This is a genomic window from Streptomyces sp. NPDC006733 (genome assembly GCF_040636125.1).
Taxonomy (GTDB): Bacteria; Actinomycetota; Actinomycetes; order Streptomycetales; family Streptomycetaceae; genus Actinacidiphila.
In genome coordinates, this window is sequence record NZ_JBEYJD010000050.1 from 1 (window position 1) to 56,291 (window position 56,291).

53 protein-coding genes (1 of these 53 running past the window's edge) are annotated in these 56,291 nt (G+C 72.9%); 20 read left to right on the forward strand and 33 right to left on the reverse strand.

The genetic code is table 11. The features are described 5' to 3' along the window. Positions 1–121 precede the first annotated feature (121 nt). Positions 122–370 (reverse strand): DUF5302 domain-containing protein, encoded by a 249-nt coding sequence (locus ABZ721_RS33270; RefSeq protein WP_358792509.1) that lies wholly within the window; start codon positions 368–370, stop codon positions 122–124. Between the two features lie 114 nt (positions 371–484). Here ABZ721_RS33270 and ABZ721_RS33275 point away from each other — a divergent pair, with 114 nt between their 5' ends. Then, positions 485–1,522, forward strand: a complete 1,038-nt coding sequence (locus ABZ721_RS33275) for a saccharopine dehydrogenase NADP-binding domain-containing protein (protein ID WP_358792510.1) — start codon at positions 485–487, stop codon at positions 1,520–1,522. Positions 1,523–1,610: 88 nt separating this feature from the next. Here ABZ721_RS33275 and ABZ721_RS33280 read toward each other — a convergent pair whose 3' ends face one another. From ABZ721_RS33280 to ABZ721_RS33295, 4 genes are all read right to left on the reverse strand, one after another. Continuing rightward, on the reverse strand, positions 1,611–1,844 hold the full coding sequence (locus ABZ721_RS33280) for a DUF6126 family protein (protein WP_358792511.1): 234 nt from the start codon (positions 1,842–1,844) through the stop codon (positions 1,611–1,613). A gap of 1 nt (position 1,845) precedes the next feature. Further along, the gene (locus tag ABZ721_RS33285) at positions 1,846–2,484 is read right to left on the reverse strand and encodes an XRE family transcriptional regulator (protein ID WP_358792512.1); all 639 of its coding nucleotides are present in this window, start codon (positions 2,482–2,484) and stop codon (positions 1,846–1,848) included. A gap of 156 nt (positions 2,485–2,640) precedes the next feature. Beyond that, positions 2,641–3,651: a DUF6745 domain-containing protein gene (locus tag ABZ721_RS33290; protein WP_358792555.1), complete on the reverse strand. Its 1,011-nt coding sequence runs from the start codon at positions 3,649–3,651 to the stop codon at positions 2,641–2,643. Positions 3,652–3,736: 85 nt separating this feature from the next. After that, positions 3,737–4,063, reverse strand: a complete 327-nt coding sequence (locus ABZ721_RS33295) for a hypothetical protein (protein ID WP_358792513.1) — start codon at positions 4,061–4,063, stop codon at positions 3,737–3,739. A gap of 162 nt (positions 4,064–4,225) precedes the next feature. Between ABZ721_RS33295 and ABZ721_RS33300 the strand changes: the two genes are divergently transcribed. The 6 genes from ABZ721_RS33300 (at position 4,226) to ABZ721_RS33325 (ending at position 10,527) form a co-directional block, all read left to right on the forward strand. After that, positions 4,226–5,182, forward strand: a complete 957-nt coding sequence (locus ABZ721_RS33300; protein WP_358792514.1) for an STM4015 family protein — start codon at positions 4,226–4,228, stop codon at positions 5,180–5,182. Continuing rightward, positions 5,179–6,126 carry an STM4015 family protein gene (locus tag ABZ721_RS33305; protein WP_358792515.1) on the forward strand — a complete coding sequence of 316 codons (948 nt, stop codon included), beginning with the start codon at positions 5,179–5,181 and terminating at the stop codon, positions 6,124–6,126. The genes ABZ721_RS33300 and ABZ721_RS33305 overlap by 4 nt, the downstream gene beginning before the upstream one ends. Further along, positions 6,107–7,234, forward strand: a complete 1,128-nt coding sequence (locus ABZ721_RS33310) for an STM4014 family protein (protein ID WP_358792516.1) — start codon at positions 6,107–6,109, stop codon at positions 7,232–7,234. Before ABZ721_RS33305 ends, ABZ721_RS33310 begins: the two co-directional genes overlap by 20 nt. Before the next feature lie 37 nt (positions 7,235–7,271). Next, positions 7,272–8,081, forward strand: a complete 810-nt coding sequence (locus ABZ721_RS33315; protein WP_358792556.1) for an STM4013/SEN3800 family hydrolase — start codon at positions 7,272–7,274, stop codon at positions 8,079–8,081. After that, positions 8,081–9,514: an STM4012 family radical SAM protein gene (locus tag ABZ721_RS33320; protein WP_358792517.1), complete on the forward strand. Its 1,434-nt coding sequence runs from the start codon at positions 8,081–8,083 to the stop codon at positions 9,512–9,514. The genes ABZ721_RS33315 and ABZ721_RS33320 overlap by 1 nt, the downstream gene beginning before the upstream one ends. A gap of 113 nt (positions 9,515–9,627) precedes the next feature. Further along, positions 9,628–10,527, forward strand: a complete 900-nt coding sequence (locus ABZ721_RS33325) for an STM4011 family radical SAM protein (protein ID WP_358792557.1) — start codon at positions 9,628–9,630, stop codon at positions 10,525–10,527. On the opposite strand, the gene ABZ721_RS33330 is transcribed toward ABZ721_RS33325, so the two are convergent. From ABZ721_RS33330 to ABZ721_RS33340, 3 genes are all read right to left on the reverse strand, one after another. Continuing rightward, complete coding sequence (locus ABZ721_RS33330) at positions 10,500–11,306, reverse strand: SAM-dependent methyltransferase (protein WP_358792518.1); 807 nt, start codon at positions 11,304–11,306, stop codon at positions 10,500–10,502. The genes ABZ721_RS33325 and ABZ721_RS33330 overlap by 28 nt on opposite strands. 97 nt (positions 11,307–11,403) lie before the next feature. Then, a complete protein-coding gene (locus tag ABZ721_RS33335; protein ID WP_277440870.1) occupies positions 11,404–11,637 on the reverse strand; it encodes a DUF397 domain-containing protein in 234 nt (77 codons plus the stop codon). 3 nt (positions 11,638–11,640) lie between these two features. Next, positions 11,641–12,507 carry a helix-turn-helix transcriptional regulator gene (locus tag ABZ721_RS33340; RefSeq protein ID WP_358792519.1) on the reverse strand — a complete coding sequence of 289 codons (867 nt, stop codon included), beginning with the start codon at positions 12,505–12,507 and terminating at the stop codon, positions 11,641–11,643. A gap of 135 nt (positions 12,508–12,642) precedes the next feature. On the opposite strand from ABZ721_RS33340, the gene ABZ721_RS33345 reads away from it, so the two are divergent. Further along, positions 12,643–13,107 carry an ATP-binding protein gene (locus ABZ721_RS33345; protein ID WP_358792520.1) on the forward strand — a complete coding sequence of 155 codons (465 nt, stop codon included), beginning with the start codon at positions 12,643–12,645 and terminating at the stop codon, positions 13,105–13,107. Positions 13,108–13,173: 66 nt separating this feature from the next. On the opposite strand, the gene ABZ721_RS33350 is transcribed toward ABZ721_RS33345, so the two are convergent. Together ABZ721_RS33350 and ABZ721_RS33355 are read right to left on the reverse strand one after the other, a co-directional pair. Continuing rightward, positions 13,174–13,965 (reverse strand): SGNH/GDSL hydrolase family protein, encoded by a 792-nt coding sequence (locus tag ABZ721_RS33350; RefSeq protein WP_358792521.1) that lies wholly within the window; start codon positions 13,963–13,965, stop codon positions 13,174–13,176. 79 nt (positions 13,966–14,044) lie between these two features. Further along, the gene (locus ABZ721_RS33355; protein ID WP_358792522.1) at positions 14,045–16,144 is read right to left on the reverse strand and encodes an alpha-galactosidase; all 2,100 of its coding nucleotides are present in this window, start codon (positions 16,142–16,144) and stop codon (positions 14,045–14,047) included. 289 nt (positions 16,145–16,433) lie between these two features. Between ABZ721_RS33355 and ABZ721_RS33360 the strand changes: the two genes are divergently transcribed. Beyond that, a complete protein-coding gene (locus tag ABZ721_RS33360) occupies positions 16,434–17,210 on the forward strand; it encodes a tyrosine-protein phosphatase (protein ID WP_358792558.1) in 777 nt (258 codons plus the stop codon). A 15-nt stretch (positions 17,211–17,225) separates the two neighbouring features. Here ABZ721_RS33360 and ABZ721_RS33365 read toward each other — a convergent pair whose 3' ends face one another. From ABZ721_RS33365 to ABZ721_RS33450, 18 genes are all read right to left on the reverse strand, one after another. Beyond that, positions 17,226–18,431, reverse strand: coding sequence for a serpin family protein (locus tag ABZ721_RS33365; RefSeq protein WP_358792523.1), 1,206 nt, complete (start codon positions 18,429–18,431; stop codon positions 17,226–17,228). Between the two features lie 21 nt (positions 18,432–18,452). After that, the gene (locus ABZ721_RS33370) at positions 18,453–19,907 is read right to left on the reverse strand and encodes an aspartate aminotransferase family protein (RefSeq protein ID WP_358792524.1); all 1,455 of its coding nucleotides are present in this window, start codon (positions 19,905–19,907) and stop codon (positions 18,453–18,455) included. Further along, entirely contained in the window at positions 19,894–21,819 is a 1,926-nt protein-coding gene (dxs, locus tag ABZ721_RS33375; protein ID WP_358792525.1) for a 1-deoxy-D-xylulose-5-phosphate synthase, read from the reverse strand. Before dxs ends, ABZ721_RS33370 begins: the two co-directional genes overlap by 14 nt. A 36-nt stretch (positions 21,820–21,855) precedes the next feature. Further along, positions 21,856–23,022, reverse strand: coding sequence for a flavodoxin-dependent (E)-4-hydroxy-3-methylbut-2-enyl-diphosphate synthase (gene ispG / locus ABZ721_RS33380; RefSeq protein WP_358792559.1), 1,167 nt, complete (start codon positions 23,020–23,022; stop codon positions 21,856–21,858). 8 nt (positions 23,023–23,030) lie between these two features. Beyond that, the gene (hpnH, locus tag ABZ721_RS33385; protein WP_358792526.1) at positions 23,031–24,056 is read right to left on the reverse strand and encodes an adenosyl-hopene transferase HpnH; all 1,026 of its coding nucleotides are present in this window, start codon (positions 24,054–24,056) and stop codon (positions 23,031–23,033) included. A gap of 5 nt (positions 24,057–24,061) precedes the next feature. After that, on the reverse strand, positions 24,062–24,655 hold the full coding sequence (locus ABZ721_RS33390; protein ID WP_358792527.1) for a 1-hydroxy-2-methyl-2-butenyl 4-diphosphate reductase: 594 nt from the start codon (positions 24,653–24,655) through the stop codon (positions 24,062–24,064). Continuing rightward, on the reverse strand, positions 24,652–26,661 hold the full coding sequence (shc, locus tag ABZ721_RS33395) for a squalene--hopene cyclase (protein ID WP_358792528.1): 2,010 nt from the start codon (positions 26,659–26,661) through the stop codon (positions 24,652–24,654). The genes ABZ721_RS33390 and shc overlap by 4 nt, the downstream gene beginning before the upstream one ends. A gap of 97 nt (positions 26,662–26,758) precedes the next feature. Next, entirely contained in the window at positions 26,759–27,829 is a 1,071-nt protein-coding gene (locus tag ABZ721_RS33400) for a polyprenyl synthetase family protein (protein ID WP_358792529.1), read from the reverse strand. Beyond that, complete coding sequence (gene hpnE, locus ABZ721_RS33405; protein ID WP_358792530.1) at positions 27,826–29,229, reverse strand: hydroxysqualene dehydroxylase HpnE; 1,404 nt, start codon at positions 29,227–29,229, stop codon at positions 27,826–27,828. The genes ABZ721_RS33400 and hpnE overlap by 4 nt, the downstream gene beginning before the upstream one ends. Before the next feature lie 91 nt (positions 29,230–29,320). After that, positions 29,321–30,271, reverse strand: a complete 951-nt coding sequence (gene hpnD / locus ABZ721_RS33410) for a presqualene diphosphate synthase HpnD (protein ID WP_358792531.1) — start codon at positions 30,269–30,271, stop codon at positions 29,321–29,323. Beyond that, on the reverse strand, positions 30,268–31,155 hold the full coding sequence (hpnC, locus tag ABZ721_RS33415) for a squalene synthase HpnC (protein ID WP_358792532.1): 888 nt from the start codon (positions 31,153–31,155) through the stop codon (positions 30,268–30,270). The genes hpnD and hpnC overlap by 4 nt, the downstream gene beginning before the upstream one ends. Before the next feature lie 418 nt (positions 31,156–31,573). After that, the gene (locus ABZ721_RS33420; protein WP_358792533.1) at positions 31,574–32,350 is read right to left on the reverse strand and encodes an ABC transporter ATP-binding protein; all 777 of its coding nucleotides are present in this window, start codon (positions 32,348–32,350) and stop codon (positions 31,574–31,576) included. Then, entirely contained in the window at positions 32,343–33,272 is a 930-nt protein-coding gene (locus tag ABZ721_RS33425) for an ABC transporter permease (protein WP_358792534.1), read from the reverse strand. Before ABZ721_RS33425 ends, ABZ721_RS33420 begins: the two co-directional genes overlap by 8 nt. Positions 33,273–33,353: 81 nt before the next feature. Continuing rightward, positions 33,354–34,235 carry a glycosyltransferase family 2 protein gene (locus ABZ721_RS33430; protein ID WP_358792560.1) on the reverse strand — a complete coding sequence of 294 codons (882 nt, stop codon included), beginning with the start codon at positions 34,233–34,235 and terminating at the stop codon, positions 33,354–33,356. 8 nt (positions 34,236–34,243) lie between these two features. Beyond that, a complete protein-coding gene (locus ABZ721_RS33435; protein ID WP_358792535.1) occupies positions 34,244–35,023 on the reverse strand; it encodes a CDP-alcohol phosphatidyltransferase family protein in 780 nt (259 codons plus the stop codon). Then, positions 35,001–36,062, reverse strand: coding sequence for an iron-containing alcohol dehydrogenase family protein (locus tag ABZ721_RS33440; RefSeq protein ID WP_358792536.1), 1,062 nt, complete (start codon positions 36,060–36,062; stop codon positions 35,001–35,003). The genes ABZ721_RS33435 and ABZ721_RS33440 overlap by 23 nt, the downstream gene beginning before the upstream one ends. Further along, a complete protein-coding gene (locus ABZ721_RS33445) occupies positions 36,050–36,799 on the reverse strand; it encodes a phosphocholine cytidylyltransferase family protein (protein ID WP_358792537.1) in 750 nt (249 codons plus the stop codon). The genes ABZ721_RS33440 and ABZ721_RS33445 overlap by 13 nt, the downstream gene beginning before the upstream one ends. Further along, positions 36,796–38,604 (reverse strand): DUF5941 domain-containing protein, encoded by a 1,809-nt coding sequence (locus tag ABZ721_RS33450; RefSeq protein ID WP_358792561.1) that lies wholly within the window; start codon positions 38,602–38,604, stop codon positions 36,796–36,798. Before ABZ721_RS33450 ends, ABZ721_RS33445 begins: the two co-directional genes overlap by 4 nt. A 321-nt stretch (positions 38,605–38,925) precedes the next feature. On the opposite strand from ABZ721_RS33450, the gene idi reads away from it, so the two are divergent. Beyond that, positions 38,926–39,534, forward strand: a complete 609-nt coding sequence (idi, locus tag ABZ721_RS33455; protein ID WP_358792538.1) for an isopentenyl-diphosphate Delta-isomerase — start codon at positions 38,926–38,928, stop codon at positions 39,532–39,534. A 108-nt stretch (positions 39,535–39,642) separates the two neighbouring features. Here the strand turns inward: idi and ABZ721_RS33460 are convergent, their stop codons facing one another. Continuing rightward, positions 39,643–40,185 (reverse strand): ATP-binding protein, encoded by a 543-nt coding sequence (locus ABZ721_RS33460; protein ID WP_358792539.1) that lies wholly within the window; start codon positions 40,183–40,185, stop codon positions 39,643–39,645. Between the two features lie 178 nt (positions 40,186–40,363). Continuing rightward, positions 40,364–41,047, reverse strand: a complete 684-nt coding sequence (locus ABZ721_RS33465; protein WP_358792540.1) for an HdeD family acid-resistance protein — start codon at positions 41,045–41,047, stop codon at positions 40,364–40,366. Between the two features lie 208 nt (positions 41,048–41,255). Here ABZ721_RS33465 and ABZ721_RS33470 point away from each other — a divergent pair, with 208 nt between their 5' ends. Further along, positions 41,256–42,032 carry an enoyl-CoA hydratase-related protein gene (locus ABZ721_RS33470; protein ID WP_358792541.1) on the forward strand — a complete coding sequence of 259 codons (777 nt, stop codon included), beginning with the start codon at positions 41,256–41,258 and terminating at the stop codon, positions 42,030–42,032. Between the two features lie 71 nt (positions 42,033–42,103). On the opposite strand, the gene ABZ721_RS33475 is transcribed toward ABZ721_RS33470, so the two are convergent. Next, on the reverse strand, positions 42,104–42,790 hold the full coding sequence (locus ABZ721_RS33475) for a pyridoxamine 5'-phosphate oxidase family protein (RefSeq protein ID WP_358792542.1): 687 nt from the start codon (positions 42,788–42,790) through the stop codon (positions 42,104–42,106). A gap of 178 nt (positions 42,791–42,968) precedes the next feature. Between ABZ721_RS33475 and ABZ721_RS33480 the strand changes: the two genes are divergently transcribed. Together ABZ721_RS33480 and ABZ721_RS33485 are read left to right on the forward strand one after the other, a co-directional pair. Continuing rightward, positions 42,969–43,838, forward strand: coding sequence for a hypothetical protein (locus tag ABZ721_RS33480; protein ID WP_358792543.1), 870 nt, complete (start codon positions 42,969–42,971; stop codon positions 43,836–43,838). 140 nt (positions 43,839–43,978) lie between these two features. Beyond that, positions 43,979–45,085: a winged helix DNA-binding domain-containing protein gene (locus ABZ721_RS33485; RefSeq protein WP_358792544.1), complete on the forward strand. Its 1,107-nt coding sequence runs from the start codon at positions 43,979–43,981 to the stop codon at positions 45,083–45,085. A gap of 99 nt (positions 45,086–45,184) precedes the next feature. Here the strand turns inward: ABZ721_RS33485 and ABZ721_RS33490 are convergent, their stop codons facing one another. Both ABZ721_RS33490 and ABZ721_RS33495 read right to left on the reverse strand, forming a co-directional pair. Next, the gene (locus ABZ721_RS33490) at positions 45,185–46,078 is read right to left on the reverse strand and encodes a DMT family transporter (RefSeq protein ID WP_358792545.1); all 894 of its coding nucleotides are present in this window, start codon (positions 46,076–46,078) and stop codon (positions 45,185–45,187) included. 210 nt (positions 46,079–46,288) lie between these two features. After that, positions 46,289–47,926, reverse strand: a complete 1,638-nt coding sequence (locus ABZ721_RS33495) for an ABC-F family ATP-binding cassette domain-containing protein (RefSeq protein ID WP_358792546.1) — start codon at positions 47,924–47,926, stop codon at positions 46,289–46,291. A gap of 614 nt (positions 47,927–48,540) precedes the next feature. Between ABZ721_RS33495 and ABZ721_RS33500 the strand changes: the two genes are divergently transcribed. The 7 genes from ABZ721_RS33500 to ABZ721_RS33530 all read left to right on the forward strand — a co-directional run. After that, positions 48,541–49,512, forward strand: a complete 972-nt coding sequence (locus tag ABZ721_RS33500) for an acyl-ACP desaturase (protein WP_358792547.1) — start codon at positions 48,541–48,543, stop codon at positions 49,510–49,512. Positions 49,513–49,741: 229 nt separating this feature from the next. Beyond that, positions 49,742–50,599, forward strand: coding sequence for a TIGR03084 family metal-binding protein (locus tag ABZ721_RS33505; protein WP_358792548.1), 858 nt, complete (start codon positions 49,742–49,744; stop codon positions 50,597–50,599). Further along, positions 50,596–52,185, forward strand: coding sequence for a carboxyl transferase domain-containing protein (locus tag ABZ721_RS33510; protein WP_358792549.1), 1,590 nt, complete (start codon positions 50,596–50,598; stop codon positions 52,183–52,185). Before ABZ721_RS33505 ends, ABZ721_RS33510 begins: the two co-directional genes overlap by 4 nt. A 35-nt stretch (positions 52,186–52,220) precedes the next feature. Further along, on the forward strand, positions 52,221–54,140 hold the full coding sequence (locus ABZ721_RS33515; RefSeq protein WP_358792550.1) for a biotin carboxylase N-terminal domain-containing protein: 1,920 nt from the start codon (positions 52,221–52,223) through the stop codon (positions 54,138–54,140). Then, on the forward strand, positions 54,137–55,321 hold the full coding sequence (locus ABZ721_RS33520) for an acyl-CoA dehydrogenase family protein (protein ID WP_358792551.1): 1,185 nt from the start codon (positions 54,137–54,139) through the stop codon (positions 55,319–55,321). Before ABZ721_RS33515 ends, ABZ721_RS33520 begins: the two co-directional genes overlap by 4 nt. A 179-nt stretch (positions 55,322–55,500) precedes the next feature. Continuing rightward, on the forward strand, positions 55,501–56,238 hold the full coding sequence (locus ABZ721_RS33525; protein WP_358792552.1) for an enoyl-CoA hydratase family protein: 738 nt from the start codon (positions 55,501–55,503) through the stop codon (positions 56,236–56,238). Then, on the forward strand, positions 56,226–56,291 hold the 5' end (the start) of the coding sequence (locus ABZ721_RS33530; protein WP_358792553.1) for a TetR/AcrR family transcriptional regulator. It continues 567 nt past the right edge of the window; 66 of the gene's 633 nt are visible here — the first part of the coding sequence; it begins with the start codon at positions 56,226–56,228; its stop codon lies beyond the right edge, outside the window. Before ABZ721_RS33525 ends, ABZ721_RS33530 begins: the two co-directional genes overlap by 13 nt.

Below are 56,291 nucleotides of genomic sequence, written 5' to 3' on the forward strand. Positions count from 1 at the left end.
TAGTTCTCTTGATGGTCAGCGTACAACATTTAATACCCCCTCTGGCTCTGGGGGGGGGGGGGGGCGGGGCCCGCCCCCCCCCCCCCCACGGCGGTGATCAGGGGGTTTCACGCCGGACGGATCAGCCGCCGCTCTTGCGGCGGAACTCGCGCTGTCCGCCGGCCCGCCCGTGGGCGCCGTGGATCTTCGAGCTGTCCGGTCCGCCGCCGGCGGCGGCGGCGCTCTTGTTGCCTCCGCGCTTGCGCTCCAGGGCTTCGCGGAACTTGCGCTTGACCTCGTCCTCGGCCGGGTCGGCCGCGGCGGACGCGTCCGCAGTGTCGGGCACCTCGGTCGCCTCGGTCGCCTCTTGGTCTGATGCCTCGGCAGTCATGGGGGCCTCCTGGTCTCGTTCGGTTACGGGCCAAGCCTCGCATGCCCGGCCGGGTAGGACACACTGCAATACCGCCGGCGCGACGCCGGGCCGCTCTCCGGAAGGACGTGTTCGATGACCTGGATGCTGTACGGCGCCACCGGATATACCGGACGCCTGATCGCCCGGCGGGCGGCGGCCCGCGGCGAACGGGTCGTCCTGGCAGGTCGCAGCATCGCCAAGGTGGCTCCGCTGGCGGCGGAACTCGGCCTCGAACACCGCATTTTCGCCCTCTCCGACCCGGCCGCGCTACGGCGCGCCCTGGAGGGCGTCGAGGCGGTCGCCCACTGCGCGGGACCGTTCTCGGCCACGGCCCTTCCCATGGCGCTCGCCTGTATCGAGACCGGTACGCACTATCTGGACATCACCGGCGAGATCGACGTCTTCGAGCAGTTGCACGGCCTCGACGAGCAGGCCCGCGCGGCGAAGGTCGTCCTGCTGCCGGGGGCCGGCTTCGACGTCGTGCCGACCGACTGCCTGGCCGCCACCGTCGCCGCGGCCCTGCCCGGCGCGAACCGGCTCGACCTGGCCATCCTGGTCGGCGGGACCGCCAGTCCCGGCACGGCCAGGACCGCGCTGGCGGGGCTGCTCGACGGCGGGCGGGCCCGGATCGACGGCGCGATCAGCCCGGTGCCGATGGGCTGGCGACGGATCCGCGCGGCGTTCCCGTCGGGGCCGCGGATGGTCACCTCCATCCCGTGGGGCGACGTCAGCACCGCCTTCCACTCGACGGACATCCCCAACGTCACCACCTACATGCCGCTGCCGCCCGGCGCGGCCGCGTTCAGCAAGGTGATGCGGCTGCGGCCCGCGCAGGCCCTGGCCCACGCCGCCGTCGGCGCCCTGGTGCGCGGGCCGGGCGAGAAGGCGCTGGCCGGCACGCGGTCCGAGGCCTGGGCGCGGGCGAGCGATCCGGAGGGGCGCAGCGCGCAGGCGACGCTGACCATGCCGAACAGCTACGAGCTGACCGTCGAGTCGGTCCTGCGGATCATGCCGCGGCTCTCCGGGCTGCCGCACGGGGCGCAGACGCCCTCCCGGGCGCTGGGCGCCGGCTTCATCACCGAGTTCAGCGGTGTGACGCTCACGGAGACGGGAGCCAGGCGCGGCTGGTGACCGGGGGCCTGCCGGGGATCCGTGGCGAGGGCTGGGCGGGGGGCCGTGGCGGGAGCCGCCGGGGGCCGCCCGCTCAGTTGCCGCCCGCTCAGTTGCCGTGCGCGCCGAGGACGAACAGCAGCCAGATGAATCCGGCCAGCGCGTGCGCGACGACGACGTAGACCATGACGCGCAGGACCACGGCCCTCTCCTTGCGCTGCTCGGTCCCCTCGCTGGTGCGCAGCTCGGGGGCGAGCGGTTCGTGGCGCGGGCGGCCGGTGGCGCTGTTGATGCCGGTGACCGCGGTGCGGGGGCGCGGCTCGGTGCGGGCGGTGTCGGTCATGTCAGGTACTCCGCTCTCTTGGTGTCCCTGGTGTCCTGGTGTCGCTCGTGTCCTGCGGGGTGATGCAGAGGTTGGCCGCCTCGCTCTGCATCAGGGTGTGGAGGAAGAGCAGGTCGACTCCTTGGGGGGAGGCGGCCGCGAGCCGGTGCGGCACCAGCGAGTCGAAGTGCGCGGCGTCGCCGGGGTCCAGCACGTGCACGTTCTCCCCCAGCGAGAGCCGCAGCCGGCCCCCGGTGACGTAGAGCCACTCCTCGCCGGGGTGCACGCGGACCAGCCGGTCCTGCGCCTCGGGCGGGACGTGGACGCGCAGCGCCTGCATGGCCCGGCCGGTGCCGCCGGCCCGCCAGTACGTCCACCCTCCGGCGGGCACCGGTTCCATGCTGTCGCCGCGTACGATGGGAAGCGGCTCGGCGGTCGTCTCCCCCAGCAGGTCCGAGACGGTCGTGCCGTACAGGCGGGCCAGCCCGAGCAGCACCGGGAGCGATGGTTGCCGCAGTCCGGTCTCCATCCGCGACAGGTGCGCGGGGGAGAGTTCGAGCCGCCGGGCGGCGGCCTCCAGGGTGAGGCCGGAACGGCGCCGCTGCTCCTTGAGCCGGGGGGCGAGGACCAGCTCCTGCTCGGACGCGGTGTCGGTGTCCATGCCTCAAGAGAACAGCATGCTTACCTCTCAGGCAAACAATTTGCCCGAGAGGCAAATCGCGCCGGTTCCCCGCTCCGGCACCCCTGTCCGGCCTCCCGCGCCTCCCCCTCAGGTCTGCCCCGCCTCAGGTCTCCCCCGCCTCAGGACTGCTCCGCCTCAGGTCTGCCGCTGGGGCGCGTAGCGCTCCGCGTCCAGCCCGAAGGTCCAGGCGACGCCCTCCCAGGCGGTCCTGGTGCGCGGCGGGACCCGCAGCCAGTACGTCCGGTGCGTGCCGTCCGGCTCCGGGGTGGAGTTGACCACCTCGACCATCACCACCGCCTCGTCGTCGGCCAGGTCGATGCGCCACAGGACCCCGGCCTCGTCCCGGGCCACCGGCCGGGCGCCGGACTCCGCCAGGTAGCGGTCGTAGCCGTAGTACTCCAGCATCACGCGGCGCAGCTCGGCGTTCTCCTCCGTCCGTATCCGGTCCGGGGTGAGGTCCGCGAGGCCGGCCAGGAACGTGGCCGGCACGGGCATCCCGCGCCAGGCGTACAGCGCGAACCCGTCGGGGAAGGCGAGGGCGGGGCCGTCGCCCCGGTCCAGCCGGCCCGCCTCGTCCCGGTGCAGCTCCACCGGCCGCTCGGCCATGACCACCACCCGCTCGTACGGCCACCACCAGCCGGCGGAGCGGGCCACCGCCGAGACGCCCTCCAGCGTGCCCGCCTCCTCGTCGAAGGCGGCTAGCCAGGCCGCGTCCTGCTGCCCGAGCACCGCGTCCAGCAGCACCAGGCGCACGGCGGCCGCGTCCTCGGGCTCCTCGGCGAGCGCGTCCACCACCCCCGCGCGGATCCGGTCGGCGAGGGAGGCCGTCGAGTCCCAGAGCCGGCCGCCGGTCAGCGCCCACCGCTCGGCCCAGCCGGCCGGGCCGAGCGCGGCGTGGCGGCGCTGCCGCTCCGCGGCCCACGGCCGCGTCCGTACCGCGTCCCGCACGCAGCGCCCCGTGCTGCCCGCCGCCACCAGCCGCATCGCGGTCGCGGCGGCCTCCAGCGGCGAACCGGTCCACACGACGCGCTCCGGGGCCGGCAGCCCGGCCTGCCAGTACGCCAGCTGTATCCCCGCCTCCGCCGCGGCGCGGTCCGCCGCCCCGGTCTCCGCCGCGATGGCCCGCCACCGCGCCGCCGTCTCCATTGCCGTCGTCATCGCGTCCGTCCCCGCCCCTCGTCCTCACGCACCTGCTTCTCCCCCCATCGGTCGCCTGCCGCCGCGCCCACCGTCAGTCCGCCACGACGCGCACGGCACCCGGCACGTACTCGCGCTGCCGCACCACCCGGAACCAGCCCTTGGGCAGCGGTATCGCCGCGTGCTCCTCGTGCACCACCCGCCCGCCGTCCGGGAGATGGAGGAACGCGTCACCGAACGGGCCCGGCTCGCGGACCAGGGTGCCGGGGCCGACCACCGCGTGCGCGTGACCGGTCACCTCACCCAGCGCGAGCACCAGCCGCCCCCTGCCGTCCCGCGGCTGGCGCGCCAACGCCTCGATGCCGCGCGGCAGTTCCCCCGCCTCCAACGGCATGATCAACACGTCCCCCTGCCGGTACACAGCGCTCTCCCCTCCGCCGTCCGCACCCTGCGGCCGCCGATGTCCGAAAGCTACGCCGACGGTCTGACAACGCCCGCCGTCCGCGATGTCAGTGCGGCTTGGTAGAACTCTTCCCAGATCAGCAGTCCGGCCCAGCCCCGCTTGTGTCAGGAGACCCGCGTCATGTCAGCCGTAGAGCATCTGCAGGAGTTGCACGGCCTTCCCGCCTTCGACTTCCCCGGGCCGGACAGCAAGGTCGAGCTGCCCGCGCCGGACGCCGTCGCCTGGCGGCTGGCGGCGGACCCCTACGACGACGACTGCGACGAGGAGTTCGGGGACGTCTGGGACCGCTTCCTGGACACGGTCGACCCCTCCCGGGTGCGGGCGATCATCATCGGCCAGTGGGGCGAGGCCTACGAGGACGACTCGACGGGCATCGTCGAGGACCTCGTCGACGCCAAGGACCGGCTGACCGCGCTGGAGGCGGTGTTCATCGGCGACCTGGAGCAGGAGCAGGCCGAGATCTCCTGGATCGAGCAGTCCGACGTCACCCCCGTCCTGGCGGCCTACCCGGAGCTGCGGGAGTTCGGCGCCCGCGGCGGCACGGGGCTGCTCTTCCCCGCGGTGCGCCACGAGCACCTGCGCACCCTGACGTTCGAGGCCGGCGGCCTGCCCGCCGAGGTCGTGCGCGGTGTCGCGGCGAGCGAACTGCCCGCGCTGGAGTACCTGGAGCTGTGGCTCGGCGTCGAGGAGTACAGCGGCACCGCCACCGTCGCGGACCTCGCCCCGATACTCGCCGGCGGCCGCTTCCCGGCCCTGCACCACCTGGGCCTGCGCAACAGCGAGATCCAGGACGAGATCGCCGCCGCCGTGGCCGCCGCCCCGGTGGTGGCCCGGCTCACCTCCCTGGACCTGTCCCTGGGCGTCCTCACCGACGACGGCGCCACCGCGCTGCTGGAGGGCCAGCCCCTCACCCACCTGCAGTGGCTCGACCTGCACCACCACTTCCTCAGCGACCCGATCGCCGCGCGCCTGCGCGACACGCTGGTGCCCGCCGGCGTCGAGGTCGACCTGTCGGAACCGGGCCGCAGCTGGAACAACGGCGGAGTCGTGCGCCGCTTCACGGCGGTGGCGGAATGAGGGACACCTTCGCCGGCCTGCCGGTCCACACCCTGCCCTACCCTCCGGGCCCGGCGTCCGGGCTGCCGGCCGCGGACAGCGTCGCGTGGGGGCTGGAATGCGGCTACGGCAGCGGCTTCACGTTCCCCGAGCTGTGGCACGCGTTCCTGGAGACGGTGGAGGCCGAGCGCGTCACCGCCCTGGTGATCGGCGCCTGGTGGGAGGGGGACTACACCAGCCTGCGCCCGGTGGTGGAGCTGATCGCCGCCGACGCGGCCCGGCTGCCCCGCCTGCGGGCGCTGTTCCTCGCCGACGTGGAGGGCGAGTCCTGCGAGATCTCCTGGCTGCTGATGGCCGACATCACCCCGGTGCTGGAGGCCTTCCCGCTGCTGGAGGAGCTGGGGGTGCGCGGCGGCAACACCGGGGAGGACGCCCTGATCCTGGCGCCGGTGCGGCACACCGCGCTGCGCGTGCTGCGGTTCGAGTCCGGCGGCCTGCCGGGCGGCGTCGTGCGGTCCGTGGCCGCGAGCGATCTCCCCGCCCTGGAACACCTGGAGCTGTGGCTGGGCGTCGAGGAGTACGGCGGGGACGCCGCGGTCGCCGACCTCGCCCCGGTGCTGGCCGGCGGCCGCTTCCCGGCCCTGCGCCACCTCGGGCTGCAGAACAGCGAGTTGCAGAACGAGATCGCCGCCGCCGTGGCCGCCGCCCCGGTCGTCGCCCAGCTCACCTCGCTCGACCTGTCCATGGGCACGCTCACCGACGAGGGCGCCGCCGCCCTGCTCGGCGGGCAGCCGCTCACCCACCTGGCCCGTCTCGACCTGAGCCACCACTACCTCAGCGACGCGGTCATGGAGCGCGTCAGCAGTGAACTGGGCGCCTCCGGCGTGGAGGTGGACGTCTCCGAGCAGGAGAGCGCCGAGGAGTACGAGGACGAGGAGTGGCGCTATGTCGCCGTCTCCGAGTAGCCCCGCCGTCCGCTTCGCCGTCGTCGGCAACCCCGGCAACCGCCGGGTGACGATGTTCGCCGACGCCGTCCGGGCCGCGGGACTGCCCGCGCCCCGGGTCGTCGCCTGGAGCGACGTGCTGCGCGGGACGTACGGGTTCGCCCCGGGCGAGCTCGTCCGGGTGGACTCCCCCGGCGAGGAACCGGAGGTCGACCGGGCGCTGCGCGGCGGCGCCGATCCGACCCGGGTCGAGGGCGGCGCCCTGTGGTACCGGCGGTTCACCGCCACCGTCGAGGAGGTGGCGCGGACGGCCGCGGAGGCGGGCGCGACGCTGCTCGGCGAGCCGCGGGACATCGCCGTGCTGTTCGACAAGCGCCTCTGCCACGCCCGGCTGCTGGCGGCCGGCGTGCCCGTACCGCCCGCGCTCACCGCGCCCGTGCGCGGCTGGGCGGATCTCAAGGAGCAGTTGCAGGCGGCAGGCATGCCGCGTGCCTTCGTCAAGCCCGCGCACGGCTCCTCCGCGTCGGGCGTGATCGCCCTGGAGTTCGGCGGGCGCGGGCAGGTGCGGGCGACGACCTCGGTGGAGCGGACCGCCGACGGGAGGCTGTTCAACTCCCTGCACGTCCGGCGCTACACGGCCGAGCCCGAGGTCGCCTCCCTGGTGGACGTGCTGGCCGGGGACGGGCTGCACGTGGAGCGGTGGCTGCCCAAAGCGGCGCAGCACGGCCGGGCCGCCGATCTGCGGGTCGTGGTCGTGGACGGCCGGGCGACGCACGCGGTGGTGCGCACGAGCGGTTCCCCGATGACCAACCTCCACCTCGGCGGCGCCCGCGGCGACCTCGCCGCGGCGCGCGCCGCCGCCGAAGCGTCCGGCCTGGGCTGGGACGCGGTGACGGGCATCGCCGAGCAGGCCGCGGCCTGCTTCCCCGGGACGCCCTGCGTCGGGGTCGACGTGCTGCCCGGCATCGGCTGGCGGCGCGTCGCGGTCGGCGAGGTCAACGCCTTCGGCGACCTGCTGCCGCGCCTGACGGGCCTGCCCGGCAGCGGCGCCGAGGAGCAGGACACCTATGCCGCCCAGGTCGGCGCCGTCCTGCGCAGGGAGGGCCACCGTGCCGCAGCCGCCGCTTGAGACGTCCGAGGGGCCCGGGACGCCCGGCGCCCTGGCGATGAACGAGATCGTGGGCAGCCACGACCTGCTGCTCGTCACCCTGGACACGCTGCGCTACGACGTGGCCCAGGAACTGGCGGCCGCGGGCCGGATCCCGCACCTCGCCGCCCACCTGCCGGGCGGCCGCTGGGAGCGGCGGCATGCGCCGGGCAGCTTCACCTACGCCTCCCACCAGGCGATCTTCGCCGGCTTCCTGCCGACCCCGGCCACCCCGGGGCCTCATCCGCGGCTCTTCGCGGCCCGCTTCGCCGGCAGCGAGACGACGGCGGACAGCACCTGGGTCTTCGACACGCCGGACCTGGTGTCCGGCCTCGCGGCGGCCGGGTACCGGACGGTGTGCATCGGCGGTGTCGGCTTCTTCAACCAGCAGGCACCGCTGGGGTCCGTGCTGCCGGGGATGTTCCAGGAGAGCCACTGGGAACCGGAGTTCGGCGTGCCCTCCCCCACCTCCTTCGAGGCGCAGATCACCCGCGCCGAACAGGTGGTGGCCGCGCTCCCGGACGAGCAGCGGCTCTTCCTCTTCGTGAACGTCTCGGCCCTGCACCAGCCCAACTGGTTCCACCTGCCGGGCGCCACCCGCGAGGCGGGCGATTCGCGCCGGACGCACGCCGCCGCGCTGGAGTACGTGGACCGGCACGTCGGCCGGCTGTTCGCGGCGGCGAGCAGCCGCAGGCGCTGCTTCGCGATCGTCTGCTCCGACCACGGCACCACCTACGGCGACGACGGCTTCACCGGCCACCGGCTCGGCCATGAGGCCGTCTGGACGGTCCCCTACGCCCACTTCCTCCTGGAGCCCGAGGCCCCGTGATGAGCACGCCCACCCTGAGCACGCCGACCCCGAGCGCCGCCACCCCGAGCACCACGGCGACCGGTCCGGCGGGTGCCGCCGGCATCCGCCCGTACGAGAGCTACGTCTACGCCTACCCGCACAAGACCGCGTACCGGGCGCTGGAGCCCCGCCCGGCGCTGCGCGACCTGTGGGCGGGGGAACCGGTGGGTGCCCTCTCCCTGTACGCCCACATACCGTTCTGCGAGGTGCGGTGCGGCTTCTGCAACCTCTTCACCCGGATCGGCGCCCCCGAGGGGCTGACCACCGCCTACCTCGACGCCCTGGAGCGCCAGGCGGGCGCGGTCCGCGGAGCGCTCGACGCGGCAGGCGGCGAACCGCGCTTCGCTGCGGCGGCCTTCGGCGGCGGGACGCCGACGTTCCTGGACGCCGCCGAACTGGAACGCCTCTGCGACATCGCCGAGCTGCGCATGGGCGCGGACCTGCGGGCGATCCCGCTGTCGGTCGAGGCGTCGCCCGCCACGGCTACCGCCGACCGGCTCGCGGTCCTCGCCGACCGCGGCACCACTCGCCTCAGCCTCGGCGTGCAGAGCTTCGACGACTCCGAGGCGCGCGCGGCGGTCCGCCCGCAGCGCCGCGCCGACGTCGAGGCGGCCCTGTCCCGCATCCGCGACGCCCGCATCCCCGTCCTCAACATCGACCTGATCTACGGCATCGACGGCCAGAGCGAGCGCAGCTGGCAGCGGTCCCTGGACGCCGCCCTGGCCTGGCGGCCCGAGGAGCTGTACCTCTACCCGCTCTACGTCCGCCCGCTGACCGGCCTCGGCCGCCTCGGCGCGAGCGCCGAGGCGGACCGGACCGGCCGGGCCGACCGCGACTGGGACGAGCAGCGGCTGCGCCTGTACCGGTTCGGCCGCGACCACCTCCTGGCCCAGGGGTACGAGCAGGTGTCGATGCGGATGTTCCGCCGTACGGACGCCCCCGCCACCGGCGGGGAGGACTACGCGTGCCAGACCGACGGCATGATCGGCCTCGGCTGCGGCGCCCGCTCGTACACCTCCGCGCTGCACTACTCGTTCGACTACGCGGTCGGCATGGGCGAGATCCGCTCGATCATCGACGACTACGCCGCCCGTCCCGCCCGGGAGTTCGCGTTCGCCGACTTCGGCCGGTGGATGGACGGGGACGAGTCCCGCCGCCGCCATCTGCTGCAGTCGCTGCTGCAGGCCGAGGGCATGCCCGTGGCCGGGTACCGGGCCCGTTTCGGCGCGGAGCCCGAGCGGGACTTCCCCGTCGTGCTGCGCCGGTTCGCCGACGCGGGCTGGCTCGACACGGCGGCCGGCCCCGACCGGCTGCGGCTGTCGGCGGAGGGCCTGGCGCACTCCGACGCGGTCGGCCCCGCCCTGTTCTCGGACCCGGTCCGCGCCCTGATGACGGAGTACGACGCGAAATGAGCACTCCCGCGGACCCTCCCGGCCCGGACCCGATCCCGAACCGCAACCGCAACCTGAACCCGAGCCCGGACCTGAGCCCGAGCCCGGACCTGAGCCTGAACCCCGACCCGGGCCTGGACCTGTCGATCCTCTACCGCGGCCCGCTCGCGAGCTGCGACTACGACTGCCCCTACTGCCCGTTCGCCAAGCGGCGCGACAGCCGTGAGCAGTTGCGGGCCGACCGCGCCGCCCTGGAGCGGTTCGCCGGGTGGGCCGCCGCGCAGACCGGCGACCGGCTGTCGCTGCTCTTCACGCCCTGGGGCGAGGGCCTGGTGCGCTCCTGGTACCGGCGCGCCCTCGCGGAGCTGAGTCACCTGCCGCACATCCGGCGGGTGGCCATCCAGACCAACCTCAGCGGCCGCACCGACTGGGTCGCAGCGGCCGACCCCGGCACACTCGCCCTGTGGTGCACCTACCACCCCGGCCAGACGCCGTACGACCGGTTCCTCGCCAAGTGCCGGGAGCTGGCGGACCGCTCGGTCCGCTACAGTGTCGGCGTCGTGGGCCTGCCCGAGCACCTGCCGGAGGCCCGGCGGCTGCGCGCCGACCTGCCCGACCACGTCTACCTGTGGATCAACGCGGCCGAGGGCCACACGTACACCGACGCCGCGGCGGACGCCTGGACGGCCGTGGATCCGCTCTTCCCCTACAGCCGCCACCCGCACCGCAGCGCGGGGCTGCCGTGCCGCACCGGGGAGTCGGTGATCTCGGTCGACGGCGAAGGCACCGTCCGCCGCTGCCACTTCGTCCCCGCCGAGCTGGGCAACCTCTACGACGGCTCGTACCGCCGGGCGCTGCGGCCGCGCGCGTGCCCGCTCGCCGTCTGCGAGTGCCACATCGGCTACGTCCACCTGCGGTCGCTGCCGCTGTACGACACCTTCGCGGGCGGCGTGCTGGAACGGATCCCGGCGACCGCCGCCCGCTCCGGACCGGTCCCCGTCACCGTTCAGCCCTTGCGGCCGACCCCGCCGTAGAAGCCGATCCGGCTCAGTTCCGACGGTTCCGGGAGCGCGGCGTCCGGGCGCCACAGGGGCACCTGCACCAACCCCGGCTCCAGGAGGGTGAAGCCGTCGAAGAACGGCTCGATCTCCTTGTGCGGGCGCACGTTCATCGTCGCGGTGGCCTTGTTGTAGATCTTGCTGACCTCGGGGAAGCTGCCGCCGTGGAAGTCGGCCGTGGCGTGCGACAGCACCAGGTAGCTGCCGTCCGGCAGCGCGTCGCGCAGGGTGGCGACGATGGCCGCCGGGTCCTCCGCGTCGGTGATGAAGTGCAGGACGGCGACGAGCAGCACGGCGACCGGCTGGTCGAAGTCGATCAGCTCGCTGATGGTCGGGTGGTCCAGGATGTCGCGCGGCTCGCGCGCGTCGGCCAGGAAGAAGCCGGTGTTGCCGGAACCGGTCAGCCGGGCTCCGGCGTGGGTCGCGACGATGGGGTCGTTGTCGATGTAGGCGACGCGCACGTCGGCGTTGGCGGCCTGCGCGACCTCGTGGGTGTTGGGCGAGGTGGGGATGCCGGTGCCGATGTCGATGATCTGGCGGATGCCGTTGTCGACCAGGAAGCCGACGGCCCGGCGGAGGAAGTCCCGGTTGGCCCGGGCGCTGGGGATGATGTCGGGGACGGCGTCGACGACACGCTGCGCGGCCTCGCGGTCGACCTCGTAGTTGTCCCAGCCACCGAGGTAGAAGTCGTACATGCGGGCGGGGTGCGGCCGGCCCGTGTCTATCTTGTCGGCGGGGAATCCCTGGTCGGTCACGCCGTCCTCCGGTTCGGTTCTCTTGGCTCGGCTGCGGCGACGGCAGCCCTGCGCACGACGGGCACATCGGTTGCGAAGCTCACGGGGATCACGGGCGTCACAGCAGGAAGTCCGCCGCGCCGGCCTTCGCGCCCTGGATGAACGTGGTGATCTCGAGATTGGTGTAGATCAGCGCCGGGCCGTCGGGGTCGGTGGACTGGCGCAGTGCCACCCGGCCGTCGTTCAGCTTCTTGGCCTCGACGCAGCTGCCGCCGTTGCCGCCGCTCCACGGCTTGCTCCAGCCCTCGCGACCGAGGTCCTTCGCGGGCATGCCGTTGTATATGCGACCCATGGGTCAGATCTCCTTGCGAATGCCACCGAGGATGGCCTTGGTGCTCTGTGCCGGCGCGGCCTGCGCGCACATCCGGTCCAGCGCCTCCAGGAAGGCCGACACGTCGTCGCGTTCGTCGAAGTACGCGCCGCCGATCAGGCTCTCCGTGTAGGCGATGTCCGGCAGTTCCTGGATCTCGAAGCGGAAGATGTGGAAGGGCCCGTACATGGCGGGGTGCGGTCCTGCCGTGAAGGGCATGACCTGCAGCCGGACGTTGGGCATCGCGGTGAGCTCGGCCAGGTGGGCGATCTGGGCGCGCATGACGTCCACCCCGCCGATGGGGCGGCGCAGCACCGTCTCGTCCATCACGACCCACAGCAGGGGCGCCTTCTCCCGCGTGAGCAGCGCCTGCCGCTCCAGCCGCAGGGCCACCAGGCGGTCGATCTCCTCCACGGAGGCGTGCGGCAGTCCGGCCCACAGCACCGCCCGCGCGTACTCCTCGGTCTGCAGGAGGCCGGGGACGTAGTGCGGCTCGTAGGCGCGGATGATGCTCGCCTCGCCCTCCAGGCTGACGAAGGCGCTGAACCACTCCGGCAGCACGTCACGGAAGCGGTGCCACCAGCCGGGCCGGTTCGCCTCGCGGGCGAGGGCGAGGAAGCCGCTGACCTCGCTGGGCGAGGTGACGCCGTAGGTCTGGAGGAGCTTCTCGACGTAGGGCGGTTTCAGGCCGACCTCGGCCTTCTCCATCCTGCGGATCGTGGCATGAGTGACATCGAGGGCCAGCCCGGCCTGCTCGTAGGAGAGGCCCGCCTTCTCCCGGAGGTCCTGGAGCCGTTTGCCGAGCACCACCCGCAGTACGGTCGGGGCGCCTCCCGGCCGTGCTTCCGCCACGGTCTCCTCCTCCAACTTCCTACGGTGGTACGCAGTGTGCCATGCCGTCAGTGGGCCGAACAGACCGTACAGGTGATTGTGTAATTTACAGATCGGACCTTGCCATGTGTTCGGCGCGACCCTCATAGTTGCGGAGTGGCTGCTTCCCAAGACGCTCTCCGGGTAGCGCGGCATGACGGCCCGACCCATCCAGGCCGCCATGACGTCTTCCGGCTCCCCGCGCAGAACGCCTCCGTGGCCGATGCGCGCGGACGCGTCCGCGCCTGCCTGCGCGACTGGGGAGTGGATCTCGAAGCCACCGACGACGCGGGGCTGGTGGTGACGGAGCTGTTCACCAACGCCGTCCGCCACACCGACAGCGAGAAGATCACCTGTTCACTGCTGGCCCTGGGCCGCGTGCTGCGGGTGGAGGTCACCGACCAGGGGCACGCGCCGACCGAGCCGCGCACCCGTACCGCCGACGTGGACGAGGAGTGCGGGCGCGGGCTGCTGCTCGTCAGCGTCCTGGCGCAGTCCTGGGGCGTGGCCCCGGCGGAGGACGGCGAGGGACGCGTGGTCTGGGCCGAGCTGCTCTGCGCCCCCACTTACCGCCACCGCTGACGGCCCCGTCCCCCGCCTGTCCGCCCGCCGCAGCGGCCGACGACGCCTGCCGCTACCGCGCGCCGGTCACAGCGGCAGCAGGTCCGGGCGCTTGGGCTCGACGTGGTCGCCCGAGGACTCCCCGCGCAGCCGGCGGCCGATCCACGGCACGAGGTGCTCGCGCGCCCAGTGGATGTTGTCGCGCCGGACTTCGCCCGGCAGCCGCACCGGCGCCGGCTCCCATACCTGCTCGGGGTCGGCGCACACGGGCAGTCCGAGCACCTGCGCGGCGCGCAGCGCGACCAGGGTGTGGCCCTCCGGGGACAGGTGCAGCCGGTCGCCGCTCCAGGCCCGCCGGTCCTGCACCGAGCGCAGCGACCACAGGTCGAGCACCAGGCAGTCGTTGCGGTCCGCGATCGACCGGACGTGCGCGGTGTACGTCGCGATCTTGCCGCGCAGGTGGCGCAGCACCGGCACGTCACGGGTGTCGAAGCCGGTGCAGATCAGCACCGTGCCGACGGCGGAGGTGAGGTCGGCGACCGCCGCCTCCAGCCGCTCGGCCACGTCGTCCGGGTCGCTGCCCGGGCGGAGGATGTCGTTGCCGCCCGCACAGAAGGTCACCAGGTCGGGGGCGAGCTCCTTGGCGCGCGGCACCTGCTCGGCCACGATCTGGTCGAGCAGCCGGCCGCGCACGGCGAGATTGGCATAGCGGAAGTCGTGTTCGGGGCGCCGATCGGCGAGTTGTACGGCCAGGCGGTCGGCCCAGCCGAGGAAAGCACCGTCCGGACCAGGGTCGCCGACGCCCTCGGTGAAGCTGTCCCCCACCGCGGTGTACGACCCGATCGCGCCACTGTTGTTTGATTTCGAATCGTCAGCCACGTCAGCCCATACTTCACCTCGAGAAGTGGCCTACGCCACCGTAACCGGGGGTTGACATGGCGTGATTTAGAACACGAGATCAACACCGCCGGAGCCGGAATACGGCCGCGTCCAGGTCTCCCACCAGGCCGGTCCGCAGCCCGCGGGTCGCCAGCACCGCGCCGCGGTGCACGGTGCCGGTGGCGGAATCCCGGTACTCGGCCGCCGGGTCCAGGCCGCGCAGCCGCAGCGGCGGCTGGGGGTCGCCGAAGGACTGGGAGTGCAGCCAGGCCAGGACGACGGTCTCGTCGCCGCGCACGTACTGCACGGCGCTCAGGCCGCCGTCGCCGGGCGGCCGCAGCCGGTACAGGTCGCCGTACTGCACGACGGGCCGGATCGCCTTGTACAGCTCGATCCACTCCGCGGCCTCGGCCCGTTCCGCCGCGCTCCACGCCGCCAGGTCGCCGCCGACGCCGAGCACCCCGGCCATGGCGCTCACGAAGCGGAAGCGCAGGCTGCTGGCCCGCCCGTTGAGCATGGTGTTGGGGCTGTCGGTGACCCAGGCGGCCATCACCCGGGCGGGGTGCAGCTGGCTGAACCCGTGCTGGATCCGCAGCCGGTCCAGCGGGTCGGTGTTGTCCGAGGTCCACACCTGGTCGGTGCGGGAGAGGATCCCGAGGTCCACCCGGCCGCCGCCGCCCGAGCAGGACTCGAAGGCGACCCCGGGGTGCGCGGCCCGCAGCCGGTCCAGCAGCTCGTACAGCCCGCGCACGTGGTCGACCCACAGCCGCTGCGGGTAGGGCTCGCCGGGCCAGCCGGCGTCGGTGAAGCACCGGTTGAAGTCCCACTTGACGTAGTCGACGGGGGCGCTGCGCAGGAGCGCGTCCAACTGCTCCCACAGGTACGCGCGGACGTCCGGGCGGGCGAGGTTCAGGACGAGCTGGTTGCGGAACTCGGTGCGCCGGCGCCCCGTCTGGTGCTGCGCCCAGTCCGGGTGCGCGCGGTACAGGTCGCTGTCGGGGTTGACCATCTCCGGTTCCACCCAGATGCCGAACTGCATCCCGAGGGCGTGCACGTCGTCGGCGAGCGGCTTGAGCCCCTTCGGGAACCGCTCGGGGTTGGCGGTCCAGTCACCCAGTCCCGCCCGGTCACCGGTGCGCGCGCCGAACCAGCCGTCGTCGACCACGAACAGCTCGACGCCCATCGCGGCGGCGCGCCGGGCGAGTTCGCGCTGCTGCTCCTCGTTCACGTCGAAGCCGGTGGCCTCCCACGAGTTGTAGAGCACCGGGCGCGGCCGCTCGGCGTGCGGCACCACGTGGGCCAGCTGGTACGCGTGCCAGGCGCGGCTGGCGGCCCCGAAGCCGCCGTCCGTCCAGAGCCCGGCGAAGACCGGGGTGGTGAAGGACTCGCCCGGCCCGAGCAGCAGCAGTCCCGCGTCGTCGTGCCCGGCGCCGCCGACGGCCTGCACCCGGCCGTCGGGCAGCTGCTGCACGGCGATGCGCCAGGAGCCGGACCAGGCCAGCGCGGCGGTCCACACCTCGCCGTGCTCCTCGCCCGCGTCGCCCGCGTCGAGGCCGATCCACGGCAGGTGGTGGTGGCCGGTGTGGCCGCGCCGGCTGCCGATCACCTTCTCGCCCGCGGTGAGTCCGCCGCTGGCGAGCCGCGTCTCGGCTCCCCAGCGGCCGTGCAGGTGCGACAGCCGCCACGTGTCGCGCTCCGGCAGCGTCCAGGCCGCCGAGTCGGCGCGCAGCAGCTCGACGGGGCCGGTGTGGCCGTTGGCGACGTGGGTGGCGGTGGCCCAGCGCTCGACGACGTCGGAGCCCTCGCGGATCCGGTAGTGCAGCGTCAGGTCGAGATGGTGGACGGAGTCGTGGAAGTGCAGCCGCAGCTCGTCGCCCGCGGTCTCGGCCTCCTCGAAGCACCATTCGGTGCCGCGCGCCGTGGCGTCGCGGACCGACAGGGCGGGCCGGACGAAGCGCGGGCCGCCCTCGACGGGGTACTCCTCACGGCCGTCGAGCGCGGACTCGAAGGAGCTGCCGCCGGGCAGCGGCTCCGCGGCCAGCGCCTCGGCGTCGGCGAGCCGGATCCGGGCGCCCCAGTGCAGATGGAGCAGCTCGTCGCGCTCGGTCAGGTGTACGGCGTAGCTGGTGCCGGGGCCCGAGATCAGCCACAGCCGCCCGCCCCCACCCGTCTCGATCATCAGAACTCTCCCTTTCCGATCACGTCCGCACATCGTTCCGTGGGCGGAAGCCGAGGGCAATGCCGCGGCAGGCACATACCGCCCGGTACGTCGATGGGCGCGGTGTCGTATCGTCGGCTGAGGTTCAGCCCCGAGCTCTGAGCCGTGACCCGAAGGAGCGCCGGTGACCCAGCAGCTGCCGCAGACCCCCGCCAACGACACCGAGACGGTTTCCGGCGCCGCGACGGGCGCCGGGCCGGGCGCCGCGAACGGCGCCGCCGACGGCACCCCCGCCGGCACCGAGCCGGCGCTGACCGGCGTCCGGAACTTCCGCGACGTGGGCGGCCTCCAGGCCGCGGACGGCCGCCGGGTCAGGCCCGGGAAGCTGTTCCGCAGCGGCCACCTCGCGCACACCACCGACCAGGACGCGGCCTTCCTCGCCACCCTCGGCCTGCACACGATCTTCGACTTCCGGAACTCCGACGACATCAAGATGGAGGGCCCCGACGTCGACCTGCCGGGCGTCCGCAACGTGAACATGCCGCTCAGCGACCCCGCCCACGGTGCCGACTTCTGGCACACCGTGCGCGACGGCGACCTGCCGGCGCTGCGCGACGCCCTCGGCGACGGCAAGGGCGCCGCGCGCATGGTCACCGCCTACCGGCAGCTGATCCTGGACCGCACCGCCCAGCACAGCCGCATGCTCGAACTGCTCGCGGAGGAGCCCGCCGTCCCGGCGCTGCTGCACTGCGCCGCGGGCAAGGACCGGGCCGGCACGTCGATGGCCATCATCCTGCTCGCCCTCGGTGTGGAGCGCTCCGCCATCGAGGCCGACTACCTGGAGAGCAACGCGGCCCACCGCCGCTACAAGATCCAGCGCGGCGACGGCGCCACCGGCTCCGCCATCGACCCGGAGGTCATGCGGCTGCTCAGCCCGCTCTTCGAGGCCCGCCTCGAATACCTCACCGCCGCCTTCGACACCATCGACGAGCGCTGGGGCTCCGTCGACCGCTACCTGTCGGAGGGCCTGGGCTGTACGCAGGAGCGGCGCGCGCGGCTGCGCGAGCTGCTCCTCACGGACGGCTGAGCCGCCGCGGCCGGACTACCAGCCGCCCCGGTCCCACCGCCCGATGACCGCGTCGTGCGGGTCGGTGACCCAGCCGGCGGTCAGCACCAGGCCGGTGGCGCGGTGCACGGCCAGGAAGCCGAAGGGGCGGTCGAACGTCACGGCCACGAACTTCGCCTTCCGGTCCGGAACCCCGCCCGCCACCATGGAGAAGGCGGTCACGGCGGCGGCGACGAAGCCCTCCGCGCTGAAGGACGCCGTGACCGACTGCCGGGCGGCGCCCACCGCCAGCGGCTTCTCGCTGACGCCGGGGAAGTGGCCCCGGCTGTCGTCGCGGGCCGTGTCGAGGCCGAACAGCTCGGGGCGCTCCAGCAGGTCGTGGTCGTCGGTGACGGTGAAGGCCGCGGTCGTGGTGTGCAGCTGCGGCTCGGAGTCGAAGCCGGTGACCTGCGCGACCGCGACGCCGGGCCCCGGGGTGCCCTCGGCCAACCGCCCGCCCGGCACCACCTCGTACGCCCCGGCCAGCACCTCGACCCCCGCGCGGAGCACGTTGCCGGCCCCGACCCCGGCCCGGTCCTCGCCGAGCAGCAGGTGCACGTCGATGCCGTTCGCGCCCTGGACGTCCAGGAGGGTGAGCGCTCCGGCGGACGTCCGCGCGACGCCCAGCAGGTTCAGGTCGGAGCCGGAGCGCCGCAGTCCCGCGACCTTCCGCCCCGCCCAGGGACCGCCCCGCGGCTCCAGGGTGGACGCCGAGAACGGCTCCCGCCACTTCGTCCGGACGCACAGCGCGCTCGCGAGCACCATCAGCGTCTTCTCGGTCAGCGCGACGGGCATCTGCTCGATCAGGCCGCCGGTGTTCCGGGTGGCCCAGGCGTCGAGTTCCTTGCGGTCCGCCTCCGCGTCACCGGTCAGCCGCCCGGCGACGTCGGCCGGCAGGCGCGCCAGCCAGTCGCCGCGCAGCGGCAGCTCCCGCTTCGTCCAGACGCCCAGCGCCGCGTCGACGCCGTCGGCCGCGCCCAGCGCCTCCAGCAGCGCGCGGCCGTGCTCGATCGCGGCCTCGGCGGGCACGCCGAGCGCCTGCTCCAGCTCCGCGCGGGCGGGTCCGTCGGCCGCGCCGCCGACGAAGGCCAGCAGCGGCCAGACGCCGACCGCGCTGAACGCGGTGCCCTTCCCCGGCGTGACCGCCGCGCCCGCCCATCGCGCCGTCAGAGCGTTGACCGCCCGCACCGTCGCCGAGTCCACCACTGGCCACCCACCCCGTTCCTACCGGTTGGCGACCGCCTGCTTGACCAGCGTCCGCCCGAAGTCCCACATCAGCCCGCCGCCGCCGTGCGCGTCGTCCATCACGGCGGTGAACGCCTCGACGAACCGGTCCACGTCCGCCTCGTCGATGATCAGCGGGGGGATCAGCTTAATGACTTCGAGGTGGTCGCCCGAGACCTGCGTCAGGATCCGGTGCCGCTGCAGCAGCGGCACCACCACCATCTGCGCGAACAGGCCCTTGCGGGCGGCCTGGAGCATCGCCCAGCGGCTGCGCAGCCCCAGGGAGGTCGGCTTGCCGAACTCGATCCCGATCATCAGTCCGCGCCCGCGCACCTCGCGCAGCAGCTCGTAGCGGTCGACGAGGGCGGCCAGCCGGGTGCGCAGCAGGTCGCCGGTGTGCCGGGCGTTGGCGACGACGCCCTCGTCGTCCATGACCGACAGGGTCGCCAGTCCGGCGGCCATCGCCTGGGCGTTGGAGCCGAAGCTGGCGGAGTGCACCAGGACCCGGTCCATCGAGGAGTAGACCTTCTTGAAGATCCACTCCTTGCCGAGGGTGGCGCTGACCGGCACGTACCCGCCCGACAGCGCCTTGGAGACGCACAGCAGGTCGGGCTCGACCCCGGCCTCGTGCTGGTAGGCGTAGAAGTCGCCGGTCCGCCCGAGACCGGTCTGCACCTCGTCGGCGATCAGCAGCGCCTTGTGCCGGTGCAGCAGCTCCTGCGCGGCCCGCAGGTAGCCGGGCGGGGACTCGTGGACGCCCTTGCCCTGGATGGGCTCGACGATCAGCGCCGCCACGTCGCCGCGCTTCAACTCCCGCTCCAGCGCGTCCAGATCGCCGAGCGGGATCGCGGTGTCGGGCAGCAGCGGCGCGAAGCCGTCGCGGAAGCCGTCCTCGCCGTTGACGGAGAGCGAGCCCGTCGTCAGCCCGTGGAAGGCGTGCGAGCAGTACAGGATCCGCGGCCTGCCGGTGGCGTAGCGGGCGAACTTCAGCGCGGTCTCGACGGCCTCGGTGCCGCTGTTGCCGAAGAACACCCGGTCCAGGTGCGGGCTGTAGGTGAGCAGCTTCTCGGCGAGCAGTCCCGGCAGCGGCTGGCAGTCGAAGCGGGTCAGGTCCGCGAGGCCCGCGTCCAGGACGTCGTGCAGCGCCTTGCGGACGACGGGGTTGTGCCGGCCCAGGCCCATCACCCCGAACCCGGCGAGCATGTCGAGGTAGTCCTGCCCCTCGGCGTCCCAGAAGTGGGCGCCCTCGGCCCGCTCGTAGACCTTGTCGAAGCCGATGGTGTGCAGCATGCGCGGCAGTTGGTGGTTGAGGTGCTTGGCGTGCAGGTCGTACCGCTCACCGCCGCGTTCGGCGAGCAGCGTCGCGATGTCGAAGCCCTTGGCCGCCGGTGACGGCTCCACGGGCGGTGGCTCCGCAGTCGGCGATTCGACGGGCTGCGACTCAGACGGTGTCATGGGGTGCCGGCTCCTTGCTTGCGTCGCCCACGTCGCCTGCCCCGTTGCGGCGGGCGAGCGTGGCACTGATCCGGCCGGCGATCTCGGCCGGGGTGAGTCCGATGTCGGCGAGCACTTCGCCGCGCTTGGCATGGGCCAGGAAGTCCTGCGGGATGCCGAAGTCACGCACCGGTACGTCGACGTCCGCGTCCCGCAGCGCCTGCGCGACGGCCGAACCCACGCCGCCGGTACGGCTGTTGTCCTCGACGACCGCCACCATGCCGAAGCCCGCCGCCAGCGGCGGCAGTGCGGGGTCGACCGGCTTGACCCAGCGCGGGTCGACGACGGTGACGCCGAGGCCGCGTTCGCCCAGCAGTTCCGCGACCCGCAGGCAGGTGTCCGCGAGCGCGCCGACCGACACCAGCAGCACGTCGGGCCGCGGATCGCGGCGCAGGACGTCCAGCCCGCCGATCCGCTCCAGGGCCGGCACCGCCGCGCCGACCGTCTCCTTGGGGAAGCGGACGACGGTGGGCGCGTCGTCGACGTCGACGGCCTCCCGCAGCTGCGCGCGCAGCTGGTCGGCGTCGCGCGGGGCGGCGATCCGCAGGCCGGGCACGACCTGGAGGATCGACATGTCCCACATGCCGTTGTGCGAGGCGCCGTCCACGCCGGTGACGCCCGCCCGGTCCAGTACGAAGGTGACCCCGCACTTGTGCAGCGCCACGTCCATCAGCACCTGGTCGAACGCCCGGTTCAGGAACGTCGCGTACACCGCGACGACCGGGTGCAGCCCGGCGGTGGCCAGGCCCGCCGCCGAGGTGGCGGCGTGCTGCTCGGCGATGCCGACGTCGTAGATGCGGTCGGGGAACGCGGCGGCGAACGCGGCGAGCCCGACGGGCTGCAGCATCGCCGCGGTGATGGCGACGACCCCCGGGCGCTCCGCGCCGATCCGCAGCATCTCGGCGCCGAAGACCGAGGTCCACGAGGGGCCGCTGGACGGCGCGAGCGGCTCGCAGGTGAGCGGGTCCATGGCGCCGACGGTGTGGAAGCGGTCCGCCTCGTCCCGCTCGGCCGCCGGGTAGCCGCGGCCCTTCTGCGTCAGGCAGTGCACCAGCACCGGCCCGTGGAAGCGCGCGGCGCGGCGCAGCGCGGACTCCACGGCCGCGATGTCGTGCCCGTCGATCGGGCCGACGTACTTCAGGCCCAGGTCCTCGAACATGCCCTGCGGGGCGAAGGCGTCCTTGAACCCCTTCTTCGCGCCGTGCAGGGATTCGTACAGCGGCCGGCCCACGACCGGGGTCCGCTGCAGCCGGTCCTTGCCCCAGGCCAGGAAGCGCTCGTAGCCGTCGGTGGTGCGCAGCGTCGCCAGGTGGTTGGCGAGGCCGCCGATGGTCGGCCCGTAGGAGCGCTCGTTGTCGTTGACGACGATGATCAGCGGCCGGTCCTTGGCGGCGGCGATGTTGTTCAGCGCCTCCCAGGCCATCCCGCCGGTCAGCGCGCCGTCCCCGATGACCGCGACCACGTGGTCGGGCCGGCCCAGCACCTGGTTGGCCTTGGCGAGGCCGTCGGCCCAGCCGAGCACCGTCGAGGCGTGGCTGTTCTCGATGACGTCGTGCTCGGACTCGGCGCGCGAGGGGTAGCCGGACAGGCCGCCCTTGCCGCGCAGCTTGGAGAAGTCCTGCCGCCCGGTGAGCAGCTTGTGGACGTAGGACTGGTGGCCGGTGTCCCACAGGACGCGGTCCGCGGGCGAGTCGAAGACACGGTGCAGCGCGATGGTCAGCTCGACCACGCCCAGGTTGGGTCCGAGATGGCCGCCGGTTCTCGCCACCGCGTCCACCAGGAAGTGGCGGATATCGGCGGCGAGTTCCTCGAGACGGGTCTCGGGCAGTGCCTTCAGGTCGCGCGGGCCTCGGATGTTCTCCAGTATCGACACGATGGACCTCGTTCCCCCCTACCGGGATTGCTGCGGTCAGCCGATGGTGACTTCGGGTGCCCCGGAGAAGGCGCCGTCCGTTGCCATCTGCTCGGCGATCTTCATCGCCTCTTCGATCAGGGTCTCCACGATCTTGGACTCGGGGACGGTCTTGATGACCTCGCCCTTGACGAAGATCTGGCCCTTGCCGTTGCCGGACGCGACACCGAGATCCGCCTCCCGGGCCTCCCCCGGCCCGTTGACGACGCACCCCATCACGGCGACGCGGAGCGGCACCTTCATGCCCTGCAGACCGGCCGACACCTGGTCGGCGAGCTTGTAGACGTCGACCTGGGCGCGGCCGCAGGACGGGCAGGAAACGATCTCCAGCCGCCGCCGGCGCAGGTTCAGCGACTCCAGGATCTGGATCCCGACCTTGATCTCCTCGACCGGCGGCGCCGAGAGCGAGACGCGGATCGTGTCGCCGATCCCCTCGGAGAGCAGCGCGCCGAACGCGACGGCGGACTTGATGGTGCCCTGGAACGCCGGTCCGGCCTCGGTCACCCCGAGGTGGAGCGGGTAGTCGCACTTGCTCGCCAGCAGCCGGTAGGCGTTGACCATGACGACCGGGTCGTTGTGCTTCACCGAGATCTTGATGTCCCGGAAGCCGTGCTCCTCGAACAGCGAGCACTCCCACAGCGCGGACTCCACCAGCGCCTCGGGCGTGGCCCTGCCGTACTTCTCCATCAGCCGGCGGTCCAGCGAGCCCGCGTTGACGCCGATCCGGATCGGGGTGCCGACCGAGGCCGCCGCCTTCGCGATCTCCTTGACCTTGTCGTCGAACTGCCGGATGTTCCCCGGGTTCACCCGCACGGCCGCGCAGCCCGCGTCCAGGGCCGCGAAGACGTACTTCGGCTGGAAGTGGATGTCCGCGATCACCGGGATCTGCGACTTCCTCGCGATCGCCGGCAACGCGTCCGCGTCGTCCTGCGAGGGGCAGGCCACCCGCACGATCTGGCAGCCCGCGGCCGTCAGTTCCGCGATCTGCTGGAGCGTGGCGTTCACGTCCGACGTCACCGTCGTCGTCATCGACTGGACGGACACCGGGGCGCCCCCGCCGACCGCGACCGACCCGACCTCGATGCGCCGCGAGTGGCGGCGCACCGAGAGCGGGCGGGGCGGGACGGCGGGCACACCGAGCGCTATCGGCTCGCTTCCCGACATCGCTGTCGTCACTTCCCGCGGTTCCCGGCCACCGTCTCACGGGCGGCGCGGAGTGATTCCTTGAGCGAGCCCATGGTGGCGAGGACGGCGGTCGGCTCGTAGCCGCAGTGCGCCATGCAGTTGGCGCAGCGCGGGTCCTTGCCGCGGCCGTACTTGGCCCAGTCGGTCTCCTCGATGAGCTCGCGGTAGGTGGGCACGTACCCGTCGCTCATCAGGTAGCAGGGGCGCTGCCAGCCGAAGAGCGAGTAGTTGGGGATGCCCCAGGCGGTGCACTGGAAGTCCGCCTTCCCCTCCAGGAAGTCCAGGAACAGGGGGCTGTGGTTGAGCCGCCACTTCCTGCGGTTGCCGCCCGCGAAGGACTTCTTGAACAGCTCGCGGGTCTGCTCGACGCCGAGGAAGTGCTCCTGGTCGGGTGCCTTCTCGTACGCGTAGGCCGGCGAGATCATCATCTCGTCGACCTTCAGGTCGTCGTTGAGGTAGTCGAGGACCTCGATGATGCTCTGCGGGGTGTCGGTGTTGAAGAAGGTCGAGTTGGTGGTGACCCGGAAGCCGCGCCTCTTGGCCTCCTTGATCGCCTCGACCGCCTCCTCGAAGACGCCCTCCTTGGCGACGGACTCGTCGTGCCGCTCCTTCAGCCCGTCGATGTGCACGGTGAAGGCGAAGTACGGGGACGGCGTGAACTTGTCCATCTTCTTGCGCATCAGCAGTGCGTTGGTGCAGAGGAAGACGTACTTCCGCTTGGCCACCAACTGGCGCACGATCTCGTGGATCTGGGGGTGCATCAAGGGCTCGCCACCGGCGATGGACACCATCGGGGCACCCGATTCCAGCACGGCGCCGACCGCCTGGGCGACCGGCATGCGCTGCTTGAGGACCCCTGCCGGGTGCTGGATCTTTCCACAGCCCTCGCAGGCCAGGTTGCAGGCGAACAGCGGCTCCAGTTCCACGATCAGCGGGAACTTCTCACGGCGTCGGAGCTTCTGTTCCATGAGGTACGTTCCGACCCGGATGGACTGGCGGAGCGGCATAGCCATCTAGCTCACCTCCAGGAGAGCACAGCGGTAGTACGGTGCCATTCGAAAAAGGCAGGAAGAATAGCCCTTAGCACGCGGAACGCGGTGATTCCGGTGCGCAGCGTGCCGACACGGACCAGTTCATGCTCGGGAGTGTCGACAACAACGCGGACGGCGGCGACCGGCCGCGGTCCGCGCGCCAGGGCGGCGCGCATTATTGCGGTGGATTCCATATCGACCGCGACCGCTCCTGTCGATCGCAGAACGGAGCGTTCCGCGCCCCGTACGACATGGTCGGACCCGGCCAGGCGTCCGGTGTGAACGGTGTGCCCCGCCGCTTCGAGCGCGGCGGCCAGTGGTCCGGCGCCGTGGGTCTCGTCCGAGACCACCAGGTCGCCGGGGCGCATGCCGGGGGCGAGCCCGGCACAGAATCCGGTGGCGAGCACCGCCGCGTCCCGCAGGTGCGGGGCGCGCAGCGCCTCGGTGACGGCCCGGCCGGCGGCCTGCGGTCCCATGCCGGTGCGCAGCAGGGCGACGGGCCCCGCGGCGCCGGTCCGGTCCCCGCCCCGCAGGGCGAACCGTTCGACGCCGAGGGCGCAGACGACGAGCAGAGCGGTCATCCGACCGCCTTCCTCTTCGGCGCGGTGCCGATCACTCCCAGCGGTTCCCCGCGCGCGTAGCGCCCGAGCGCCGTGAGCGGGAAGACCATCCGGTAGAGGTGGTAGTTGATCGAGAAGTCCCGGGGGAACCCGGTCCCGGTGAAGTACGGCTCGTCCCAGGAGCCGTCGGCCTTCTGGGTGTCGACGAGCCAGCGGACCCCGCGCTCCACCGCGCCGCTGTCGCGCTCGCCGGCGGACAGCAGGGCCAGCAGCGCCCAGGCGGTCTGCGAGGCGGTGGAGACGCCGCGGCCGATCCACTCCTGGTCGGAGTAGGAGCGCAGGTCCTCGCCCCAGCCGCCGTCCTGGTTCTGCACGCTCTCCAGCCAGCTGACGGCGCGTCGGACGGCGGGGTGGCCCGCGGAGATGCCGGCGGCCACCAGCGCGGGCACCGCGGAGCCGGTGCCGTAGATGTAGTTGACGCCCCAGCGGCCGAACCAGGCTCCGTTGTCCTCCTGTTCGGCCAGCAGCCAGTCGATGCCGCGCCGGGTGTGGGTGTCGCCCTCCAGCCCGAGCGAGGCGAGCATCTCCACCACGTGCGCGGTGACGTCGGCGGACGGCGGGTCGATGACCTCGCCGAAGTCGCAGAACGGCAGCCGGTTGGGAAACGCGCTGGTGTTGTCGGCGTCGAAGGCGCCCCAGGCGCCGTTCTTCGACTGCATGCCGACGTTCCAGCGCACGGCCCGCTCCACGGCGGCGTCGACCCGCCCCGGATCGGGGTGGTCGACCCGCAGCAGGGCCAGCACGACCTCGGCGGTGTCGTCGATGTCGGGGTAGTTGTCGTTGTGGAACTCGAAGGCCCAGCCGCCCGGTTGCAGGCCCGGCCGCTGCACCGACCAGTCGCCCGGCTTGGTGATCTGCTCGCCGAGCATCCAGTCGGCCGCCTTCACCAGCGCCGGGTGGTCGGCCGGCACCCCGGCGTCGGCCAGCGCGATGGTCGCGAGACAGGTGTCCCAGACCGGCGACTGGCACGCCTCGATCATGCGGGTGTCCTCGTCGGGCCACACGGCGAAACGATCCAGCGAGTCCAGCCCCGCACGTACGACCGGGTGGTCGAGTTCGTAGCCGAGCAGGTGCAGGGCGATGACGGAGTACACGGCGGGCGGCTGGATCCCGCCCCAGCAGCCGTCGTCCTCCTGGCGCTCGATGATCCAGCGCGCGCAGGCCTTGAGCGCGGTACGGCGCAGTGGCCGGACGCCGACCTTGCGGTACAGGTGCAGGGCCCGGTCCAGCCGCTGGAAGAGGCCGTCCCAGCTGGCGAGCGGGGCGTTCGGACGCGGCGGGTTGGGCTGTGCGGGGTCGGTGTGCAGCTCGCCGATCCCGAACGGGGCCGGCCGCACGGGGCGGTGGGCGGCGACGACGGTGAGCGGGACGATGGTCTGCCGGGCCCAGCAGCCGAACGCGTAGATGTTGAGCGGGAACCACTTGGGGAGGTAGATGATCTCCGGTGGCAGCTCGGGGAGGTCCTCCCACCGCCACCAGCCGAACAGGGCCAGCCAGATCCTGGTGAAGACCCGGGCCCCCACGACGCCGCCGGCCTCCCGCACCCACGCGGACGCGTCCGCCATGTGCGGCGCCTCGGGCGCGTCGCCCGCCAGCCGCAGCGCGACATACGCCTCGATCGTCGCGGACAGGTCGCCGGGACCGCTGTGGAAGGTGGGCCACGACCCGTCGTCACGCTGCAGCGAGCGGATCCAGCGGGCGGCGGCCTGGGTGGTCCGCTCGTCCAGGATGCCGAGGAACTGACGGAGCAGCAGGTCCTCGGCGTCCATCGTCACGTTGGTCTCGAGGTCGCCCTTCCACCACCCGTCGGGGTGCTGGGCCGCCAGGAGATGGGCGGCTGCGCGCTGCGCGGCACGCTCCGCCGCCTCGGCACCACCGACGTGTACGGGATGCGGTGCCGAGGTCGTGCTGGCCGAAGGTGCCTGGGGGGCTGGGGCCCCCGGACTGCCGTCGGTCGTCGCTGTCATGGCTTCCCCTTTGCAGTTGAGACTTCTGCGGTGTTGGGGCTGCCGTCGACCGTTACACGTGCTTGGTCGGCGACGTGCTGCGCTCCACGTTAGATCTTTATTTCTCGCGAACCACCACAAAATCCGCCAGGCCTACGAGCTTACGTTGAATTTCGTCCGGCATGTCCATTTTATCCAGCGCGGCGATTGCAGTGGCGTATTGCCGGCGGGCTTCCTGGGATGTCCACTCCCGGCCTCCCGCCTCTTCGATCAACGCCGCCCGCAGGGCGAACTCTTCCTCACTGAACGCACCTGTTTCAGGATTCTTGGCATCTGCCGCGAGCAGTTCCGCGAGTTGTTCCGAGGCGCTGCCGCCGGCCGCCAGCGCGGCGACCACGGGCAGTGACTTCTTGCGCTGCCGCAGATCGCTCCAGGTCTGCTTGCCGGTCGCGGCCGGGTCGCCCCAGATCCCGAGCAGGTCGTCGATGGCCTGGAAGGCGAGGCCGAGGTGGTAGCCGTACTCCTCCAGCGCGTCCGCGTCGGACTCCGACGCGCCGCCGAGCACCGCGCCGATGGAGGAGGCGCAGGCCAGCAGGGCGCCGGTCTTGTTGCCCTCCATCTCCAGGCACTCCTCGACGGTGACCCGCTCGCGGTGCTCGAAGGAGATGTCCTGGGCCTGACCGTCGATCAGCTTGCGGGTGGCGACGGTCAGCCGCCGGGTGGCACGGCCCGCGTCCACGGTGCACTGCTCCAGCAGCACCTCGTTGGCGAGCGCGAACAGCGCGTCACCGACCAGGATCGCCTGGGCGGGGCCGTGCACCTTCCACACCGTGTCGCGGTGCCGGCGCTGCTCGTCGCCGTCCATCAGATCGTCGTGCAGCAGTGAGAAGTTGTGCACCAGCTCGACGGCGACCGCGCCCGGGACGCCGACCTCGGGCGGCACCCCCGCCGCCTCGGCGGACAGCAGCGCCAGCGCGGGACGCACGGCCTTGCCGCCGTCGCCGTCGGCCGGCCGGCCGGTCGCGTCGATCCACCCGAAGTGGTAGGCGGCAACGGTGTCCATCGGTGGCGCGAGCCGTTGCACGGCCGAGCGGAGCACCGGGGTGGACAGGGTGCGGCCGCGCTCCAGCAGCTCAAGGACGCCGGCAGCGGTCACGTTTACTCCTCTGGTTGCACTGGCTGTGCTCATACGGCCCTCACCACATCGTTCTCGAACGGAAGGCCTAGTGCGGTCAAAGCTTCTCGGGAGGCGTTCAGTCCGCTGCGCACGGCGCTCTCCATGGTCGCGGGCCACCCGGTGGCGGTCCACGCGCCCGCCAGGTACAGGCCGGGTGCGCCGGTGGCGGCCCCGGGCCGCAGCCGGCCGACGCCGGGAGCCGGGGCGAAGGTCGCCGTCCGCTCCCGGGTGACGAAGAAGTCCGTCACCCGCGCCCCCCTGGCGGCGGGCAGCAGACGTTCCAGCTCCGGCAGGTAGCGCGCGCGCAGTTCCGCGACCGGCAGGTCGATCTCGTCCTCGACGGCGGACTGCGAGACGGCCAGGTACTGGCCGGATCCCGTCATCCCCGAGCTGTCGGTGCGGTCGAAGACCCACTGGACGGGGCTGCCGAGCGCGGCGAAGAACGGCTGCCGCAGCACCTTGCGGTCGTAGACGACGTGCACGTTCAGGATCGGCGCGGTGCCGATCCCCAGCAGCGCGTCGGGGTCCTCCAGTGCGCCCTGCGGCAGCAGCCCGTGCGTCTCGCGCTGCGGCAGCGCCATGACGACGGTGCCGGCGTCGAGCTGCTCGCCGCGGCCCGGCCCGGTCTCGGCGTCGACCCGCCAGCCGCCCTCGGCGGCCGGCTTGATGCCGGTCACCCGGGAGCGCAGCATGGTCCGCACGCCCGCCGCGTCCAGCGCCTTGCGGGCCCGGTCGTCGTGCAGTTCGCCGAGCGGCGCGGCCGCCCAGCCGATGTCGGCGGCGCCGGCCTCGGACAGCAGCCCGGTCTTGAAGACCATGGCGGCCAGCCCCAGCGAGGCGCGGTCCGCGGTGGCGTTGAGCGTCGCGACGCCCACCAGGTCCCACAGCGCCTCGATGGTGCGCGGGGACTGGCCCCGCTCGCTCAGCCAGCTCGCGAAGTCCGTGTCGTCCAGCGCCGGGTCGTCCAGGTCCAGGGCGCGCAGCGCGAGCGCGGCGCGCCCGACCGTGGCCCGCTCGCGGAGCGACAGGTGCGGATACGTCGCCAGGCTCGCCGCCAAGTGCAGCGGTACGGGCAGCGCCGCGCGGCGCAGTCGGCCCAGCCGCATGGTGTCGGCGTCCAGGACCGGCACGTCGAGCCGGTCCTGGAGGGTGACCAGGTCGCGGGCCGCGATCCGGTCGACGAACCACTGGTAGGCGGTGCAGCAGCGCAGGAAGACGTGCTGCCCGTTGTCGACGGTCAGCTCGCCGCGCCGGAAGGAGAACGCCAGTCCGCCCAGGCGGGGACGTGTCTCGACCAGCGTCACCCGCAGCCCGGCGTCGGCCAGTGCCAGGGCCGCCGTGGTGCCGGCCAGTCCGCCGCCGACGACCACCGTGGCCGTGGGAGGGCGCTCGAGAACCCCGGAACCACTCATGCGCCCTCCCCCCTCTCGCGGTCGCCCGGAGCGGCGCGACGCTCCGTCACCGGCACTGACGCACTGGGGACCCGGCTGGTTGCCAAGAACGTCACCCGCGCCCCCGCGCGGAGCGGCGGGCGTCGAGTCCGGCCAGTCCGCGTACGGCGACGTACGCCTTCTCGTGACCCGGGAGCGAGACCCGGCCACGCAGCACCGCTTCGGGATCGGCGGCGATCCGGTCCAGCAGCCGGCGGTAGATGCCCGCCATCGCGGCCACGCAGGCGCCGCTGCGGCGGTCGAGCATGGGGAGCAGCTGGTACCCCGTCGCGAACAGGGCGCGGGCGCGCCGCACTTCGTACTCGATCAGGCCGGCGAAGTCCGAACCGGCCGGCGGGGTGTCGGTGTGGAACCCCTCCGAGCAGCCGAACTTGGCCAGGTCCTGGGCCGGCAGGTAGGTACGGCCGTTGCCGGCGTCCTCCCGCACGTCCCGCAGGATGTTGGTGAGTTGCAGGGCCAGGCCCAGCGTGTCGGCGTACCCGGCGGCGCGCTCCATGTCGCCGGGACCGCGGCCGCCCGGGCCGACGGCGCCGAAGACGCCCAGCGAGAGCCGTCCGATGGCGCCCGCGACGCAGCGGCAGTACGCCGCGAGGTCGTCCCACGTCTCGTACGTGCGGCCGTGCACGTCCATCAGGACGCCGTCGATCAGCTCGTCGAGTCCGCCGAGGGGCAGCGGAAAGCGGCGTGCCGCGTCCGTGAGCGCGACCGCGACCGGGTCGGTGTCGTCCTCGCGGATCTCACCGGCGCGGATCCGGGCCAGCAGCGCCCGGGTCTCGTCGAGCCGGATCTGCTTGACCTCGGGTTCGAGGTCGCCGTCGCCGATGTCGTCGACGCGGCGGGAGAAGGCGTAGAGGGCTGACATGGCCTGCCGCTTGGGGAGGGGCAGCAGGCGGATGCCGTAGGCGAAGTTGCGGGCCTCATGCCCGGTGACGCTCTCGCAGTAGCTGTAGGCGGCGAGAACCGACCCGGACGTGTGGGCAGAACCGTTCACGGTCCGCCTCACCCCTTTCTTCGCAATGTCGACCCCACTTCGCGCAGCAGGCTTGGCTTGGTGGCTTTCGGCGGTCCCGGGAGCACGTCGTAACCCGCGCCCTCGACCGCCTTCAGCGCGGACCGTCCGCCGCCGACGAAGCCGGCGAGCAGAAGCCTGAGCCTGCCACGGACGCTACCCACCAAGGGGGTGCCTTCATTCAGCAGGTCCCAGGCGCGTTCCGCTTCGAAGGCCACCAGTGCGCGCACCTGTGCGCCGGCGGTGGGGGCGGCGAGGTCCGCTTCGGTGACTCCGAAGCGTTTCATGTCCTGTGCCGGCAGGTAGATGCGGTCGCGGCCGAGGTCCTCGGCCACGTCCTGCAAGTGTTCGACGATCTGCAGCGCGGTGCAGACGGCGTCGGAGAGCCGGTTCCGTTCGGGTGTGGAGGTGCCCGTGATCCCCAGGACGAGCCGGCCCACCGGGTTGGCGGACAGTTCGCAGTAGGCGAGCAGATCCTCGTAGGTGTCGTACCGCCGGACCCGCTGGTCCTGGCGGTTGGCCTCGATCAGGCCCTCGAAGGGTCCGGGGGTCAGGCCGTGGCGGCGGACGGTGGGCTGCAGTGCCAGCAGCAGCGGGTGTCGCGGGGTTCCGGCGAACACCTTCCGCAGGTCGTCCTCGAACGCGTCGAGCATGGCGATCCGGTCGTCCGCGGCATCCTGCGGGAGGCCCAGCCGGGCAGCGTCGTCGCGACCGCCGTTGGCCAGGTCGCCGTCGCCGATGTCGTCGACGAGCCGTGCGAAGCCGTAGACGGCCATCAGGTCGCCGCGCCATGCCTTCGGCACGAAGAACGGGGCGACGGGGAAGTTCTCACGGGCGGCCTTGTCCAGGACGGCGCGCGACTGCGCGTCAGCGGTCACCGCGGGCGTCCCGTCCCACGCGCGACGGACGCGCTGTGGAGCTGGATGGTCCCGATCTTCATGGCCGCCACACTCCCCGTTCTACACCGCCGGGAAGAAACTTCCCATTTCGGACACGCCGCACCCGCCCCGGAGCACCGCTACAGCTTACGTCGGGCAGGTCACCGGCGTACGCCGGGGGCGCGAGCGACGGCCGGGATTCCCTGGGGATTCACCCTGTCCGCCGCCAATCGGGTTACCGGCTACGCCGGTTGACGCCCACAGGAGGGGCGCATGAGGCGTACGGGCATCCCTGACGGCGGCGGCCGCGGGGTCCTGGCGGCGGGAAGGACGAACGGACGGGCCCCGCCGGTTCCTGCCCGGCGGGGCCCGTTCATCCGTGCGAAAGTGCGGACCGCTCTTCCGGTCCGCCCGCCGGCTACTTGTTGCTGGCCTCTTCGTAGGCCTTCAGCACGTCGTCGGTCGGGCCGTCCATCAGGAGCTCGCCCTTCTCCAGCCACAGCACCCGGTCGCACGTGTCGCGGATCGACTTGTTGTTGTGGCTGACCAGGAAGACCGTCCCGGCCTCCTTGCGCAGCTCGCGGATGCGGGCCTCGGAGCGGCGCTGGAAGGACCGGTCGCCGGTGGCGAGCGCCTCGTCGATCATCAGCACGTCGTGGTTCTTGGCCGCCGCGATCGAGAACCGCAGCCGCGCCGCCATGCCGGACGAGTACGTGCGCATCGGCAGCGAGATGAAGTCGCCCTTCTCGTTGATGCCGGAGAAGTCCACGATCCCCTGGTAGCGCTCGCGGATCTCCTCCTGGGACATCCCCATCGCCAGACCGCCCAGGATGACGTTGCGCTCGCCGGTCAGGTCGTTCATCAGCGCCGCGTTCACGCCCAGCAGCGAGGGCTGGCCGTCGGTGTAGACCCGGCCGCTCTCCGGCGGCAGCAGCCCCGCGATCGCCCGCAGCATCGTCGACTTGCCCGAACCGTTCGACCCGATCAGGCCGACCGCTTCGCCCCGGTATGTCGTGAAGCTCACCCCGCGCACGGCGTGCACCAGCCGGACGTTGGGCGAGGACTTGCGGGAGATGATCCGCCCCAGGGCGGCCGTCGCGCTGCCCTTGCTGTTCCCCGCGCCGTGCACCCGGTAGACGATGTGCACATCGTCCACGATCACGGTCGGCACGCGCTTTTCGGTCTGCTCAGCCACGGCCGTACTTCTCCTCAGCCTTCCAGAAATACACGTACCCGCCGATACCCGCCACGAGCGCCCAGCCCACCGCGACCGCCCACACGTGCGGCGGCATCTGCTCGGCCGTCACGCTGTCGATCAGCGCGAAGCGCATCAGGTCGATGTAGACGGCCGCCGGGTTGATGTCCAGCAGGATGCGCACGAAGAGCGGGGCGTCCTTGGTGAAGTTGTCGATGCTGTACATCACGCCGGAGGTGTACATCCAGGTGCGCAGGATGAACGGCATCAGCTGCGCCAGGTCCGTCATCTTGCTGCCCAGCCGCGCCACCACCAGCGCCAGACCGGCGTTGAACACCGACTGGATGAACAGCGCCGGAATCGCCAGCAGCCACGACCAGGTCGGCACCTCACCGGTCATCAGCACAATCGAGAACAGCACCAGCATCGACATCAGCAACTGCTGCAACTGCATCAGCGTGAACGCGATCGGCATCGACGCCCGCGGGAAGTGCAGCGCCCGGATCAACCCCAGGTTCCCCGCCACCGCCTTCACCCCCGACATGATCGAGGACTGGGTGAACGTGAAGATGAAGATGCCCGTCACCAGGAACGCGATGAAGTTGTCCACACCGCGGTCCGTGCCCAGCAACAACCCGAAGATCAGGTAATACACCGCCGCGTTCAGCAACGGCGTCATCACCTGCCACAACTGACCCAACCGCGCATCGGTGTACTGCGCCTGCGTCCGCGCCTTCGCGAACTCGTTGATGAAGTGCCGCCGGCCCCACAACTGCCGGGTGTACTCCACAAGGCCCGGCCGGGCACCGCTGACCGACAGCCCGTACTTCGCCGCCAGCTCGGAAGCCGACAGTCCTTCGTCGGCCCGGGAGTCCGACGGGGCACTCACGGCGACGGCGCCGTCATGCGCTGTTCCGCTCACAGTAGACACTTTCGTCGTCAAGGTGCGCGTCCGGGGCAGGGGGGTCCCGGACTGCGCCCGATGCTCTCAGGTTCGAGCTTGTCAGATGATCGGGGGTCGGCCCAGTCGCGTCAGCCGCCACACCGTGCGCCACTTCATGGGGCGCCGGGGGCCGCAGGGCGTCGCCCAGCCCTCCCGGAAGCCGCCGATCCAGGCGCGCAGCGCCGGTCCGGACGGGCGCCGGGCCAGCGTGAGCAGGATCCAGGTGCCGAGATAGGCGGGCACCAGGGGCCAGGGCAGGTTCCGGCGCGCCAGCCACACCCGGTTGCGGGCCACCATGCGGTGGTAGACCGCGTGCCGGCCCGGCGCGGTGAGCGGGTGGTGCAGGACCATGTCCGACCGGTAGTCGATCATCCAGCCGGCGTCCAGGGCGCGCCAGGCCAGGTCCGTCTCCTCGTGCGCGTAGAAGAACTCGTCCGGCAACCCGCCGACCTGCGCCAGCACCTTCGTGCGGACCGCGCTGGCGCCGCCCAGGAAGGTGGTCACCCGCGAGGAGCGCATCGGGTCCGACGCCCGCAGCCGCGGCACGTGGCGGCGCTGGGTGGTGCCGCTCTCCGGGTCCGCGATGCGGAAGCTGACGATGCCCAGCTCCGGGTCGGCCGCGAAGGCCTGGCGGAGCAGCTCCCCGGTGTCGGTGCCGGGCAGCAGCCCGTCGTCGTCGAGGAAGAGAACCACGTCGACGTCGGAGCCGTTCGGGCCGAAGAGCTCGACGCCGACGTTGCGCCCGCCGGGGATGCCGAGGTTCTCGGGCAGCTCCACGGTACGCACCCGCTGCCCGGAATCGTCCAGTTCGGGCAGCGGGGAGCCGTTGCCGACCAGCGCCACCTCGATCGGCGGGCCCTCCTGCTTGGCGACGGAGTCCAACAGGTCCCGCAGCTCCGCGGGGCGGTTGCCCATCGTGATGATCACCGCGCCGAGCTTCAGCGGCGTACTCACTTGAGCCTGCTCGACGCCAGGATGCTGACCAGGTGCAGCAGCGTCTGCAGCATCGCGATGCCGGCCAGTACGGCGACGGCCAGGCGCGAGAAGAACAGGTCGTCCCGGACCGCGTCCAGGATCGCCGCCACCAGGATCAGCAGCGACGCCTCGATGCCCAGGACGAGCCGGTGGAACTTCAGCGCCGCGGCGGCCCTGCGGGCCAGCGCCATCCCGGACGAACGCGGCTCCGACGCCGCCTCCTTGACCGGCGGCAGCCCGTGCTGGTGGCGGGCGACGCCGACGAGGTCGGTCTCCGCCTTGATCATGACGGCGCCGAGCGCGGCCAGCGTGCCGAGGAACGCCCACAGCCAGTCGATCCGCCCGGAGCCCCACAGGTCGGCCGCGCGCAGCCCGAAGCCGACCAGCACCGCGGCGTCGCACAGGTAGGCGGCGACGCGGTCCAGGTACACCCCGCCCAGCGAGTACTGCTTCTTCCAGCGGGCGAGTTCACCGTCGACGCAGTCGAACAGCAGGTACAGCTGGACCATCACCACGCCGAGCACGGCGCCGGCGATCCCCGGCACCAGCAGCGCCGGGGCGGCGAGGACGGCGGCGAGGGTCATCACGTACGTCACCTGGTTGGGCGTGACGCGCGTGTTCACCAGGTGCCGGTCGATGCGCAGCGACAGCTCGCGCATGTAGAGCCGGCCGGCCCAGTGCTCGCCGCTGCGCCGGTCCTTCACCCCCGGGGGGTGAACGACCGGGCGCAGTTCAGCTACGGATGGCTTTTGCATAGTCGGCGTATGCGTCCTTGATCTCGTCTGCGGACAGGTCGAGGTGTTCCAGGATCGTGTAGCGCCCGGGGCGGGTCTGCGGTGCGTACTCCACCGCCCTGACGAACTCCTCGTCGGAGAAGCCGATCTCACCGGGCGTGACCGGCAGGCCGTGGCGCCGCAGCACCTCGGCGATCAGGCCCGACTCGTCGTGCGCCCCGCGCAGGTACATGGCGAAGGCGGCCCCCAGGCCGCACTGCTCGCCGTGCGCGGCGGCACGCTTGGGGTACAGCAGGTCGAAGGCGTGGCTGATCTCGTGGCAGGCGCCGGACGACGGGCGGGTGTCCCCGCTGATCGACATGGCGATGCCGGAGAGCACCAGGCCCTCGGCGAGCGTGGTCAGGAACGGGTCGTCCCCCACCCCGCCCGGGTGCCGCAGCACGGACTCGCCCGCGGAGCGGGCCATGGCGGCGGCCAGACCGTCTATCGGCTCGCCGGTCTCCCGGTGCGACAACTCCCAGTCCGCGATGGCGGAGATGTTGGAGATCGCGTCGCCGATGCCGGAGCGCACGTAGCGCACGGGCGCCTCGCGGATCACGTCCAGGTCGATGACCAGCGCTATCGGGGTCGGCACCCCGTAGGAGCCGCGCCCGTTGTCGTTGTCCAGCGTGGAGACGGGCGAGCAGATGCCGTCGTGCGACAGGTTCGTCGCGACGGCGACCATCGGCAGCCCGACCCGGGCGGCCGCGTACTTGGCGACGTCGATGATCTTGCCGCCGCCGAGGCCGACGACCGCGTCGTACCGCTTGCCGCGCATGGCGTCGGCGAGCTTGACGGCCGCGTCGATGGTGCCGCCGTCGACCGGGTACCAGTCGGCGCCGGGCAGTTCGGGCGCCAGCCGGTCGCGCAGCTTGAGGCCGGAGCCGCCGCTGACCGCGATGGCGAGCTTGCCCGAGCTGGAGATCCGCTGGTCGGCCAGGAGGCCGGCCAGGTCGGCGAGAGCGCCGCCGTTGATGTCGACGACGACCGGCGAGGGGATCAGCCGGGTCAGTACTGGCACGCGATCCCCCGTGCCTTCTTCAGGTCGTCGTGGTTGTCGATCTCGACCCAGGCCACGTCGCCGATCGGCGCGGTGTCGATGGTGAAGCCGCGGTTGACGAGCTCCTGGTAGCCGTCCTCGTAGTAGAGGTCGGGGTCCCTCTCGAAGGTCGTCTTCAGCGCGTCCGCGAGGTCGGCGGCGGCCGACGACTCGATCAGCGTCACACCGATGTACTCACCGGTCGCGGTGGCCGGGTCCATCAGCTTGGTGATGCGCCGAACGCCCTGGCCCGGCTCGGTGATGACCTTCATCTCCTCGTCGGCGAGCTGCTTCACGGTGTCGAGGGCGAGGATGATCCGCCGGTCCTCACCGCGGGCGGCCAGCAGGGTCTGCTCGACGGAGACCGGGTGCACGGTGTCGCCGTTGGCGAGGATCACACCCTCGGTGAGGATGTCCCGGGCGCACCACAGGGAGTAGGCGTTGTTCCAGATCTCCGCCTTGTCGTTCTCGACGAGGTGCAGCTTGACGCCGTACTTCTTCTCCAGGGCGGCCTTGCGCTCGACGACGGCCTCACCCCGGTAGCCGATCACGATCGCCGCGTCGGTCAGGCCGACCTCGGCGAAGTTGCCCAGGGTCAGGTCCAGGACGGTGGTGGTGCCCGCGCCTTCCGGGTCCACCGGCACCAGAGCCTTGGGCAGGGTGTCGGTGTAGGGACGCAGACGCCGTCCGGCGCCGGCTGCCAGCACGAGGCCGATCATGCGGGTTCTCCTGATTCGTCGTGTACAGCGGGTGCGGCTGACGACACCCAGAAACGGATGCTCTCGGTGAGCACCACGAGTGTCAGCGCCCCGGCGATGACCGTCAGCGTGACGGTAAAACCTGTGTGGTGCGCGAGGGCGGCCGCCGCGGTGATCGCCAGCGCCCTGCCTTCGTGTCCGCCGGTCGCGCGGACCAGGGCCCTCGGGGGCGCCCCGGTACCGCCGCGGATGCGGTACACCGTGTCGTAGTGATGGTAGGCGACGGCGGCCACCAGGCCGAAAGCGGCGGGCAAGGCGCCGTTCACGTCCGAGACGGCCGCCAGCGCGAGGATCGTGGTGTATTCGCCCGCCCGGAAGAACGGCGGGACCAGCCAGTCCAGCGCGCCCTTCAGCGGTCGCGCGACGGCCAGGCCCGAGGTCAGGACGTAGACGGCGGCGGCCAGTACCGGCCACCAGCTGCCCCAGGGGGCCAGCGCGGCGGTCGCCACCAGGGCGGCGGAGCCGAGCAGGGCCAGCGCGGGGGCCGTGAAGGGCGGCAGCCGGCGGGCCAGTGGCCCGGTCGCGCGGGCGACGGCCTCGGCGAGCGGGCCGCTGTCGGCCAGCTCGGCGAGCGCCTGGGCGGCGCGGTCGGTACGGACGGCCCGGCGGGTGAGCGAGCGCAGCACGCGCCCGGCGGTGGTGTAGCACGCGGCCAGCGCGCAGCCGATGATCAGCACGGTCAGGGTGGTGCGGGGGGTGGTGACGGCGGTGAGCACCGCGATCATCGCCCAGCGCTCGCCGATCGGCAGCACGATCATCCGGCGCACCCAGACCGTCCAGCCGACGCTGTCGAGCTTGTCGGACAGGGCGGCGGTCGGGCTGGTGTTGGCCGTCGCGTCGTGGTTGGCCTCGGTGAACGAGAAGTCGACGACGTGCCGGCAGGTCTGCAGCACCATCGCGCCGAGCGCCAGCGCCCACACGTCGTCACCGCCGCGGGCCGCGCCGAGCGCGAGGCCGGCGTAGTACGCGTACTCCTTGGCCCGGTCGAAGGTGGCGTCCAGCCAGGCGCCGAGCGTCGAGTACTGCAGCGAGTAGCGGGCCAGCTGCCCGTCGGTGCAGTCCAGGACGAACGAGGCGATCAGCAGCACGCCGGCGGCGACGAAGCCGGGCCGGGTGCCGGTGGCCGCGCAGCCGGCCGCGATCAGCGCGACGAGCAGGGAGGCGGTGGTGACCTGGTTCGGGGTCAGCCCGCGCCGGGCGCACCAGCGCGCGAGGTAGCGGGAGTAGGGGCTGATGCAGTAGGTGGTGAAGAAGCCGTCGCGGGCCTTGACGGCGTTGCGCAGCCGGACCTGCTCCCCGTCGACCGCGGCGACGGCCGCGGCCGCTGCGGCGCGGTCGTCGTCCGAGGCGGGCACGGCGGCCACCAGGACGCCGAGCTCGGGTCGGTGCGGGGCGACGCCCTCCGCCTCGATGGCGGTGGCGAGGTCGTCGGGCGTCCGTCCGGCGGCGGGCGCGGCGAGCGCCCTGACCAGCGCGGGACGCGCCGCGGCCTGCACGGCGAGGGCGCCGGGGACGGCGGAGGCGTCGAAGCGGGGGTCGGTGAGCGCCAGCCGCAGCGTGTGCGCGTGGCCGACGAAGCGCCGGTCGACGATCGCCACCCGCTCGGTGGCGGGCACCGCGGCGACGCGCGCCGCGAGACCTCCGTCCGCAGCCGCGGACGTGCCTGCGGCGTCGAGCTCGTCGACCACGTCGAATCCGAGCGACCTCAGGTCGCCCTCGAGCGGCGACGCCGGAGCCGGCGGGCCGGTGAGGATGGCGGTCGGCAGAGGAACTCACTCCCTGGACATGTGGGGGTGCCGGCGAGGACGACGATCGGCGGGCCGGTGTGGACGGCGGTCGGCAGAGGCTATCGGATCCGCGGAAGCGGCCGTTCACCACCCGTTTGCTTCCTCGTGCGCTTCGCCGCGGAATGTCCCGCACCGCGAACCGCGTGATCATCATGATCGATCCGGGCCCCAGCAACAAACGGCGCCCGCTCGCTTGTGCCAACGACCCCGTCCGGGTGACAGCGGGCGGGCGGTGCAACCACTTCGGTAGGCGGCGCGTGAGGCAGACTGAGGACTTGTCGTCGAATGCGAAGGATGGACATGCCAACCAGTCCCGCCACCGGCCGGCCCGGCACCCCCGCGACGGATCCCTCCAGCAACGGGGTCGCGGAACCGATCATGCTGGAGCTGGTCGACGAGGCCGGTGTGACGATCGGCACCGCCGAGAAGCTGTCCGCGCACCTGGCCCCCGGCCGGCTGCACCGGGCGTTCTCGGTGTTCCTCTTCGACGACGAGGGCCGGCTGCTGCTCCAGCGCCGGGCGCTGGGCAAGTACCACTCCCCCGGCGTCTGGTCGAACACCTGCTGCGGGCACCCGTACCCGGCCGAGCCGCCGTTCGTGGCGGCCGCCCGCCGCACCGCCGAGGAGCTGGGAACGGCCCCCGCGCTGCTGCGCGAGGCCGGCACCGTCCGCTACAACCACCCGGACCCGGAGTCCGGACTCGTCGAGCAGGAGTTCAACCACCTCTTCGTCGGCCTGGTGCGGGCCCAGCTGCGGCCCGACCCCGAGGAGATCGGCGAGACCGCGTTCGTGACGCCGCCCGAGCTGGAGGAGATCCGCGAGCGCGGCCCGTTCTCCGCCTGGTTCGGCACGGTGTGGGACGCGTCGCTTCCCGCGATCCGCGAGCTGACCGGCGACGCCGGCTGGTAGGACCGCCGGGAGCGGCCCGGCCTGCCTGAGCGAGGGCCGGCCGGGCCGGTTCCGGCACTTCGCGGCTTCGCCAGGGCTTCGGCGCGGCTTCGGCGCGGTGGGGTGGGGTCAGCGGCCCGCGAGCGGCAGCGGGAGCAGGGACCAGATCACCTTGCCGCCGGTCTCGGTGTGCGTCACGTCGCACATCCCGCCGGCCTCCGTGGTGATGGCCTTGACCAGCAGCAGACCGCGGCCGTTGGTGTCGCCGTACTCCGCTTCCAGCGCCTTGGGGCGGTAGGGGTGGTTGTCCTCGACGCCGACCCGGATCCAGTCCGGCCCCACCGCGACCTCGACGATGATCTGCGGCGACAGCAGCGCCGCGTGCCGGACGGAGTTGGTCACCAGCTCCGACACGATCAGCAGGATGCCCGCCATCAGGTCCTCGCCGACGGGGACCTTCCGGTCGGCGATCAGGTCGCGGACGCCGTGCCGCACCTGGGGCACGGAGGAGTCGACCGCCGGTGCGGTGAAGCGCCACGCCCCGGTGTACGGCGGGGGCGACGGAAACGGGTCGCCCGGCCGGCCCGACCCCCCAGGGTCACCCGGGTCGTCCGGTTCGGCCGGTACCTCGGCCGTCGCCGGATCGGGCGGGACGCTCCCGCGGACCTCCATGACGGCACCCACCATCGCCTTCGTGTGACGTATCCCCGCAGCTCCCTGTGCTGCCCGCTACCGGGCCGCCGACGGGATCCGCCTCACGATCGAGTCTCCGGAGTGCGGGCGGCCCTCCGGCCAGGTGCGCGTAAGTCCGCGATTTTCGTCGCGTTCCGTTCGCCGACGAAAGACTTTGTCACTCGGGCGACTGATTCCGACCGTCCTGGTCGTGTTTAGTGGAATGGTCTACAACCTGACCGGTCGACTCACGGGCCACGCCCTCGTCGCGGGCCACCGCCTCGTCGCGCGCGTCCGCGACCATGCCGACGACCTTCCGGCCGCCGATGCCGCCCGCCATCAGGCCGAGACCGTCGAAGAGCAGCATCAGGGAGAAGAAGAACCCGAGGACGTAGCGGCTGCTCTCCGGCCAGTTGGCGAGCACCAGGACGCCGAGCAGGATGCCGACGGCGCCCTGCAGCACCGTCCAGAACGTCTGCGGCCCGCGGACCACCAGCCCGCCGAACAGCCGGAACACCCCGCCGGTCAGGAACAGCAGCGCGGCGAACATCGTCAGCGCCGCGGCGGTCCCCTCCGGCCTGCGGATGACGACGATGCCCGCCGCCAGGTTCAGCGCCGCGACCACCAGCGCGAGCCAGAAGAAGTTGGTGTCGCGCGACTGGATGGCGTGCAGCAGGCCGACGAAGCCGCCGATCAGCAGCAGCCAGCCGAAGAGCAGCACCGAGGTGAGGGTGGCGAAGGCCGTGTAGGCGAGGCCGAACAGCCCGCACAGCACCAGCACGGCGCCGAGCGCGGCGAGCCATCCGAAGCTGCGGCTGATCCGGGCTTCCGGTCGCGGGTCCCGATTCCTGAGTGCGGCCATGGCCGCCTCCCTGCGTCGATGGATGTCCCCTATATACGTTCTACCCCTGTTTCGCCGCGGATAGGATCCGATGATCGGCCACCTGCGCAGGCCGCACGGAAGGTCGTGGATCCTGTCGCGGGGCCTGATGCAGGAGCAGAAGCAGAACCTGACGCGGGACCTGTCGCGGAACAGGGCCTGTCGCGGACCCTACGGAAGGGGAGCCCGGATGCCCGGCCCGAAGCCCGGACTGCTGCTGGACACCGCCGACGGCACCGCCACGGTGACGATCAGCAACCCGGCGAAGCGGAACGCCATGACCTCGGACATGTGGGAGGCGCTCCCCGGCCTGCTGGACGGGCTCGCCGCCGATCCGGCCGTGCGGGTGCTGGTGCTCACCGGCGCCGACGGCACCTTCTGCGCGGGCGCGGACATCGCCGGGCTGCGGGAGGCGGGCAGCGGCTCGGCGCGGACGCAGGGCGCGGCGGTCCGGGCCGAGGAGGCGCTGGCCGCCTTCCCGAAGCCGACGCTCGCGGCCGTGCGCGGCTTCTGCGTGGGCGGCGGCTGCCAGCTCGCCGCCGCCTGCGACCTGCGGTTCGCCTCCGAAGGGGCACGGTTCGGCGTCACTCCGGCCCGGCTCGGGATCGTCTACGCCGCCTCGTCCACCCGGCGGCTGGTGGACCTGGTCGGGCCCGCGACCGCCAAGTACCTGCTGTTCTCGGCCGAACTGATCGACCACGAGCGGGCGCTGCGGACCGGGCTCGTCGACGAGGTGCTGCCCGACGACCAGCTCGACAAGCGGGTCGCGGAGTTCACCGCCGTCCTGGCCGCGCGCTCGCAGCTCACCCAGGCCGCGGCGAAGGAGTTCGCCGCACCCGGCCTGGACCCGACGCGGGTCGACCACTGGGAGCGGCAGGCGCGCACCAGCGGGGACACCGCCGAGGGCGTCGCCGCCTTCCTGGAGGGCCGGCCGGCCCGGTTCGCCTGGACGCCGACGACCGGCTGAGCCCTCGCCGGGGCGGTCAGCTGGTCCGGGGGCGCCCGGCCCCGCCAGAGCCCGTCCGCCCGGGTGGGCGGTCAGCCGGCCGGGGTGCCGGCCCGCTCCGCGACGTGCGGCGGGAGCGGGATACCGGTCCGCAGCGCCGGGTCCGGCTCGGGCTCGCCCCAGGTGTGCAGCAGCGGCAGCACCCCGGCCCAGACGGGCAGTTCCCCGTCGGGACCCTCGGCGTCGTCGGTGTGGCCGCTGCTGCTCTTCACCGAGGCCTCGTCGAGCCCGAGGGCGAGCAGCGTGGTCGCGGCGAGCTCCTTGCGCGACGGGCCGCGCGCGTGCTCCCACCGGCCGGGTGCGGACTGCTCGGCCAGGACGCGCAGCCCGTGCAGCTTCTCGTCGGGATCGGTGACCACGCGCGGCACACCGAGCACCATCGCGCTGCGGTAGTTGACGCTGTGCTCGAAGACGGAGCGGGCCAGCACCAGGCCGTCGATGTGGGTGACGGTGACGCAGACGGAAGCCCCGGGCGACTGCACGAGGCTGCGGCTGGCGGCCGAGCCGTGCAGGTAGAGGGTGTCGGCGGCGGCGTCGAACCCGTAGACCGTGGGCACCGCCAGGGGCGAGCCGTCCACCACCACCGCGAGATGGCAGACGAAACCGGCGCCGAGCACCGCGTCCAGGTCATCACGGGACACGCTGCCCTGCTCCCGCAGCCGCCGATGACGGGTCCGATCGGTGACCGGAAGCGTTCGCGGGGGTAGGTCAGTGGACATCGGAAGCCTCCGTGGGAACGTGCGGTGGATGCGCCGATCCTATCGATCTCGACGCTTCATCGGTTGTCATTCGACTGATTCACTGGCTTGACCTCTGCAGTGCAACGATTTTCGTCGTAGTGGCCGGAACGAGCGTCGCCCTCTCGGCAGCATGCTGACCGGTCGGTAACCTGAGGCCATGACTACTACCGCTTCGGACCCGCGCGCGTCACGACGCTGTCAGAACACTCTCAACCCGCTGCACTCCAGCACGTACTTCTCGCCGGAGTTCGGAACCGAACTCTCCCGCCTCGGCCTCGAGTCCGGCAGCATGACGTACTTCGCCGGCCGGGCGGCGCCGCTGGGAGCGGTCGGAGCCGGTACCGTCACCGCCACCTTCTACAACTTCAACCACGACCTGGTCGCCCGCCACATCCCGCGCGCCTGGACGATCGCCACCCCCGAGGCCGTCATCGACGCGCGGCTGCGCTCCGTCGACGCGACGCTCACCCGGCTGCTCGGCGTGGAGGCCGTCGCCTCGCCCGAGATGGCGGAGGCCGCCACCCTGGCGCTGCGCGCCACCGAGGCCTGCGAGCGGGCCGCCCGGCCCCTCTACGCCGCCAACGCCGACCTGCCGGTACCCGCGGAGCCGCACCTCAAGCTCTGGCACGCCGCCACGCTGCTGCGCGAGCACCGCGGCGACGGGCACCTCGCGGCGCTGCTGGGAGCGCAGCTCGACGGCCTGGAGGCGCTCGTCACCCACACCGCCACCGGCAAGGGCTTCACCCCGCGCTTCGTCCAGGCCAGCAGGGGCTGGACGGCCGAGCAGTGGGCCGCCGCCCAGGACCGGCTGCGCGAGCGCGGGCTGCTGGACGCGGCGGGCGAGCTCACCGACGCGGGCGTCGCACTGCGGCGCGACGTCGAGGCCGCCACCGACCGCGTCGACCGGGCCCCGTACGAGCACCTCGGCGCCGAGGGCGTCGACCGCCTCACGGAGCTGGCCGGCTCCTTCACCCAGACCGCCCTGGCGTCCGGCGCCTTCCCGCTGGAGCACTTCGGCAAGGGCTGAGGCGGAGGGCCGTAGTGCATGGCCGGCGCGGGGGCTGACGTTCGAGCCGCGTCCGGCCCCGCCGGAGCCCGGAAGCGCCCCGGCCCCCGTGCGCACCACGCGCCTCTCGCGTCACGCGGGCGGTGCGGCAGGATGGGCGCATGCCGGAACTGACGCCCGCCCAAGTCCGTTCCTGGCGCGTCCACGCGCAGGGCCTGGCCGGTGCGAGGGACGGCGTCGGCGCCGCCGACGCGGCGCGCGCGGCCGGCGCGCTGCAGGCGCAGGACGCCAGGGCCTGCCGGTTGCAGGTGCGCGCCAGGACCTCGGGGCTCACCGCCGAGGACGTCGACACCGCGTGCGGTGCCGGGGACAGGTCGCTGGTCCGTACGTGGCTGATGCGCGGCACGCTGCACGCCGTCCCGGCGGCGGACGTGCGCTGGATGACGTCGCTGCTGGGCCCGCGGGCCGCCGCCGCGCAGCGCGGCCGACGGCGGCAGCTCGGCCTGGACGAGGAGACCTGCGCCCGCGCGCTTCCCCTGCTGGAGAAGGCGCTGGCCGGACGCCCGCCGCTGCTCCGCGACGACCTCGTGCACCGGCTCGGCGGCCTCGGCCTCACCCTGGATCCGCGCAGCCAGGCCCCGGCCCATCTGCTGCTGTACGCGGCGGCCCTCGGCCTGGTGTGCCGGGGACCCGAGGTGGCGGGCGACAAATCGACTTACGTGCTGCGCGAGGAGTGGCTCGACGGGGTCATGGGACCGGACCTGTCCGGGGCCGACGCGTCGGCCGCCCTCGCCCAGCGGTACGTGTCGGCCTACGGGCCGGCGACCGCGGCGGACTTCGCCAAGTGGTCCGGCCTGCCCGTGGGCCAGGCCCGCAGCGGCCTGCGGTCGGCCGGGGCGGAGGTCGCGGGACCGGACGGCACGCTGTGGGTGCCGTCCGGCGGCGACGTGCCGCCGCCACCGGCACCGTCGGTCCGGCTGATCGGGCACTTCGACCCGTACCTGCTCGGCTACCAGGACCGGGACCTGCTGCTGGACCCGTCCTTCGCCCGTCGTGTCGCGACCGGCGGCGGCCTCATCACCCCGTGCCTGCTGGTGGACGGCGAGGTCACCGGAACCTGGCGGCACGAGCGGGGTGCCGGCGGCCGGCTGACCGTCCGCGTCGACCCGTTCCGCCCGCCACCCGACGCCGTCGCGCACGGCATCGAGGCCGAGGTCGCCGACCTGGGGCGCTTCCTCGGGGCCGAGGCCGGCTGGGAGTGGGCCTGACGGCTGCGGCGGAGCCGGGGTGCCCGGCCGTCCCTCGGAGCCGAGGCCGGATGGGGGTGGGCCTGAGGGCCGCGGCGAGCCGGGGTGCCCGGCCGGCCCTCAGCCCACGCTCGTCGTGGGCCGCCGCTCCTGCTGGGCGTCGGACTGCGCGCACGGCATCGCCGGGTGGCGTCCCAGCAGGACCACCCCCACCGTGATCGCCACGAGCCCGGACACCTCCCAGGCCAGCGCCCCGGGCGTCACCCGCAGCCGGTCGCCGAGGAAGCCGATGCCGCAGGCGATCCCCGCCAGCGGCTGCGCGGCCGTCAGGGCGGGCAGCGACATCCGCAGCGGCGCCGTCTCGAAGGCGCTCTGCACGAGGACGAGCCCGGTGAGCCCGATCGCCGCGACCACGTAGGGCTCCCAGTGCACCGCCAGTATCTGGACGCCGCCCCGGTGGGCCAGTTCGCCGCAGATCCGCGTCAGCGCGTCCTGCAACCCGTAGAGCAGCCCGGCCGCCAGGGCCAGCAGGGTCGCCTCCGGCGCCGCCGGCAGCCGTTTGGCGCAGGCCACCAGCAGCAGCGCGAGGCCGACGACGATCCCCAGCACCAGCCAGTGGCGCAGCGCTCCGGCCTCCGCGCCGCCGCCGGCCGGCTGCCCGGCGACGATGAACGCCGTCACGCCCAGGGCCAGCAGGGCGACGCCCGTCCAGCCGCTCCGGCCCAACGGCTGCCCCGACAGCCATCTGGACAGCGCCAGGGCGAACAGCAGGTTCGTCGCGAGGAGCGGCTCGACGAGGGACACCTCGCCGCGCGCCAGGGCCAGCGCCCCGAACACCTGGCCGCTGATCATGAGCGCCATGCCCAGCAGCCACACGGGCATCCGGATCAGGTCGAGGAGGAGGCGGAAGGAGAGGAAGTCCGCGAGCGGGGCGCGCTGCGCCGCGCGCTGCTGCAGTACGAAACCCAGTCCGAGGCAGCAGGCGGCACCGACTCCGAGCAGGAACACGGCCACGCCGACACCTTAACGCCCGTGACGGGGAGCGACCGCGCCCCGCGGTTCACCCCCGCGGACGCGAACGGGCCCGGGCAGGCCCCCACAGCCTGCCCGGGTCCGTGTCCGGGTGTCCGCACGTCCATGGCGGGTTCTCGAACGGTCGCCGGTTGGACGCGGCGCGCGCCATTCCGGTTCCGTGCCCGCTACAGGAAAATGATTCTGGCCTGATCAGGCCTCCGAGACCCGCCCGTCCGCGACCACGACCCGCCGGGTGGTGCTGACCGCGTCGAGCATCCGCCGGTCGTGTGTGACCAGCAGCAACGTGCCGTTGTACGAGGAGAGCGCCGACTCCAGCTGCTCGATCGCGGGCAGGTCCAGGTGGTTGGTCGGCTCGTCGAGGACCAGCAGATTGACGCCACGCGCCTGCAGCAGCGCCAGCGCGGCCCGCGTCCGCTCCCCCGGCGACAGCGTCGCCGCCGGCCGCAGCACGTGCGCGGCCTTCAGACCGAACTTGGCCAGCAGTGTCCGCACGTCGGCGGGCTCCAGGTCCGGGACGGACGCCGCGAACGCGTCCATCAGCGGCTCGTCGCCGAAGAACAGCCCGCGGGCCTGGTCCACCTCGCCCACCACGACCCCCGGGCCGAGCGCGGCGTTGCCCGCGTCCAGCGGGAGCCGGCCCAGCAGCGCGGCGAGCAGCGTGGACTTGCCGGAGCCGTTGGCGCCGGTGATCGCGACCCGGTCCGCCCAGTCGATCTGCAGGTCCACCGGGCCGAACGTGAAGTCGCCGCGGCGGACCTCGGCGCCGCGCAGCGTCGCCACCACGGCACCGGAGCGGGGCGCCGCCGCGATCTCCATCTTGAGCTCCCACTCCTTGCGGGGCTCGTCGACGACGTCGAGGCGTTCGATCATGCGCTGGGTCTGGCGGGCCTTGGCAGCCTGCTTCTCCGACGCCTCGCTGCGGAACTTGCGGCCGATCTTGTCGTTGTCCGTCGCCTTGCGGCGGGCGTTCTTGACGCCCTGGTCCATCCACGAGCGCTGCATCTGGCCGCGCGCCTCGAGGGAGGACTTCTTGTCGGCGAACTCGTCGTACTCCTCACGGGCGTGACGGCGGGCGACCTCCCGCTCCTCCAGGTACGCCTCGTAGCCGCCGCCGTAGGTGTTCACCTGCTGCTGGGCGAGGTCGAGTTCGACGACCTTGGTGACGGTGCGGGTGAGGAACTCGCGGTCGTGGCTGACGACGACGGTGCCGGCGCGCAGCCCCTTGACGAACTTCTCCAGCCGGTCCAGGCCGTCGAGGTCCAGGTCGTTGGTGGGCTCGTCGAGCAGGAAGACGTCGTAGCGGCTGAGCAGCAGCGAGGCGAGCCCCGCGCGGGCGGCCTGGCCGCCGGAGAGCGAGGTCATCGGCTGGTCGAGGCCGATGGACAGCCCCAGCGAGGCCGCGACCTCCTCGGAGCGCTCCTCCAGGTCGGCGCCGCCGAGGTCGAGCCAGCGCTCCAGTCCGGTGGAGTACGCGTCGTCGGCGCCGGGCGCCTCGTCGACCAGCGCCTGCGTGGCGGCGTCGAGCGCGCTCTGCGCGGCGGCGACGCCGGTGCGGCGGGCGAGGAAGTCGCGGACGGTCTCCCCGGGACGCCGCTCGGGCTCCTGCGGGAGGTGGCCGACGGCGGCGCTGGGCGGGCTCAGCCGCAGCACGCCCTGCTCGGGGGTGTCGAGCCCGGCGAGCAGCCGCAGCAGCGTCGACTTGCCGGCGCCGTTGGCACCGACCAGGCCGATGACATCGCCGGGGGCGACGACGAGTTCGAGGCCGGAGAACAGGACGCGGTCCCCGTGTCCTGCGGCAAGGTCCTTGGCAACAAGAGTGGCACTCATCAGGGAGCAGATCCTATATGCCGGGCGGGAAGGCGCTCGTCCGCCGGCCGCGGGCGCGGTACCGAACGCCGGGGACGCCGCGTACGCCGTCCTGGGCGGGGGCACGCGCGCGGCGGGCGTAGGGCGGCTGCGCGCGGCCTGCGAGCCGCCGGTCCGCCGATGTCCGAGGATGCGGCCGTCCTCCCGCACGTGTTTCCGCACACGTTCCCGCCCGCGTGCACGCACGTGCTCGCGCACGTGTCCATGGAGGGGTTCACGCAGGTGTCAGGCACTTCTTTGGGCACTTCCTTACGCACTTCCGACGGGTGTCGGAGGAGGGTGGGTAGTACGTGGTGCTCCTCGGGGGAGACGTGCTGCTCATGGCCGTCGGCGCTCCCCGGAGTGCGGAGCCCCCCAGCGGCCTGGGATACCGGCCGGTGCCGGTCGTCATCAGCGCGTTCACGAGGCCGGAGGGCCGCGCCACGTGCTCGTCCGTACGACCGCGCAAGCGGTCCGCGCGGCCGCAACTGTCCCATCCACCCAGCAGGGCGGCGGTTGCCTTTTCGGCGACTCATAACTTACGGTTGCGTAACTTACGTCCCCGTAGGTCCCTTGCCAGCCATCAGGAGCCACCCGTGACCATCACTGAATCCCACCGTCCCGGATCGGACACCTGGAGTGACGCACGGTTGCTGTTCGCCCTGGAAGAGGTGGTCGAGACCGAGCTCAACCGGCACCTCGCCGTGGCCAAGGAATGGATGCCGCACGAGTACGTGCCGTGGAGCGACGGCCGCAACTTCGACGGGATCATGGGCGGCGAGGCGTGGGCGCCCGAACAGTCCAAGGTCACCGACATCGGCCGCATCGCGCTCGTCGTGAACCTGCTCACGGAGGACAACCTCCCGAGCTACCACCACGAGATCGCCTCGCTCTTCGGCCGCGACGGCGCCTGGGGCACCTGGGTGCACCGCTGGACCGCGGAGGAGGGCCGGCACGGCATCGTCATGCGGGACTACCTGCTGACCAGCCGCGCCGTGGACCCGGTCGAGCTGGAGCGCTTCCGCATGGTGCACATGTCGGAGGGCTTCGAGTCCGACAACCGGCACAGCATGCTGCACTCGGTGGCGTACGTGGCCTTCCAGGAGCTGGCCACCCGCGTCTCGCACCGCAACACCGGCCACCAGTCGGGGGACCCGGTCTGCGACCGGATGCTGGCCCGGATCGCGACCGACGAGAACCTGCACATGGTCTTCTACCGCAACCTGCTGGCGGCGGCGCTGCAGCTCGCCCCGGACCTGACGATGCAGGCCATCCGCGACGTCGTCGTGCAGTTCCGGATGCCCGGCCACGGCATGCCCGGCTTCGAGCGGGCGGCTGCCCGGATGGCCATCGGCGGCATCTACAACCTGCGCATCCACCATGACGACGTGATCCAGCCCGTGCTGCGCCACCTCAAGGTGCTCGACATCAGCGGCCTGGACCCGGACGGACTGCGGGCCCAGGAAGAGCTCGGCATGTTCATGGGCGGCCTCAACGATCAGGCGACGAAGTTCGACGAGCGCAAGGCGGCGCTGGAAGCCCGCCGAGCGGCCCGCGCCTCCGCCTGACCTCCGTCCGGCCTCCGTCCGATCTCCGCCTGACCTCCGGCCTCCGTCCGATCTCCGCCTGACGCGCGTTTCCGCGCATACCGCCCATCGTCCCCGCGCCTTCGCGCCGGGGCGGTGGGCGGTTCTCGTGTGCCGGCGAAAAATCATGCATGCACGCTTGATTGTTCTTGGCGGCACTGCCACCCTCTGACACACAACGTTGCTGACCGGGTGTCAACAAGGGGTGGTCATGGCCGATCCACAGTCCGTGCTCGTCGACCTGCGGGCCGAGAGCGAAGACCTCGACCGGCTGGTGGCGCCGCTGCCGGCGGACCGCTGGGCGGCGTCCACCCCGGCCGCGGGCTGGACGATCGCGCACCAGATCGCCCACCTCGCCTGGACCGACGGCGTCGCCCTGCTCGCGGTGACCGACCCGGACGCGTTCGCCCGCGAGACCGAGCGGGCCGCCGCGACGTTCGAGACGTTCGTCGACGACGAGGCCCGCAAGGGCGCCTCGCTGCCGCCGGCCGAGCTGCTGGCCCGCTGGCGCACCGGACGCCAGGCCCTGCTCGACGCCCTGGCCGCGCAACCGCCCGGCACCCGTTTCCCCTGGTACGGGCCCCCGATGAGCGCCGCGTCGATGGCCACCGGGCGGCTGATGGAGACCTGGGCGCACGGCCAGGACGTCGCCGACGCCCTGGGCGTCCGGCGCGAGCCGACCGACCGGCTGCGGCACGTGGCCCGGATCGGGGTGCGCGCCCGCGACTACGCGTACTTCGTGCGAGGGCTGGAACCGCCCGCCGAGGAGTTCCGGGTCGAGCTGACGGCGCCCGACGGCGGGACGTGGACGTCCGGGCCGGAGGACGCCGCGCAGCGGGTGACCGGGCCCATGATCGACTTCTGTCTGCTGGCCACCCAGCGCAGGCACCGCGACGACCTCGCCGTGCGCGCCGAGGGTGAGGACGCCGACCGCTGGCTGGAGATAGCCCAGGCCTTCGCGGGACCGGCGGGACCGGGCCGGCAGCCGGAGTCCGCGGATCGTCGCGAACCGGGGTCCGCGGATCGTTCCGCTCAGGCAGCACCGGAAGAGCGCGGGGCCGGCGCATGAGCCTCCTGGACACGGCCGACGAGGCGTACACGGCGAACCGCGCGACGATGCTCGACCGGCTCGCGGAGGTCGACGCCGCGCACGGCACCGCTATCGCCGGCGGCGGCGCGAAGTACGTGGAGCGGCACCGCAAGCGCGGCAAGCTGCTCGCCCGCGAGCGCGTCGAGCTGCTGCTCGACCCGGACACCCCGTTCCTCGAACTGTCCCCGCTCGCCGCCTGGGGCAGCGACTACCCGGTGGGCGCCTCGCTGGTCACCGGCATCGGCGTCGTGGAGGGCGTCGAGTGCCTGATCACCGCCAGTGACCCGACCGTGCGCGGCGGCGCCAGCAACCCGTGGACGCTGAAGAAGGCGCTGCGCGCCAACGAGATCGCCTTCGCCAACCGGCTGCCGGTGATCAGCCTCGTCGAGTCCGGCGGCGCCGATCTCCCCAGCCAGAAGGAGATCTTCATACCCGGCGGCGCGCTGTTCCGGGACCTGACGCGGCTGTCGGCCGCCGGGATCCCCACCATCGCCGTCGTCTTCGGCAACTCGACCGCCGGCGGCGCGTACATCCCCGGCATGTCCGACCACGTGATCATGGTCAAGGACCGCTCCAAGGTCTTCCTGGGCGGGCCGCCGCTGGTCAAGATGGCGACCGGCGAGGAGAGCGACGACGAGTCGCTGGGCGGCGCCGACATGCACGCCCGCGTCTCCGGGCTCGCCGACCACTACGCCCTCGACGAGCCCGACGCCCTGCGCACCGCGCGCCGCGTCGTGTCCCGGCTCAACTGGCGCAAGCAGGGCCCCGCCCCGCGCGCGGCCGTCGAACCGCCGCTGCACGACGAGGACGAGCTGCTCGGCATCGTCCCCGGCGACCTGCGGACGCCCTTCGACCCGCGCGAGGTGATCACCCGCGTCGTCGACGGCTCCCGGTTCGACGAGTTCAAGCCGCTGTACGGGACGAGCCTGGCCACCGGCTGGGCCGAGGTGCACGGCTATCTGGTCGGGATCCTCGCCAACGCGCAGGGCGTGCTGTTCAGCGCCGAGTCGCAGAAGGCGGCGCAGTTCATCCAGCTCGCCAACCAGCGGGACATCCCGCTGCTCTTCCTGCACAACACCACCGGCTACATGGTCGGCAAGGAGTACGAGCAGGCCGGGATCATCAAGCACGGCGCCATGATGATCAACGCGGTCGCCAACTCCAAGGTCCCGCACCTGTCGGTGCTGATGGGCGCGAGCTACGGCGCCGGCCACTACGGCATGTGCGGCCGGGCCTTCGACCCGCGCTTCCTGTTCGCCTGGCCGAGCGCCAAGTCCGCGGTGATGGGGCCCGCCCAGCTCGCCGGGGTGCTCTCCATCGTCGCCCGGCAGTCGGCGGCGGCCAAGGGCATGCCGTACGACGACGAGGCGGACGCCGCGCTGCGCGCCATGGTCGAGCAGCAGATCGAGTCCGAGTCGCTGCCGATGTTCCTGTCGGGGCGGCTCTACGACGACGGCGTCATCGACCCGCGCGACACCCGGACCGTACTCGGCCTGTGCCTGTCCGCCGTGCACGGCGCCCCCGTCGAGGGCGCGCGCGGCGGCTTCGGCGTCTTCCGGATGTGAGGGCAGTGATGAGTGGTCCGGATGTGAGGGCAGTGATGATCGAGTCCGTTCTGGTGGCCAACCGCGGCGAGATCGCCCGGCGGGTCTTCCGCACCTGCCGCGACCTGGGGATCGCCACGGTCGCGGTGTACTCCGACGCGGACGCGGCGGCCCCGCACGTGCGGGAGGCCGACAGCGCCGTGCGCCTGCCGGGGAACGCGCCCGCCGACACGTATCTGCGCGGCGACCTGATCGTCGCGGCCGCCAAGGCGGCGGGCGCCGACGCCGTCCACCCCGGCTACGGCTTCCTCTCCGAGAACGCCGGCTTCGCCCGCGCCGTGCTGGACGCCGGGCTGGTCTGGATCGGGCCCTCGCCCGACGTGATCGAGGCCATGGGGTCCAAGACGCGCGCCAAGAACATCATGGCGGCGGCCTCCGTACCGGTACTGACCGGCCTGGCGCCGGAGTCGATCGGCCCGGACGACCTTCCGGTGCTGGTCAAGGCGGCGGCCGGCGGCGGTGGGCGCGGCATGCGGATCGTGCGCGATCTCGCCCTGCTGGACGAGGAGCTGGCGGCGGCGCGGGCCGAGGCGGCCTCCGCCTTCGGCGACGGCGAGGTCTTCGTCGAGCCCTTCGTGGAGACGGGCCGGCACATCGAGGTGCAGGTGCTCGCCGACGCCCACGGGACGGTGTGGACGCTCGGCGAGCGCGACTGCTCGGTGCAGCGGCGGCACCAGAAGGTGATCGAGGAGACCCCGGCGCCCGGTATCGACGACGCGCTGCGCCGGACGCTGCACGACGCCGCCGCAGCGGCGGCCCGCGCGATCGGCTACACCGGCGCCGGCACCGTCGAATTCCTGGTGGCGCCCGGCGGCCGTCCGTTCTTCCTGGAGGTCAACACGCGCCTCCAGGTCGAACATCCGGTCACCGAATGTGTGACCGGACTCGATCTCGTGGGGCTCCAGCTGAGGGTCGCCGAGGGCGCCGCGCTGCCGGCGGAGCCGCCCGCGCCGACCGGCCACGCGATCGAGGCGCGGCTGTACGCGGAGGACCCGGCGCGCGGCTGGCAGCCGCAGTCCGGCGTGCTGCACCGGATGGAGCTGCCCGTGCTCCCCGGGCTGCGGCTCGACTCGGGCGTGGAGAGCGGCGACACCATCGGCGTGCACTACGACCCGATGCTGGCCAAGGTCATCGCCTGGGCCGACACCCGGGCCGAGGCCGTACGGCTGCTCGCCCGCGCCCTGGAGCGCGCCCGGCTGCACGGCCCGGTCACCAACCGCGACCTGCTGGTGCGCGTGCTGCGGCACCCGGAGTTCGCGGCGGGCCGGCACTCCACCGCGTTCCTGGAACAGCACAGCTCGATCCTGGCCGGGGACGGTGCGGACGCGGGCTCGGTGCGGCTGGCGGCGCTCGCCGCCGCCCTGTCCGACGCCTCGGGCCGCTCCGCCTTCGGCGGCTGGCGAAACGTTCCCTCCCAACCGCAGACCAAGAGCTACGCGACGGTGCCGGGCGCCGAACCGTACGAGGTCCGCTACCGGCTGACCCGCTCAGGACTGGACGCCCCCGGCCACCCGGGGGTGCGGCTGCTGCACGTCGAGCGCGGGCACGTCGTCCTGGCGGCGGACGGGGTGCGCCGGGCGTTCGACGTGGCCGTCTACGGCGACCGGGTGCACGTCGACGGCTCGCTCGGCGCGTTCGCCTTCACCGCCCTGCCGCGCTTCCCGGAGCCGGAGAGCGGCACAGAACCGGGCTCGCTGCTCGCTCCCATGCCCGGCACCGTCATCCGGATCGGTGAATTCTCCGTCGGCGACCACGTCGAGGCGGGACGCCCGCTGCTCTGGCTCGAGGCGATGAAGATGGAGCACCGGATCACGTCCCCCGCCTCGGGAACGCTCACCGCACTGCACGCCGAGGTCGGCCGCCAGGTCGACGTCGGCGCCGTACTCGCCGTCGTCAAGGAGGAAGCAAGCCCATGACCACCAGCCAAGGCACCTTCGACAGCGCACTCCTCGAAAGCGACGAACGGCGCGCCCTGCGTGCCGCCGTCGGAGATCTCGGCCGCCGCTACGGCCGGGAGTACTTCACCGCGGCCGTCCGCGCGGGCAAGCACACGGACGAGCTGTGGCGGGAGGCCGGCGCGCTCGGCTACCTCGGGGTGAACCTCCCGGAGGAGTACGGCGGCGGAGGCGGCGGCATGGCCGAACTCTCCATCGTGCTGGAGGAGCTGGGCGCGGCGGGCTGCCCGCTGCTGCTGCTCATCGTCTCCCCCGCCATCTGCGGCACGGTCATCGCCCGCTTCGGCACCGAGGAGCAGAAGCGCCGCTGGCTGCCGGGGCTGTCGGACGGCTCCCTGCGGATGGCCTTCGGCATCACCGAGCCGGAGGCCGGCTCCAACTCGCACCGCATCACCACCACCGCCCGGCGCGACGGGGACGACTGGCTGCTGACCGGGCGCAAGGTCTTCATCTCGGGGGTGGACATCGCGGACGCCACCCTCATCGTGGGCCGCACCGAGGACGCGCGCACCGGCAAGCTCAAACCGTGCCTGTTCATCGTCGACCGGGAGACGCCGGGGTTCGAGTACCGGCAGATAGAGATGGAGCTGGGCGCGCCCGAGAAGCAGTTCCAGCTCTTCCTCGACGACGTGCGGCTGCCGGCCGACGCGCTGGTCGGCGACGAGGACGCCGGGCTGCTGCAGTTGTTCGCCGGCCTCAACCCCGAGCGGATCATGACCGCCGCCTTCTCGCTGGGCATGGGCCGGTTCGCGCTGGACAAGGCCGTGGAGTACGCCCGCACCCGCCAGGTGTGGCAGTCCCCCATCGGCGCCCACCAGGCGATAGCCCACCCGCTCGCGGTCGCCCACATCGAGCTGGAGCTGGCCCGGCTGATGATGCAGAAGGCCGCCTACCTCTACGACGCGGGCGACGACATGGGAGCGGGCGAGGCCGCCAACATGGCGAAGTACGCGGCGGCCGAGGCCGGGGCCAAGGCCGTCGACCAGGCCGTGCACACGCTCGGCGGCAACGGGCTCACCACCGAGTACGGGCTGGCCGCCCTGCTCACCGCCTCCCGGGTGGGCCGGATCGCCCCGGTCAGCCGTGAGATGATCCTCAACTTCGTCTCGCACCACACCCTGGGCCTGCCGAAGTCCTACTGATACCCGCCTCCTGATACCCGCCCCTTCCCGGTGATTCCGGCGGGCCCCACCCCGCCGGGCCACCCCGGGCCCGCCGGGTGGCCCCGTACCTGAGTCACCGAGTCATCCCGTCCCGCCGCGTCATCCCGTCCCCCGCCGAGTCCGTCACGGCTCGCCGATCCGCCTGGAGGAGACCGACCGTGTCCGACGCGCCCTTCGTCCGCCGCGACCACCAGTGCGGCATCGCCGTGCTCACCCTGGACTCGCCGCACAACCGCAACGCCCTGTCGGCCCGCCTGGTCGGCGAGCTGCGCGAGGGGCTCGCCGACGCGGTCCAGGACGCCGAGGTCCGCGCGGTCCTGCTCACCCACACCGGGGGCACGTTCTGCGCCGGTGCCGACCTGAAGGATCCGGCCGCGGGCGGGCCGCTCGGCCTGGCGGAGCTGCTGCGGAGCATCGTCGAGGCGCCCAAGCCCGTGGTGGCGCGGGTCACCGGCCACGCACGGGCCGGCGGCCTGGGGCTGCTCGCGGCGTGCGACATATCGGTGGCCGGTGCCGGGGCGAGCTTCGCCTTCACCGAGGCGCGGCTGGGGCTGGCCCCGGCCGTCATCTCGCTCTCCGTCCTGCCGCGCACCGACCCGCGGGCCGCCGCCCGCTACTACCTGACGGGCGAGGTCTTCGACACGGCCGAGGCCGTCCGGATCGGGCTGGTGAGCGCCGCCGACGACGCGCTGGACGGGATCCTGGACGGCCTGCGGGCCGGCTCCCCGCAGGGGCTGGCCGAGTCCAAGCGGCTCACCACCGCCGAGGTGCTGCGCGCCTTCGACCGGGACACCGCCGCTCTGGCCGAGCAGTCCGCCCGCCTCTTCGGGTCGCCCGAAGCGGCTGAGGGGATACGGTCCTTCGTCGAGCGCCGGAAGCCGTCATGGGCGATGTGACCACCCGGGCCCCCAAGCAGGACCGCAGCCGCGCCACCCGGCGGCGGCTGCTG

Bases quoted from the DNA above. Each gene is read 5' to 3' on its own strand.
- ABZ721_RS33370 (WP_358792524.1), bottom strand. From the start codon at position 19,907: ATGACACCGTCTGAGTCGCAGCCCGTCGAATCGCCGACTGCGGAGCCA.
- ABZ721_RS33390 (WP_358792527.1), bottom strand. From the start codon at position 24,655: ATGACCGCTCTGCTCGTCGTCTGCGCCCTCGGCGTCGAACGGTTCGCC.
- hpnE (WP_358792530.1), bottom strand. From the start codon at position 29,229: ATGAGTGGTTCCGGGGTTCTCGAGCGCCCTCCCACGGCCACGGTGGTC.
- ABZ721_RS33475 (WP_358792542.1), bottom strand. From the start codon at position 42,790: ATGTCCACTGACCTACCCCCGCGAACGCTTCCGGTCACCGATCGGACC.
- hpnH (WP_358792526.1), bottom strand. From the start codon at position 24,056: ATGGCTATGCCGCTCCGCCAGTCCATCCGGGTCGGAACGTACCTCATG.
- ABZ721_RS33495 (WP_358792546.1), bottom strand. From the start codon at position 47,926: ATGAGTGCCACTCTTGTTGCCAAGGACCTTGCCGCAGGACACGGGGAC.
- ispG (WP_358792559.1), bottom strand. From the start codon at position 23,022: ATGTCGGGAAGCGAGCCGATAGCGCTCGGTGTGCCCGCCGTCCCGCCC.
- ABZ721_RS33300 (WP_358792514.1), top strand. From the start codon at position 4,226: ATGTCAGCCGTAGAGCATCTGCAGGAGTTGCACGGCCTTCCCGCCTTC.
- ABZ721_RS33445 (WP_358792537.1), bottom strand. From the start codon at position 36,799: ATGATCGGCCTCGTGCTGGCAGCCGGCGCCGGACGGCGTCTGCGTCCC.
- ABZ721_RS33515 (WP_358792550.1), top strand. From the start codon at position 52,221: ATGATCGAGTCCGTTCTGGTGGCCAACCGCGGCGAGATCGCCCGGCGG.
- ABZ721_RS33285 (WP_358792512.1), bottom strand. From the start codon at position 2,484: ATGGACACCGACACCGCGTCCGAGCAGGAGCTGGTCCTCGCCCCCCGG.
- ABZ721_RS33290 (WP_358792555.1), bottom strand. From the start codon at position 3,651: ATGGAGACGGCGGCGCGGTGGCGGGCCATCGCGGCGGAGACCGGGGCG.
- ABZ721_RS33320 (WP_358792517.1), top strand. From the start codon at position 8,081: ATGAGCACGCCCACCCTGAGCACGCCGACCCCGAGCGCCGCCACCCCG.
- ABZ721_RS33485 (WP_358792544.1), top strand. From the start codon at position 43,979: ATGCCGGAACTGACGCCCGCCCAAGTCCGTTCCTGGCGCGTCCACGCG.
- ABZ721_RS33310 (WP_358792516.1), top strand. From the start codon at position 6,107: ATGTCGCCGTCTCCGAGTAGCCCCGCCGTCCGCTTCGCCGTCGTCGGC.
- ABZ721_RS33280 (WP_358792511.1), bottom strand. From the start codon at position 1,844: ATGACCGACACCGCCCGCACCGAGCCGCGCCCCCGCACCGCGGTCACC.
- ABZ721_RS33335 (WP_277440870.1), bottom strand. From the start codon at position 11,637: ATGGGTCGCATATACAACGGCATGCCCGCGAAGGACCTCGGTCGCGAG.
- idi (WP_358792538.1), top strand. From the start codon at position 38,926: ATGCCAACCAGTCCCGCCACCGGCCGGCCCGGCACCCCCGCGACGGAT.
- ABZ721_RS33520 (WP_358792551.1), top strand. From the start codon at position 54,137: ATGACCACCAGCCAAGGCACCTTCGACAGCGCACTCCTCGAAAGCGAC.
- ABZ721_RS33435 (WP_358792535.1), bottom strand. From the start codon at position 35,023: ATGCAAAAGCCATCCGTAGCTGAACTGCGCCCGGTCGTTCACCCCCCG.
- ABZ721_RS33505 (WP_358792548.1), top strand. From the start codon at position 49,742: ATGGCCGATCCACAGTCCGTGCTCGTCGACCTGCGGGCCGAGAGCGAA.
- ABZ721_RS33305 (WP_358792515.1), top strand. From the start codon at position 5,179: ATGAGGGACACCTTCGCCGGCCTGCCGGTCCACACCCTGCCCTACCCT.
- ABZ721_RS33460 (WP_358792539.1), bottom strand. From the start codon at position 40,185: ATGGAGGTCCGCGGGAGCGTCCCGCCCGATCCGGCGACGGCCGAGGTA.
- ABZ721_RS33510 (WP_358792549.1), top strand. From the start codon at position 50,596: ATGAGCCTCCTGGACACGGCCGACGAGGCGTACACGGCGAACCGCGCG.
- ABZ721_RS33355 (WP_358792522.1), bottom strand. From the start codon at position 16,144: ATGATCGAGACGGGTGGGGGCGGGCGGCTGTGGCTGATCTCGGGCCCC.
- shc (WP_358792528.1), bottom strand. From the start codon at position 26,661: ATGACAGCGACGACCGACGGCAGTCCGGGGGCCCCAGCCCCCCAGGCA.
- ABZ721_RS33400 (WP_358792529.1), bottom strand. From the start codon at position 27,829: ATGAGCACAGCCAGTGCAACCAGAGGAGTAAACGTGACCGCTGCCGGC.
- ABZ721_RS33315 (WP_358792556.1), top strand. From the start codon at position 7,272: ATGAACGAGATCGTGGGCAGCCACGACCTGCTGCTCGTCACCCTGGAC.
- ABZ721_RS33480 (WP_358792543.1), top strand. From the start codon at position 42,969: ATGACTACTACCGCTTCGGACCCGCGCGCGTCACGACGCTGTCAGAAC.
- ABZ721_RS33465 (WP_358792540.1), bottom strand. From the start codon at position 41,047: ATGGCCGCACTCAGGAATCGGGACCCGCGACCGGAAGCCCGGATCAGC.
- ABZ721_RS33275 (WP_358792510.1), top strand. From the start codon at position 485: ATGACCTGGATGCTGTACGGCGCCACCGGATATACCGGACGCCTGATC.
- ABZ721_RS33470 (WP_358792541.1), top strand. From the start codon at position 41,256: ATGCCCGGCCCGAAGCCCGGACTGCTGCTGGACACCGCCGACGGCACC.
- ABZ721_RS33270 (WP_358792509.1), bottom strand. From the start codon at position 370: ATGACTGCCGAGGCATCAGACCAAGAGGCGACCGAGGCGACCGAGGTG.